The sequence below is a fragment of the Lelliottia sp. genome (assembly GCF_045627565.1).
Lineage (GTDB): Bacteria > Pseudomonadota > Gammaproteobacteria > Enterobacterales > Enterobacteriaceae > Enterobacter.
This window is the reverse complement of record NZ_JAZQNX010000007.1, coordinates 1-57,671: the sequence shown is the minus strand read 5'-3', so window position 1 is coordinate 57,671 and position 57,671 is coordinate 1. Positions and strand designations below refer to the sequence as shown.

At 49.9% G+C, this 57,671-nt stretch carries 51 protein-coding genes, 2 tRNA genes, 1 pseudogene and 1 other annotated feature (1 of these 55 running past the window's edge); of the genes and pseudogenes, 34 read left to right on the top strand and 20 right to left on the bottom strand.

The window, feature by feature from the left end; genetic code table 11:
• The 16 genes from wzxC to ugd form a co-directional block, all read left to right on the top strand.
• Positions 1-1,307: the 3' portion of a colanic acid undecaprenyl disphosphate flippase WzxC gene (gene wzxC, locus ACKI5T_RS04640; RefSeq protein ID WP_407435889.1), read on the top strand. It extends 172 nt beyond the left edge of the window; only the last 1,307 of its 1,479 coding nucleotides appear in the window; the start codon falls outside the window, past its left edge; its stop codon occupies positions 1,305-1,307.
• Between the two features lie 86 nt (positions 1,308-1,393).
• Positions 1,394-2,674 carry a colanic acid biosynthesis pyruvyl transferase WcaK gene (wcaK, locus tag ACKI5T_RS04635; RefSeq protein WP_407435887.1) on the top strand — a complete coding sequence of 427 codons (1,281 nt, stop codon included), beginning with the start codon at positions 1,394-1,396 and terminating at the stop codon, positions 2,672-2,674.
• Positions 2,671-3,891, top strand: a complete 1,221-nt coding sequence (gene wcaL, locus ACKI5T_RS04630; protein WP_407435885.1) for a colanic acid biosynthesis glycosyltransferase WcaL — start codon at positions 2,671-2,673, stop codon at positions 3,889-3,891. Before wcaK ends, wcaL begins: the two co-directional genes overlap by 4 nt.
• 12 nt (positions 3,892-3,903) lie before the next feature.
• Positions 3,904-5,301, top strand: coding sequence for a colanic acid biosynthesis protein WcaM (gene wcaM / locus ACKI5T_RS04625; protein WP_407435883.1), 1,398 nt, complete (start codon positions 3,904-3,906; stop codon positions 5,299-5,301).
• Between the two features lie 186 nt (positions 5,302-5,487).
• Complete coding sequence (locus ACKI5T_RS04620) at positions 5,488-6,483, top strand: NAD-dependent epimerase/dehydratase family protein (RefSeq protein ID WP_407435881.1); 996 nt, start codon at positions 5,488-5,490, stop codon at positions 6,481-6,483.
• Positions 6,484-6,700: 217 nt separating this feature from the next.
• Entirely contained in the window at positions 6,701-7,597 is an 897-nt protein-coding gene (galF, locus tag ACKI5T_RS04615; protein WP_331389843.1) for a GalU regulator GalF, read from the top strand.
• A gap of 376 nt (positions 7,598-7,973) precedes the next feature.
• Complete coding sequence (rfbB, locus tag ACKI5T_RS04610; protein ID WP_407435878.1) at positions 7,974-9,059, top strand: dTDP-glucose 4,6-dehydratase; 1,086 nt, start codon at positions 7,974-7,976, stop codon at positions 9,057-9,059.
• Positions 9,059-9,958, top strand: a complete 900-nt coding sequence (gene rfbD / locus ACKI5T_RS04605) for a dTDP-4-dehydrorhamnose reductase (protein WP_407435876.1) — start codon at positions 9,059-9,061, stop codon at positions 9,956-9,958. The genes rfbB and rfbD overlap by 1 nt, the downstream gene beginning before the upstream one ends.
• 46 nt (positions 9,959-10,004) lie before the next feature.
• Positions 10,005-10,883 (top strand): glucose-1-phosphate thymidylyltransferase RfbA, encoded by an 879-nt coding sequence (gene rfbA, locus ACKI5T_RS04600; RefSeq protein WP_407435987.1) that lies wholly within the window; start codon positions 10,005-10,007, stop codon positions 10,881-10,883.
• Positions 10,884-10,886: 3 nt separating this feature from the next.
• Positions 10,887-11,423, top strand: a complete 537-nt coding sequence (gene rfbC, locus ACKI5T_RS04595; protein ID WP_407435874.1) for a dTDP-4-dehydrorhamnose 3,5-epimerase — start codon at positions 10,887-10,889, stop codon at positions 11,421-11,423.
• Positions 11,424-11,483: 60 nt separating this feature from the next.
• Entirely contained in the window at positions 11,484-12,725 is a 1,242-nt protein-coding gene (locus ACKI5T_RS04590; protein WP_407435872.1) for an oligosaccharide flippase family protein, read from the top strand.
• A complete protein-coding gene (locus ACKI5T_RS04585; protein ID WP_407435871.1) occupies positions 12,722-13,603 on the top strand; it encodes a glycosyltransferase family 2 protein in 882 nt (293 codons plus the stop codon). Before ACKI5T_RS04590 ends, ACKI5T_RS04585 begins: the two co-directional genes overlap by 4 nt.
• A gap of 72 nt (positions 13,604-13,675) precedes the next feature.
• Positions 13,676-14,641 carry an EpsG family protein gene (locus tag ACKI5T_RS04580; RefSeq protein WP_407435869.1) on the top strand — a complete coding sequence of 322 codons (966 nt, stop codon included), beginning with the start codon at positions 13,676-13,678 and terminating at the stop codon, positions 14,639-14,641.
• Positions 14,642-14,674: 33 nt separating this feature from the next.
• On the top strand, positions 14,675-15,790 hold the full coding sequence (locus ACKI5T_RS04575) for a glycosyltransferase family 4 protein (protein WP_407435867.1): 1,116 nt from the start codon (positions 14,675-14,677) through the stop codon (positions 15,788-15,790).
• Positions 15,791-15,928: 138 nt separating this feature from the next.
• A complete protein-coding gene (gndA, locus tag ACKI5T_RS04570) occupies positions 15,929-17,335 on the top strand; it encodes an NADP-dependent phosphogluconate dehydrogenase (protein ID WP_407435865.1) in 1,407 nt (468 codons plus the stop codon).
• A gap of 253 nt (positions 17,336-17,588) precedes the next feature.
• A complete protein-coding gene (gene ugd, locus ACKI5T_RS04565) occupies positions 17,589-18,755 on the top strand; it encodes a UDP-glucose 6-dehydrogenase (protein WP_407435863.1) in 1,167 nt (388 codons plus the stop codon).
• 53 nt (positions 18,756-18,808) lie between these two features.
• Here the strand turns inward: ugd and ACKI5T_RS04560 are convergent, their stop codons facing one another.
• On the bottom strand, positions 18,809-19,813 hold the full coding sequence (locus tag ACKI5T_RS04560) for an NAD-dependent epimerase (protein ID WP_407435861.1): 1,005 nt from the start codon (positions 19,811-19,813) through the stop codon (positions 18,809-18,811).
• Between the two features lie 190 nt (positions 19,814-20,003).
• On the opposite strand from ACKI5T_RS04560, the gene wzzB reads away from it, so the two are divergent.
• Complete coding sequence (gene wzzB / locus ACKI5T_RS04555) at positions 20,004-21,002, top strand: LPS O-antigen chain length determinant protein WzzB (RefSeq protein WP_407435859.1); 999 nt, start codon at positions 20,004-20,006, stop codon at positions 21,000-21,002.
• A 63-nt stretch (positions 21,003-21,065) separates the two neighbouring features.
• Here the strand turns inward: wzzB and hisIE are convergent, their stop codons facing one another.
• The 9 genes from hisIE to hisL all read right to left on the bottom strand — a co-directional run bounded on the left by hisIE (position 21,066) and on the right by hisL (position 28,282).
• Positions 21,066-21,677 carry a bifunctional phosphoribosyl-AMP cyclohydrolase/phosphoribosyl-ATP diphosphatase HisIE gene (gene hisIE / locus ACKI5T_RS04550; RefSeq protein ID WP_407435857.1) on the bottom strand — a complete coding sequence of 204 codons (612 nt, stop codon included), beginning with the start codon at positions 21,675-21,677 and terminating at the stop codon, positions 21,066-21,068.
• The gene (gene hisF, locus ACKI5T_RS04545; RefSeq protein ID WP_407435855.1) at positions 21,671-22,447 is read right to left on the bottom strand and encodes an imidazole glycerol phosphate synthase subunit HisF; all 777 of its coding nucleotides are present in this window, start codon (positions 22,445-22,447) and stop codon (positions 21,671-21,673) included. The genes hisIE and hisF overlap by 7 nt, the downstream gene beginning before the upstream one ends.
• Entirely contained in the window at positions 22,429-23,166 is a 738-nt protein-coding gene (gene hisA / locus ACKI5T_RS04540; RefSeq protein ID WP_407435853.1) for a 1-(5-phosphoribosyl)-5-[(5-phosphoribosylamino)methylideneamino]imidazole-4-carboxamide isomerase, read from the bottom strand. Before hisA ends, hisF begins: the two co-directional genes overlap by 19 nt.
• A complete protein-coding gene (gene hisH, locus ACKI5T_RS04535; RefSeq protein WP_015959635.1) occupies positions 23,166-23,756 on the bottom strand; it encodes an imidazole glycerol phosphate synthase subunit HisH in 591 nt (196 codons plus the stop codon). Before hisH ends, hisA begins: the two co-directional genes overlap by 1 nt.
• Entirely contained in the window at positions 23,756-24,823 is a 1,068-nt protein-coding gene (hisB, locus tag ACKI5T_RS04530) for a bifunctional histidinol-phosphatase/imidazoleglycerol-phosphate dehydratase HisB (protein ID WP_407435851.1), read from the bottom strand. Before hisB ends, hisH begins: the two co-directional genes overlap by 1 nt.
• Entirely contained in the window at positions 24,820-25,881 is a 1,062-nt protein-coding gene (gene hisC, locus ACKI5T_RS04525; RefSeq protein WP_407435849.1) for a histidinol-phosphate transaminase, read from the bottom strand. Before hisC ends, hisB begins: the two co-directional genes overlap by 4 nt.
• Positions 25,878-27,182, bottom strand: a complete 1,305-nt coding sequence (gene hisD, locus ACKI5T_RS04520; RefSeq protein ID WP_407435847.1) for a histidinol dehydrogenase — start codon at positions 27,180-27,182, stop codon at positions 25,878-25,880. Before hisD ends, hisC begins: the two co-directional genes overlap by 4 nt.
• 5 nt (positions 27,183-27,187) lie before the next feature.
• Positions 27,188-28,087: an ATP phosphoribosyltransferase gene (hisG, locus tag ACKI5T_RS04515; RefSeq protein ID WP_015959631.1), complete on the bottom strand. Its 900-nt coding sequence runs from the start codon at positions 28,085-28,087 to the stop codon at positions 27,188-27,190.
• 45 nt (positions 28,088-28,132) lie between these two features.
• Positions 28,133-28,256, bottom strand: a sequence feature (His leader region).
• Positions 28,232-28,282 carry a his operon leader peptide gene (gene hisL / locus ACKI5T_RS04510; protein WP_099516347.1) on the bottom strand — a complete coding sequence of 17 codons (51 nt, stop codon included), beginning with the start codon at positions 28,280-28,282 and terminating at the stop codon, positions 28,232-28,234. (Overlaps the previous feature by 25 nt.)
• A 175-nt stretch (positions 28,283-28,457) precedes the next feature.
• On the opposite strand from hisL, the gene ACKI5T_RS04505 reads away from it, so the two are divergent.
• The 4 genes from ACKI5T_RS04505 (at position 28,458) to ACKI5T_RS04490 (ending at position 31,886) form a co-directional block, all read left to right on the top strand.
• Positions 28,458-29,282, top strand: a complete 825-nt coding sequence (locus ACKI5T_RS04505; protein WP_407435845.1) for an SDR family oxidoreductase — start codon at positions 28,458-28,460, stop codon at positions 29,280-29,282.
• 41 nt (positions 29,283-29,323) lie between these two features.
• The gene (locus ACKI5T_RS04500; protein WP_407435843.1) at positions 29,324-30,253 is read left to right on the top strand and encodes a LysR substrate-binding domain-containing protein; all 930 of its coding nucleotides are present in this window, start codon (positions 29,324-29,326) and stop codon (positions 30,251-30,253) included.
• Between the two features lie 219 nt (positions 30,254-30,472).
• The gene (yoeI, locus tag ACKI5T_RS04495) at positions 30,473-30,535 is read left to right on the top strand and encodes a membrane protein YoeI (protein WP_096335045.1); all 63 of its coding nucleotides are present in this window, start codon (positions 30,473-30,475) and stop codon (positions 30,533-30,535) included.
• Positions 30,525-31,886: an APC family permease gene (locus tag ACKI5T_RS04490; RefSeq protein WP_015959628.1), complete on the top strand. Its 1,362-nt coding sequence runs from the start codon at positions 30,525-30,527 to the stop codon at positions 31,884-31,886. Before yoeI ends, ACKI5T_RS04490 begins: the two co-directional genes overlap by 11 nt.
• A gap of 100 nt (positions 31,887-31,986) precedes the next feature.
• Here ACKI5T_RS04490 and sbcB read toward each other — a convergent pair whose 3' ends face one another.
• On the bottom strand, positions 31,987-33,411 hold the full coding sequence (sbcB, locus tag ACKI5T_RS04485) for an exodeoxyribonuclease I (protein ID WP_407435840.1): 1,425 nt from the start codon (positions 33,409-33,411) through the stop codon (positions 31,987-31,989).
• 204 nt (positions 33,412-33,615) lie between these two features.
• Here sbcB and dacD point away from each other — a divergent pair, with 204 nt between their 5' ends.
• The 4 genes from dacD to ACKI5T_RS04465 all read left to right on the top strand — a co-directional run bounded on the left by dacD (position 33,616) and on the right by ACKI5T_RS04465 (position 37,057).
• Positions 33,616-34,788, top strand: coding sequence for a serine-type D-Ala-D-Ala carboxypeptidase DacD (gene dacD / locus ACKI5T_RS04480; protein ID WP_407435984.1), 1,173 nt, complete (start codon positions 33,616-33,618; stop codon positions 34,786-34,788).
• Between the two features lie 131 nt (positions 34,789-34,919).
• Positions 34,920-35,393: a DNA gyrase inhibitor SbmC gene (sbmC, locus tag ACKI5T_RS04475; protein ID WP_015959579.1), complete on the top strand. Its 474-nt coding sequence runs from the start codon at positions 34,920-34,922 to the stop codon at positions 35,391-35,393.
• 102 nt (positions 35,394-35,495) lie between these two features.
• Complete coding sequence (locus ACKI5T_RS04470; RefSeq protein WP_407435838.1) at positions 35,496-36,554, top strand: FUSC family protein; 1,059 nt, start codon at positions 35,496-35,498, stop codon at positions 36,552-36,554.
• 167 nt (positions 36,555-36,721) lie between these two features.
• Positions 36,722-37,057, top strand: coding sequence for a DUF496 family protein (locus tag ACKI5T_RS04465; RefSeq protein WP_015959577.1), 336 nt, complete (start codon positions 36,722-36,724; stop codon positions 37,055-37,057).
• A 111-nt stretch (positions 37,058-37,168) separates the two neighbouring features.
• Here the strand turns inward: ACKI5T_RS04465 and ACKI5T_RS04460 are convergent.
• A tRNA-Asn gene (locus ACKI5T_RS04460) sits at positions 37,169-37,244 on the bottom strand.
• A gap of 21 nt (positions 37,245-37,265) precedes the next feature.
• Between ACKI5T_RS04460 and ACKI5T_RS04455 the strand changes: the two are divergent.
• The 3 genes and pseudogenes from ACKI5T_RS04455 to ACKI5T_RS04445 form a co-directional block, all read left to right on the top strand.
• Positions 37,266-37,364, top strand: a pseudogene (locus ACKI5T_RS04455) (hypothetical protein); the annotation flags it as partial.
• Positions 37,365-37,400: 36 nt separating this feature from the next.
• Positions 37,401-38,915, top strand: a complete 1,515-nt coding sequence (locus tag ACKI5T_RS04450; RefSeq protein ID WP_133629912.1) for an EmmdR/YeeO family multidrug/toxin efflux MATE transporter — start codon at positions 37,401-37,403, stop codon at positions 38,913-38,915.
• Between the two features lie 80 nt (positions 38,916-38,995).
• Positions 38,996-39,071 (top strand) — tRNA-Asn (locus tag ACKI5T_RS04445).
• A gap of 90 nt (positions 39,072-39,161) precedes the next feature.
• Here ACKI5T_RS04445 and ACKI5T_RS04440 read toward each other — a convergent pair.
• The 3 genes from ACKI5T_RS04440 to shiA form a co-directional block, all read right to left on the bottom strand.
• Positions 39,162-40,934 carry an aminopeptidase P family protein gene (locus ACKI5T_RS04440; RefSeq protein WP_407435835.1) on the bottom strand — a complete coding sequence of 591 codons (1,773 nt, stop codon included), beginning with the start codon at positions 40,932-40,934 and terminating at the stop codon, positions 39,162-39,164.
• Between the two features lie 14 nt (positions 40,935-40,948).
• Positions 40,949-42,403, bottom strand: a complete 1,455-nt coding sequence (locus ACKI5T_RS04435) for an AMP nucleosidase (RefSeq protein WP_015959574.1) — start codon at positions 42,401-42,403, stop codon at positions 40,949-40,951.
• A 76-nt stretch (positions 42,404-42,479) separates the two neighbouring features.
• Positions 42,480-43,793 carry a shikimate transporter gene (gene shiA, locus ACKI5T_RS04430; RefSeq protein ID WP_407435833.1) on the bottom strand — a complete coding sequence of 438 codons (1,314 nt, stop codon included), beginning with the start codon at positions 43,791-43,793 and terminating at the stop codon, positions 42,480-42,482.
• 246 nt (positions 43,794-44,039) lie between these two features.
• Between shiA and pagP the strand changes: the two genes are divergently transcribed.
• On the top strand, positions 44,040-44,615 hold the full coding sequence (gene pagP / locus ACKI5T_RS04425) for a lipid IV(A) palmitoyltransferase PagP (RefSeq protein WP_407435831.1): 576 nt from the start codon (positions 44,040-44,042) through the stop codon (positions 44,613-44,615).
• Between the two features lie 9 nt (positions 44,616-44,624).
• On the opposite strand, the gene ACKI5T_RS04420 is transcribed toward pagP, so the two are convergent.
• Genes ACKI5T_RS04420 through ACKI5T_RS04410 form a run of 3 tightly spaced genes read right to left on the bottom strand, consistent with a single transcriptional unit; the run spans position 44,625 to position 49,734 of the window.
• Positions 44,625-45,548 carry an acyltransferase gene (locus ACKI5T_RS04420; RefSeq protein WP_407435982.1) on the bottom strand — a complete coding sequence of 308 codons (924 nt, stop codon included), beginning with the start codon at positions 45,546-45,548 and terminating at the stop codon, positions 44,625-44,627.
• Positions 45,549-45,586: 38 nt separating this feature from the next.
• Entirely contained in the window at positions 45,587-48,649 is a 3,063-nt protein-coding gene (locus ACKI5T_RS04415; protein ID WP_407435829.1) for an efflux RND transporter permease subunit, read from the bottom strand.
• Positions 48,649-49,734: an efflux RND transporter periplasmic adaptor subunit gene (locus tag ACKI5T_RS04410; RefSeq protein WP_407435827.1), complete on the bottom strand. Its 1,086-nt coding sequence runs from the start codon at positions 49,732-49,734 to the stop codon at positions 48,649-48,651. The genes ACKI5T_RS04415 and ACKI5T_RS04410 overlap by 1 nt, the downstream gene beginning before the upstream one ends.
• Before the next feature lie 531 nt (positions 49,735-50,265).
• Here ACKI5T_RS04410 and ACKI5T_RS04405 point away from each other — a divergent pair.
• Positions 50,266-50,697, top strand: coding sequence for a universal stress protein (locus ACKI5T_RS04405; protein WP_015959568.1), 432 nt, complete (start codon positions 50,266-50,268; stop codon positions 50,695-50,697).
• A gap of 51 nt (positions 50,698-50,748) precedes the next feature.
• Positions 50,749-53,445 carry a cation-transporting P-type ATPase gene (locus tag ACKI5T_RS04400; RefSeq protein WP_407435825.1) on the top strand — a complete coding sequence of 899 codons (2,697 nt, stop codon included), beginning with the start codon at positions 50,749-50,751 and terminating at the stop codon, positions 53,443-53,445.
• A gap of 526 nt (positions 53,446-53,971) precedes the next feature.
• Here ACKI5T_RS04400 and ACKI5T_RS04395 read toward each other — a convergent pair.
• Positions 53,972-54,376, bottom strand: a complete 405-nt coding sequence (locus ACKI5T_RS04395) for a hypothetical protein (RefSeq protein WP_407435996.1) — start codon at positions 54,374-54,376, stop codon at positions 53,972-53,974.
• On the opposite strand from ACKI5T_RS04395, the gene ACKI5T_RS04390 reads away from it, so the two are divergent.
• Positions 54,275-54,505, top strand: coding sequence for a hypothetical protein (locus tag ACKI5T_RS04390; RefSeq protein ID WP_407435980.1), 231 nt, complete (start codon positions 54,275-54,277; stop codon positions 54,503-54,505). The two genes, ACKI5T_RS04395 and ACKI5T_RS04390, sit on opposite strands and share 102 nt — an antisense overlap.
• A gap of 12 nt (positions 54,506-54,517) precedes the next feature.
• Positions 54,518-54,940 (top strand): transposase, encoded by a 423-nt coding sequence (locus ACKI5T_RS04385; protein ID WP_407435823.1) that lies wholly within the window; start codon positions 54,518-54,520, stop codon positions 54,938-54,940.
• 764 nt (positions 54,941-55,704) lie between these two features.
• Here the strand turns inward: ACKI5T_RS04385 and ACKI5T_RS04380 are convergent.
• The gene (locus ACKI5T_RS04380; protein ID WP_407435821.1) at positions 55,705-56,892 is read right to left on the bottom strand and encodes an efflux RND transporter periplasmic adaptor subunit; all 1,188 of its coding nucleotides are present in this window, start codon (positions 56,890-56,892) and stop codon (positions 55,705-55,707) included.
• Between the two features lie 453 nt (positions 56,893-57,345).
• On the opposite strand from ACKI5T_RS04380, the gene ACKI5T_RS04375 reads away from it, so the two are divergent.
• Positions 57,346-57,671, top strand: a 326-nt coding sequence (locus ACKI5T_RS04375) for a response regulator (protein WP_407435819.1), incomplete at its 3' end; no start/stop codon positions are given.

Here is a 57,671-nt window from a genome sequence, read left to right as displayed (position 1 = left end):
CGGATTTTGGTATCGCCAATTCAATTATCCAGCGCAAAGAAATTAGCCACCTTGAACTGACCACGCTTTACTGGCTGAACGTTGGGCTGGGGATTGCGGTCTGCGTTACGGTGTTTCTGATGAGCGGGTTTATTGGCGACGTACTGAATAACCCCGATCTTGCCCCGCTGATCCGCACGCTTTCGTTTGCCTTTGTGGTGATCCCGCATGGGCAGCAGTTTCGTGCATTGATGCAAAAAGAGCTCGAGTTCAGCAAAATCGGCACGATCGAAACGACCTCGGTGCTTGCCGGCTTTACCTTCACCGTGGTGAGCGCGCATTACTGGCCGCTGGCGATGACCGCGATTCTCGGTTATCTGGTTAATACAGCCGTTCGAACCCTGCTATTCGGCTACTTTGGCCGCAAGATCTATCGCCCGGGATTACATTTCTCGCTGGCGTCAGTGTCATCTAACCTGCGTTTTGGTGCATGGCTGACCGCCGATAGCATCATCAATTACGTTAACACCAACCTCTCTACACTGTTTCTGGCGCGCATTCTCGGAGCCAGCGTGGCGGGGGGGTATAACCTCGCTTACAACGTGGCGGTCGTCCCTCCGATGAAGCTGAACCCCATTATCACCCGCGTGCTATTCCCGGCGTTTGCCAAAATTCAGGACGATACCGAGAAGCTGCGCGTTAATTTCTACAAGCTACTGTCGGTGGTGGGGATTATTAACTTCCCGGCGCTGCTTGGGCTGATGGTGGTTTCCAATAACTTCGTCCCGCTGGTGTTTGGCGAGAAGTGGAGCGGCATCGTGCCGATTCTGCAATTGCTCTGCGTTGTCGGTTTACTGCGTTCCGTCGGCAATCCGATTGGTTCGCTGCTGATGGCAAAAGCGCGCGTCGACATCAGCTTCAAATTTAATGTGTTCAAAACGTTCCTGTTTATTCCGGCCATTGTCGTCGGTGGTCATATGGCGGGCGCGATTGGCGTGACGCTTGGCTTCCTGCTGGTGCAAATCATCAATACCGTTCTGAGCTATTTCGTGATGATCAAACCCGTGCTTGGTTCCAGCTATCGTCAGTACATTCTGAGTTTATGGCTGCCGTTTTACCTGTCGTTGCCGACGCTGGCGGTGAGCTATGGCCTGGGCATTGTGCTCAATGGCCATCTGCCGCTTAGCGTGCTGCTGGCGACGCAAATTGCCGCCGGTGCGCTGGCCTTTGTAGTGATGATTGTGCTGTCCCGAAATGCGCTGGTGGTTGAAATGAAACGCCAGTTTTGCCGTAGCGAAAAGATGAAAACGCTGCTTCGCGCAGGCTAATTATTTCGCCCTCTCGAGTCGGAGAGGGCTGGGGTGAGAGCACCAGGCCTCATCCCATGAATCCAGAACCCCTTTAAGAGGTCATTATGAAATTACTGATTCTTGGCAATCATACTTGTGGCAACCGTGGCGATAGCGCCATTTTACGCGGGTTGCTGGATGCCATTAACACTCTTGAGCCAGAGACCGAAGTCGACGTGATGAGCCGCTATCCGGTGAGTTCATCGTGGTTACTCAATCGCCCGGTGATGGGCGATCCGCTCTACAGCCAGATGAAACAGCATAACAGCGCGGCAGGTGTGATGGGCCGTGTGAAAAAAGTGCTGCGTCGTCGTTATCAGCACCAGGTGTTGCTCTCACGCGTGACCGATACCGGCAAGCTGCGCAATATCGCTATCGCGCAGGGCTTTACCGATTTTGTCCGTTTGTTGTCGGGTTATGATGCGATTATTCAGGTCGGCGGGTCGTTCTTTGTCGACCTCTATGGTGTGCCGCAGTTTGAGCACGCGCTGTGTACCTTTATGGCGAAAAAGCCGCTGTATATGATTGGTCACAGCGTGGGGCCGTTCCAGAATCCGCAGTTCAACCAGCTGGCAAATTATGTGTTTGGCCATTGCGATGCACTGATTCTGCGCGAGTCCGTCAGTCTTGACCTCATGAAACGCAGCGATATCGACACCTCAAAGGTAGAGCACGGCGTGGATACAGCCTGGCTGGTGGATCACCAGGATCAGACTTTCGAGCCGAACTATGCGGTTCAGCACTGGCTGAATGTGGTCGGAAAGCAGAAAACCGTCGCCATTACGCTGCGTGAACTGGCACCGTTTGATAAACGTCTGGGCACGACGCAGGCCGCGTATGAGAAAGCCTTCGCTGAAGTGGTGAATCGCGTGCTTGACAGTGGCTATCAGGTGCTGGCGCTGTCGACCTGTACGGGCATCGACAGTTACAACAAAGATGACCGCATGGTGGCGTTGAATCTGCGCGATCTCGTTAACGATCCGTCGCGCTACCACGTTGTGATGGATGAACTTAACGATTTGGAAATGGGCAAACTCCTTTCTGCCTGCGACCTGACCGTCGGCACGCGTTTGCACTCCGCCATTATTTCGATGAATTTTGGCACGCCAGCCATTGCGATTAATTACGAACACAAATCGGCGGGCATCATGCAGCAGTTAGGGATGCCGGAGATGGCGGTGGATATTCGCCATCTGCTTGACGGCTCGCTAGGGGCGATGGTGGGCGATACGCTGGGGCAACTCCCTGCAATCAACGAACGTCTGGCGGTAGCCGTTAAAGCTGAACGTGAAAACGGAATCGGGATGGTGAAATCCGTGCTCGACCGCATCGGGGAGGGGAAATGAAGGTTGGTTTCTTTTTACTAAAATTTCCGCTGTCGTCTGAGACGTTTGTGCTGAACCAAATCACCGCGTTTATCGATATGGGATATGACGTGGAAATTGTCGCCCTGCAAAAGGGCGATACGCAAAACACGCATGCGGCCTGGACCCAATATGGTCTGGAGGCAAAAACACGTTGGTTGCAGGATGAACCCCAGGGGCGACTGGCGAAACTGCGCTACCGTGCGAGTCAGACGCTGCGCGGAGCCTTCCGTGCGTCGACCTGGAAAGCGCTGAATATTTCCCGTTACGGTTCCGAATCGCGCAATTTGATTCTGTCGTCGATTTGCGGTCAGACAGCCCAGCCGTATCACGCGGATGTCTTTATCGCCCATTTCGGTCCGGCGGGCGTTACCGCCGCGAAACTCCGTGAGCTTGGGGTGATTGACGGCAAAATTGCCACCATTTTTCACGGAATTGATATTTCCAGCCGGGAAGTGCTTAACCATTACACGCCTGAATATCAGCAGTTGTTCCGACGCGGCGATATGATGCTGCCGATCAGCGACCTGTGGGCCGGTCGGTTGAAAAAAATGGGCTGTCCCGACGAGAAAATTACCGTGTCACGAATGGGCGTAGATATGGAGCGCTTTACGCAGCGCGCGGTAAAGGTACCGGGCAAGCCACTGCAAATTATCTCCGTTGCGCGACTGACCGAGAAAAAAGGGCTGCACGTTGCCATTGAAGCCTGCCGTCAGCTTAAAGCCCGCGGCGTGGATTTCCATTATCGCATTCTCGGAATTGGCCCGTGGGAACGACGCTTGCGCACGCTTATCGAACAATATCAGCTTGAAGGCTATGTCGAGATGCCGGGTTTTAAGCCCAGCCACGAAGTGAAAGCCATGCTCGATGATGCCGACGTGTTTTTACTCCCGTCGGTGACCGGCGCGGATGGCGATATGGAAGGAATCCCCGTTGCGCTGATGGAGGCGATGGCGGTAGGTATTCCGGTGGTGTCGACTGTGCACAGCGGGATCCCGGAACTCATCGAACCGGGCCATTCCGGCTGGCTGGTTCCTGAAAATAACGCGCTCGCGCTCGCCGACAGGTTGGCCGCCTTTAGCCATATCGAGCAACAGGAACTGGTTCCTGTGTTACGCAATGCGCGACAGAAAGTCGAAGCCGAATTCAATCAGCAGGTAATCAATCGTCAGTTAGCGAGCCTGTTACACACGCTTTAACGCCGAGGAAATATGCTGAAAAAACTCACCCGACGCACTTTTGTTACGTCCTGCACACTGCTGGCCGCCACGCCGTTACTTAACTCTCGCGCGGCGCGCGCTGCTGGCAGCGGGGCGGTCAATATCAGCCAGTATAACCCCAAAGACTGGATTGCCTCTTTTAAGCAGGCTTTCACGGAGAGCGATACCGTTATCGTTCCTGCCGGATTGACCTGCGAAAATATTAACACCGGCATTTTTATTCCCGATGGTAAAACGCTGCTAATCCGCGGCGCGCTGACTGGCAATGGCCGCGGGCGTTTCGTCCTCCAGGAAGGCAGCAAAGTGGTCGGCGAGGGGAAAGGGCGCACTGAAAATATTACCCTGGACGTGCGTGGCTCTGACTGCGTTATCCAGGGGCTGGCGATGAGCGGCTTTGGGCCGGTTACGCAAATCTACATTGGCGGTAAAAAGCCCAGAGTGATGCGCAATCTGCTGATCGACAATATTACCGTTACGCAGGCGAACTATGCGATTTTGCGGCAGGGCTTTCACAATCAGGTGGACGGCGCGCGCATTACGAACAGTCGCTTCAGCCATCTGCAGGGCGATGCCATTGAGTGGAACGTGGCCATCAACGACCGCAACATTCTGATTTCTGACCATGTTATCGACAACATTAACTGTACAAATGGCAAGATTAACTGGGGTATCGGAATCGGGCTGGCGGGAAGCACCTACGACAATGACTATCCTGAGAAGCAAACCGTCAAAAACTTCGTCGTCGCGAATATTACGGGAAGCGACTGTCGCCAACTCGTTCACGTCGAAAACGGCAAACATTTTATTATCCGCAATGTAAAAGCGAAAAATATCACCCCTGACTTCAGTAAAAAGGCGGGTATCGATAACGCCACGGTGGCCATTTACGGGTGTGATAATTTCATTATTGATGATATCGATATGGTTAATAGTGCAGGGATGTTAATTGGTTACGGGGTGATTAAAGGCGACTATTTGTCGATACCCCAGAACTTTAAACTCAATGACATTCGGCTCGATAACAGTCAGCTTGATTATAAACTGCGCGGCATTCAGATCTCATCCGGCAATGCGACGTCGTTTGTTGCCATCACCAACCTTGAAATGAAACGCGCAACGCTTGAACTGCATAACAAGCCCCAGCATCTCTTTTTGAGAAATATCAATGTTATGCAAGAAGCCGCCATCGGCCCTGCGCTGAAGATGAACTTTGATCTGCGCAAAGATGTGCGTGGCAAATTTATGGCCAAGGACGAAACCCTGCTGTCGCTGGCAAACATCAAAGCCGTGAATGAGAAGGGGCAGAGTTCGGTGGATATCGATAGGGTGGATCAGAAGGTGGTGAATGTTGAAAAACTGAACTTCTCACTCCCGGCCAAAGTGAGATGATCCTAACGCTGTTCCAGGAATGGACAAGGCAAACTGCGCCCCTTAAATTTTGTTACTGAATACACGGAAGTTAGGGTCTATAATCCCGGCCAATATTTCGCATCGCAATTTCGTCTATGCGCGGCACCTCATGGAAGATTCCTAACGATGACCAGAGGATGCCCTCAACTTAACTCAGAGTGGTTTATGAAGGATAAAGTTTTATTTATTGGCGCATCTGGATTTGTTGGCACCCGACTGATTGAGATTACGCAGAGTGACTTAGAAGTCACAAACTTAGATAAGCAGCAAAGCTATTTTTATCCAGATATCACAGTGTTAGGTGATGTTAGACATCAAGACCAACTTGACCAGGCTTTGGCTGGATTCAATACGGTTGTGCTACTTGCGGCTGAACATCGTGATGATGTTAGCCCAACCTCGCTCTATTATGACGTGAATGTTCAGGGTACGCGCAATGTCCTCGCCGCTATGGAAAAAAATGGCGTAAAGAACATTATTTTTACGAGTTCGGTAGCTGTCTATGGTCTGAACAAAGTCAATCCAGACGAAACGCATCCGCACGATCCCTTCAACCATTACGGTAAGAGTAAATGGCAAGCGGAAGAAGTTTTGCGCGAATGGTTCAATAAAGCGCCGACGGAACACTCCCTGACCATTATTCGTCCGACGGTCATTTTTGGCGAACGTAACCGTGGCAATGTTTACAATTTGCTTAAGCAGATTGCAGGTGGGAAATTTGCGATGGTGGGGGCAGGTACTAATTTTAAATCAATGGCTTATGTCGGGAATATCGTCGATTTCATCAAGTTTAGGTTAATAAATGTTAAGCCTGGCTATGATGTTTACAATTACGTTGACAAGCCTGATCTGAACATGAACCAACTTGTCACCGAAGTAGAGAAAAGCCTCAATAAAAAAATCCCTTCTGTCCATCTTCCTTATGCACTTGGCATGTTGGGTGGGTATTGTTTTGATATCCTGAGCAAAGTCACTGGCAAAAAATACGCAATCAGCGCTGTTCGCGTGAAAAAATTCTGTGCGACGACTCAGTTTGATGCCAGCAAAGTTCATGCTTCAGGTTTCAAAGCTCCCTATTCACTTTCACAAGGCCTCGATCGCACCCTAAAGCATGAGTTTGTCAATGAGCAGAAAGACGATGTGACTTTTGTGTCTGAGTAGGCATTAGCAGAGTGCGATTTCTCGGAAAAAGGTCAGGAAACGCAGTCACTGGGTATGATTCCGATTATTCTGGATCTAATCTCACGTTTAATAAGGCTAAGTAGCTCTTACTCAGTTAAGAATGTGATTCGCATGCGACATTTATCAGACCTCATTAACTAGGCTGTTTTCCTGTTTGAGTCTATAATTCGTCAACCATTTTAAGGTGGAAGTAATAATGATTAATTTGAAAGCAGTCATTCCGGTAGCGGGCTTAGGCATGCACATGCTGCCAGCCACAAAAGCGATTCCAAAAGAGATGCTACCGATCGTCGACAAGCCGATGATTCAGTACATCGTTGATGAGATTGTTGCTGCAGGGATCAAAGAAATCGTTCTGGTCACCCATTCCTCCAAGAATGCGGTCGAAAACCACTTTGATACGTCTTACGAACTTGAAGCGCTGCTAGAGCTGCGCGTTAAGCGTCAGCTTCTGGCCGAAGTGCAGTCAATCTGCCCACCAGGTGTGACCATCATGAACGTTCGCCAGGCACAGCCGCTGGGTCTTGGACACTCTATTCTTTGTGCCCGTCCTGTTGTCGGGGATAACCCGTTCATCGTCGTGCTGCCAGATATCATTCTGGACAATGCTTCTGCTGATCCACTGCGTTATAACCTGGCCGCGATGGTGGCCCGTTTTAACGAGACGGGCCGTAGTCAGGTGCTGGCAAAACGCATGAAAGGTGACCTTTCTGAGTACTCTGTCATCCAGACGAAAGAACCGCTGGATTCAGAAGGGCAGGTCAGCCGTATCGTTGAGTTTATCGAAAAGCCCGATCAACCGCAGACGCTGGATTCCGACCTGATGGCCGTTGGCCGTTATGTTCTTAACGCTGATATCTGGGCTGAGCTGGAAAACACTGAACCTGGTGCCTGGGGACGCGTACAATTAACCGACGCTATCGCCCAACTATCGAAAAAACAGTCAGTTGATGCCATGCTGATGACGGGCGACAGCTACGATTGTGGTAAGAAAATGGGTTACATGCAAGCATTTGTGAACTACGGCCTGCGCAATCTGAAGGAAGGACAGAAGTTCCGTAACAGCATCCAGAAACTACTTACTAATGATTGATCAATTATTCTGTTTGTAATCTGTTCTAAAGTAGCGGCAACCGGTCATTGTGAGTAGATTTTTCTCACGAAAGGCAGTTGCCGCTATTTTTTTACTTCCATTAAAACAGCAACTTATACGATCCAATTTTATACACTCGGCGAAAAGTTTATACTTGTTTCTACAGTCGATTAGGACGACAATTAACACCTTTTCCGGTAGTCCTACGACATGCATTGCTCTGAAACAAACCTGGGAATACACAATTTATAATACCTCAGTGCACTGGTAGCTGTTAAGCCAGGGGCGGTAGCGTTCATTTTTTTGTTGCAGTCTCAACAAGGCTGAAAATCAGAGTCTCATTATTTCGATATATCCATTAAACGGAACAGCAAACGTGAAAATTCTTGTTACTGGTGGTGCCGGTTTTATCGGTTCCGCAGTTGTGCGACATATCATTAAAAATACCCAGGACGATGTAGTCAATGTGGATAAATTGACGTATGCCGGTAACCTGGAGTCACTTGCAGAAGTTAGTGATAGTGAACGCTATGCGTTTGAACTAGCCGATATTTGTGATAAGAACGCAATGGAGCGTGTTTTTGCCATCCATAAACCTGATGCCGTGATGCATCTTGCAGCAGAAAGCCACGTAGATCGTTCCATTACCGGACCCGCAGCATTCATTGAAACGAATATTGTGGGCACTTACGTTTTGCTGGAAGCGGCTCGCGCATATTGGTCAGGTCTTACTAACGATGCGAAAAAATCATTCCGTTTCCATCATATTTCCACGGATGAGGTGTATGGTGATTTGCCGCATCCTGATGAGCATCAGCCATCATCTGAGCTGCCTCTTTTCACCGAAAAGACGGCTTATGCACCTAGCAGCCCATATTCTGCATCGAAAGCATCAAGCGATCATCTGGTACGTGCCTGGATGCGTACTTACGGGTTCCCGACAATTGTCACTAACTGCTCGAACAACTACGGCCCTTACCATTTCCCGGAAAAACTGATCCCGCTGGTTATTCTTAATGCACTGGATGGTAAAGCTTTGCCAATTTATGGCAAAGGTGATCAGATTCGTGACTGGCTGTATGTCGAAGATCACGCACGTGCGCTTTACTCTGTTGTGACAGAAGGTCAACCGGGTGAGACCTATAACATTGGTGGCCATAATGAGAAGCAGAACCTGGATGTTGTGCACGCCATCTGCGATCTTCTCGATGAGATCGTACCTAAAGAAGGCTCATACCGTGATCAAATCACTTATGTCGCGGATCGTCCCGGCCACGATCGACGCTATGCCATTGACGCTCACAAAATTGGCAAAGAATTAGGCTGGAAACCAGAAGAAACCTTTGAAAGCGGTATTCGTAAAACGGTTGAATGGTATCTCAGCAATCAAGACTGGGTAAACAATGTTAAAAGCGGTGCCTACAAAAGTTGGATCGAGAAGAACTACGGGGAACGTAAGTAATGAATATTCTACTTTTCGGTAAGACTGGGCAGGTGGGGTGGGAGTTGCAGCGTGCGCTGGCACCACTCGGTAATCTCATTGCGCTTGATATTCATTCAAAAGATTACTGCGGTGATTTTAGTAATCCGGAAGGAATCACCCAGACAATTCGCGCAATCAAACCTGATGTTATCGTCAATGCGGCCGCGCATACTGCCGTAGATAAAGCCGAATCTGAACCTGAGTTTGCTCAACTTTTGAATGCAACGAGTGTAGAAGTGCTGGCAAAAGAGGCTGCCGCGATCGGAGCCTGGGTAGTGCACTATTCAACCGACTATGTTTTCCCTGGCAATGGTGAAACGCCATGGCAGGAAACGGATGAAACCGGCCCTTTAAACGTTTACGGACGTACAAAATTAGAGGGTGAGAAAGCCCTACAGATATATTGTGCGAAGCATCTGATTTTCCGTACAAGTTGGGTATATGCCGGTAAAGGTAATAACTTCGCGAAGACTATGCTACGTCTTGCAAAAGAGCGCAGCGAGCTGTCAGTCATCAGCGATCAGTTCGGTGCCCCGACAGGGGCGGAGCTACTGGCGGATTGTACTGCGCACGCTATTCGTACAGCATTGGTAAATCCAGAGGTTGCTGGGCTGTACCATCTTGTTGCATCCAATACGACAACGTGGCATGACTTTGCGGCTTTAGTCTTTGAAGAAGCTCGTGCAGCGGGAATCGAGCTGACCATTGAGAAGTTGCATGCGGTCCCGACTTCAGCTTATGTGACCCCGGCCCAACGGCCGCATAACTCCCGCTTGAACACGGGGAAATTTCAACGCAACTTTGGCTTGGTGTTGCCCTCCTGGGAAGTTGGCGTGAAACGAATGCTTGCAGAGCTTTTTGCTGCTCAAAACTTCTAATAATGAATGACTTAATATGGTCATTCTGTATTGAAAGAGAAAAATGATGACAACGCGTAAAGGTATTATTCTTGCTGGTGGTTCAGGCACTCGTCTATATCCGGTAACCATGGCTGTGAGTAAACAGTTATTACCGATTTATGATAAGCCAATGATTTATTACCCATTGTCCACGCTAATGTTGGCAGGTATCAAAGACATCCTTATTATCAGTACGCCTCAAGATACACCGCGATTTGAACAATTGCTTGGCGACGGAAGTCAGTGGGGCTTAAACCTACAATATAAAGTCCAGTCTAGCCCCGATGGACTGGCCCAAGCTTTTATTATAGGTGAGGAATTCATTGGTGAAGATAATTGTGCGCTTGTACTGGGCGACAATATTTTCTATGGTCATGATTTACCAAAACAGCTTGAGGCTGCGCTGAATAAAGACGCAGGGGCAACCGTATTTGCTTACCACGTTAATGACCCTGAACGTTATGGTGTTGTAGAATTTGATAAGAATGGCACAGCAGTTAGTCTTGAAGAAAAGCCAATTGAACCAAAAAGTAATTACGCAGTGACAGGGCTTTATTTCTACGATAACGATGTAGTCGATATGGCAAAACAACTGAAACCCTCTGCCCGTGGAGAGTTAGAAATTACTGATATCAACCGCATCTACATGGAACAGGGGCGAATGTCAGTCGCTATGATGGGACGCGGTTACGCCTGGCTTGATACTGGCACGCATCAAAGCATGATCGAAGCAAGTAATTTTATTGCAACCATTGAAGAGCGTCAGGGATTAAAAGTATCTTGCCCTGAGGAAATTGCTTATCGCAAAGGATTTATAGATGCGGAGCAAGTGAAGAAATTAGCCGAACCCCTGAAAAAAAATGCTTATGGGCAATATCTTCTAAAGATGATCAAAGGTTATTGAGTAATGAAAGTAATTAAAACTGATATTCCTGATGTGCTCATTTTTGAACCCAAGGTATTTGGAGATGAACGCGGATTTTTCTTTGAGAGTTTCAATCATCAAGCTTTCGAGGCGGCAGTACAGCGTAAGATTGAATTCGTTCAGGACAATCATTCAAAATCTACTCAAGGTGTTCTTCGAGGATTACATTATCAATTGTCTCCCTATGAGCAAGGAAAGTTAGTACGCTGCGTCGTTGGTGAAGTATTTGATGTTGCAGTTGATATTCGTAAATCTTCACCAACATACGGAAAGTGGGTTGGTGCCTACCTCTCAGCTGAGAACAAACGCCAACTGTGGATACCTGAAGGCTTTGCCCATGGTTTTCTGGTAACAAGTGAAGTGGCTGAGTTCGTCTATAAAACAACAAATTACTATCATCCCGAAAGCGATCGTGGACTTAAGTGGAATGACGCTACACTGAACATTGAATGGCCTCTGGATATGGAGCCACGACTTTCTCCAAAAGATGCGGAACAGCCAAGTTTTATAACTTACTAGTCCTTTATAAATGAAACCCACAAGATTTTCTTGTGGGCTATAATTCCTTGATGAATTAATATGTTTAAATCCTTTAATGATGTACCCATCAAATCTATAGTGCATCTTTTTATGGTAAGAGGAAGTCTGTATCTCTTTCCCTTCATTACACTTCCAATCATAACGCGAAGTCTTGGTGTTACTCAGTTCGGTATCCTCTCGCTATTTTTAGCTGGCCAACAATATCTTATTATGTTGATTGAGTATGGCTTCACATTAACGGGAGCTCGAGATATTTCTCGTGCAACAGAAAAAAAAGAAGAAACCCAAATACTGGGTGAGATTTTGGTTTGTAGGAGTTTTATATTTTTAGCGAGTTGCGTATTTATTGCATGTTCCTATTATTTTTTACCAGACTATGGCTATGCTGGGTGCTATCTCATCTTATTGATCGCTATACTGAGTTCTGTGTTTAATCAGACGCATTTTTTCATTGGTAAGGAAAGAACTGGTTTTATCGTTATTTCAACAGCCATAACAAGAATCATATCAATCTTAATCGTTGTATTGTTCGTGAGAACGAAGAGCGATATTTACATTGCAATGATGGCTTATTCATTAAATGTAGCTTTACCTAATATTCTCTCATCAGTATATTTGCGCATAGTTCTTCGTTATAAGTTTATCAGTCCAATGTCGCGAACTCATGTTTTTGAACGTTTTAAAAGCGGTTTTGATATTTTTATATCAAATGTATTTACAAATATTTATAGCACACTAACTCTGATATATCTCGGATCAGCACGAGGACCAACAGAAACGGGTTATTTTTCAAGTGCGGATAAATTGAAATCAGCTGCTCAGGGTTTTCTTTCTCCAGTTGCTCAGGCCTTTTTCCCAAGAGTATCTAAAAAAAGTGGTGCAGAATTTTATAAACTTTGGCTTAAATCAACATTCATCATCGTATCTATCGCTATTTGTATTGTTGTTGGCTTGTTAGGGTTTAGTGAAATCATATACGATATATTCTTAGGTAAGCAATATATTTCAGGTTTGCCTATTTATTATATATTATCGATAAGTATTATCTCAATATCCTTTGGGATTACATATGCTCAAAATCTTTATTTGACTCAAGGTAAAACACGACTTCTTCGGATGATTTATTTTGTTGTCTCAATAATACATTTGATTCATATGCCATTGCTCGTTCATTATTATGGTGCGATAGGTGCTGCATTATCAGTATTAATTACAGAATCATTTGCATCATTGCTTATGTTTATATTTAGAAAAAAATGCTATACATGGAGCCACAGTTGAATATTTATGCAATAATTATAACATTTAATCCTTCCTTGGACTCTTTTAGTAAAAATTTAATTTCAATTCAAGAGCAGGTACAAAAAGTCATTGTTGTCGATAATAGTAATGATGAAACCATCCAGAATGAGTTGAAAGAGTATTTGAGCACTGTTGAAAAAGTTGATTTTATTCAACCTAAAGAAAATTTGGGAATCGCCTACGCTCAGAACATAGGATTTGTACATGCATTAAAGACAAGTGCAAACTATGTTATTACGTTTGACCAAGATTCGTCTGTAGAATCTGGATTAGTTAAGGCGTTATACGAAGAGTATAATTCCATCCAGAAAAATACATCCGTGAAGATAGCATGTATTGGCCCTTCGGTTATTAATGAAAGGAATAATATACGTTACGAAAAATACTTTAAAAACAGTACGAAAATAAATGAAACAACTTTTAGTGTTAAATCCATAATATCCTCTGGTTCTCTTTATAACATCGATGTTTTCTCTGCTATCGGTTTTAATAAAGCAGAATGGTTCATTGATTCAATAGACATTGAATGGTGTCATCGTGCACGATATCTCGGCTATCAAGTCTTAATGACAACACGCGTTGCAATGAAGCATAATTTAGGAGCCAAAGATGTGAGTTTACTTGCAGGGAAGTCTATCAATGTAGGTTCTCCATTCAGGCTTTATTTTGTATATCGTAATTGGATTTTTTCTCTTCGTGAGCCACACTTTGAATTAAGGTATAAATTAAAGCTCCTGGTAATGATGCCAATCAAGTTTTTAATTTTTTCAAGCATAACCCCCAGGAAGTCTAGAGTAATACACATGCTAAAAGGTATCAAAGATGGTATTTTGAAAAGACACTCATTCCTAAAATAAAATATTATTGCAATGACAGTTATATGTTTGTAATAAATAGCTGTCTTTCTGCATTTTTTAGGAGACAAAATTTTGGCCGCAAGATATTTTAAGTTCTATCTTATTTTTATATTTCTAACAGCAGCCTCGATTTTCATTGGTATGCGAATGTTAGGTCAAGACAGTGACTTTTTGTCATATTCAAATTTTTATGACAGCTTAAGTAGTGGGTTTTCATATTCGGATACTCGTTATGAGTTAGGCTTTGTTGGTGTGTCGTATATATTTAATAATATATTCCACGCAAACATATATGTAATGTTGTTCTTTTTGGCATTTATCTCACTTTTAATAAAAGAGTATTTATTTGTTAAAGCGAGATATGCCATACTTATGACAGTAATTTACATCCTGAGTATGGGATTACTTCATGAGATGACTCAAATAAGGGTTGCGTTAGCTGTCAGTGTAGTATTGTTGAGTTTATATTTTAAATCGAATAACAAATTTTATGTTTCATTACTATTATTCGCCATCTCTGTAATGTTTCATTATTCAATGCTTTTTTTTCTTATCGCTTTTTTCATACCCAATGACTGGCTTACAAAAAATAAGATAAATATACCTGTCATCTTTTTGTACGCATTTGCAACCGGATTGATTCTTTTCTTTACGAAGGATTTACTCCTAAAACATATTACTATGTTACAGGTTTATGCGAGTCGAGCAGATGAAGAAACCTTTAATTTCTTATCTGTTAGATTTATAGGTCTCTCGTTGCCATTATTAATCGGCATGTTTGCATTCGATGAGTTAAACGCCTTTCAAAAAAGGTGCTTCATTATTTCCTTTGCAGCATTTATGGTTTCAGTTCCAGCTTCATTTATCCCAACTTTAGCGAGTCGGTTATTTGAATTAGGATGGGTTTGTTTCTATTTTTGGGTGTCAGGTATAAATTCTGTTTATAAAAGACACGGATCCATTTTATTATTGGTTGCAGTTAGCTTATATTTCGCAATTAGGAATATCTATTTGGTGCCAATATTTATTACGCAATAATAAAAACGTAATTACAGAAGTGATGAGGAAGTAATGAAGGTATTGTTTGTTATAACTAAAGCAGATGAAATTGGTGGCGCACAGATTCACATCCGTGATTTATCTACTCGTTTAATTAAAGATGAGTGTGAAGTCGAAGTAATTGTTGGTGAAGACGGTGCCTTGGTTTCTGAATTAGCTAACAGGAATATTCCCGTCCATATTGTGCCAACATTAGTGCGGAACATAGATCCAATTAAAGACTTTAAAGCTATATTGTCGATTCGAGCTTTAATTAAAGAATTGAAACCGGATTTGATATCGCTGCACTCATCAAAAGCAGGTATTGTAGGACGTCTCGCTGCAGCGTTGACGAAAGTACCTGTAATATTTACGGCTCATGGTTGGGCTTTTGCGAACGGTGTTGGTAAAAAGCAGCAGCAATTATACATATTCATCGAGAAAATGATGGCGCCGTTGGCAAAAAAGATAATTACTGTTTCGAAACAAGATAAAGAATTGGCGCTTAAATATAATGTTGCTTCACATGAGAAACAGGTCGTTATTCACAATGGTATGCCAGAATTAGATTCAAACACGAAAGAGAAAGGCTTAACTCTCAATAAAAATAAAACAATCAATATGATTTCAGTTGCGCGTTTTTCGGAGCAAAAAGATCATAAAACTCTGTTTCTCGCTTTATCTGAATTAACCGATCTTGATTGGCGGCTACAGCTCGTTGGTAAAGGACCATTGTTGGAACAGTACCAACAACTGGCAGCCGAACTTGGTATAGCCAAAAGAATAGAATTTATGGGTGAGCGTCATGATGTGGCGCAGCTGTTAAGTAATAGCGATATTTTTCTTCTCATATCAAACTGGGAAGGTTTCCCGAGAAGTATTCTCGAAGCAATGCGTGCTGGCATTTCTGTTATTGCCTCTGATGTTGGTGGTTCTTCTGAATCAATAATTGATAATGAAACTGGTTTCCTTATCAAGCGCGGTGATGTACGGATGCTAAAAGATAAAATACGATATTTGATAGAAAATCCTAACCTCCGGGAACAGTTAGGTGCAGCAGGCTATGCGCGTTATAAAGCAAATTTTACATTCGAAGCGATGTATACCAAAACAAAAGCGCTCTATGCCTCTCTTCTGATTCCCCACTGACTCGGTCCTCTATAAAAGTACATTCTGATAATGATCCAAGCATCTTCAGCTACCCACGCTGTATGAACCTGAGTTAACATCAAAGATACATTCAAGCCGCGCATAAGTCGCGGTGACCACACCTGACAGGAGTATGTAATGTCCAAGCAACAGATCGGCGTTGTCGGTATGGCAGTGATGGGGCGCAACCTGGCGCTGAACATCGAAAGCCGCGGTTATACCGTCTCCGTTTTCAACCGCTCCCGCGATAAAACCGAAGAAGTCATTGCCGAAAATCCTGGCAAGAAACTTGTTCCTTTTTACACGGTGCAGGAATTTGTTGAATCCCTGGAAACGCCTCGTCGTATCCTGTTAATGGTGAAGGCGGGCGCGGGCACAGATGCTGCAATCGATTCCCTGAAGCCGTACCTGGATAAAGGCGACATCATCATTGATGGCGGCAATACCTTCTTCCACGACACTATTCGTCGTAATCGCGAACTTTCTGCTGAAGGCTTTAACTTCATCGGTACCGGTGTGTCCGGTGGAGAAGAGGGCGCTCTGAAGGGCCCATCCATCATGCCTGGCGGTCAGAAAGAGGCATATGAATTAGTTGCGCCAATCCTGACGAAAATCGCTGCTGTCGCGGAAGATGGCGAACCGTGCGTGACCTACATTGGTCCAGACGGTGCGGGTCATTACGTTAAAATGGTCCATAACGGTATTGAATACGGCGACATGCAGCTGATTGCAGAAGCCTATGCTCTGTTAAAAGGCGGCCTGAATCTGTCTAACGAAGAGTTGGCACAGACCTTCACTGAGTGGAACAATGGCGAGCTAAGTAGCTACCTGATCGATATCACCAAAGACATCTTCACTAAGAAAGACGAAGACGGTATCTATCTGGTTGATGTGATCCTGGATGAAGCAGCGAACAAAGGCACCGGTAAATGGACCAGTCAGAGCTCTCTGGATCTCGGTGAGCCGCTGTCTCTGATTACTGAATCTGTGTTTGCACGTTACATCTCTTCTCTTAAAGAGCAGCGTGTTGCGGCATCTAAAGTTCTGTCTGGCCCGCAGGCTAAGCCTGCTGGTGATAAAGCGGAATTTATCGAGAAAGTCCGTCGCGCATTGTATCTGGGCAAATTGGTTTCTTACGCTCAGGGCTTCTCTCAGCTGCGCGCAGCCTCTGACGAGAATAGCTGGGATCTGAACTACGGTGAGATCGCGAAGATTTTCCGTGCGGGCTGTATCATTCGCGCTCAGTTCCTGCAGAAAATCACCGATGCTTATGCTGAAAATGCGGGCATCGCCAACTTGTTGTTGGCTCCGTACTTCAAAAAGATTGCGGATGACTATCAGCAAGCGCTGCGTGATGTGGTTGCTTACGCGATTCAGAACGGCATTCCTGTTCCGACATTCTCTGCCGCTGTAGCATACTATGATAGCTACCGTTCAGCCGTGCTGCCAGCCAACCTGATTCAGGCGCAGCGTGACTATTTCGGTGCACACACGTATAAACGCACTGATAAAGAAGGTGTGTTCCACACCGAATGGCTGGATTAATCTGATTTAATTGAGTCTCTAAGAATAGCCCGGAGATAATTTCCGGGCTTTTTTATAGCTCTAATGCCCTTATTTCCTTGCGTTATCCCCTTCCACACTGTTATTGCAAAATAATATGCTGTTTTTTCACACATTAATTCCAAGGGCTTTGCCTTGACAGCGGATAAACATAAGAGGTAAAAACCTCAACAGTTGTTTATTGTGGCGGTGCTGTTAATGCCTCCTGAAACTCATACTTGAAGAAGTTGAAAGAATGAAAATTACAATCTCCGGTACAGGCTACGTCGGTCTTTCAAACGGTATTTTGATTGCTCAGAACCATGAAGTGGTCGCATTGGATATCGTGCAGGCAAAAGTGGATATGCTTAATCAAAAGATCTCCCCGATTGTCGATAAAGAGATCGAGGATTATCTGGCGAACAAGCCGCTGAATTTCCGCGCTACGACCGATAAAGAAGACGCATACCGCGGCGCAGATTATGTGATTATCGCTACGCCAACTGATTACGATGCAAAGACAAACTATTTCAACACATCCAGTGTTGAAGCCGTTATCAAAGATGTGACTGCGATTAATCCGAATGCTGTGATGATCATCAAATCGACTATTCCGGTTGGCTTTACCCAGTCCATTAAAGAAAAGTTGGGCATCGATAACGTCATCTTCTCACCCGAGTTTCTGCGTGAGGGCAAAGCGTTGTATGACAATCTACATCCATCGCGCATTGTCATTGGTGAACGTTCTGACCGCGCTGAGCGTTTTGCTGCACTGTTGCAGGAAGGGGCCATTAAGAAAAATATTGATGTACTCTTCACCGATCCGACAGAAGCCGAGGCGATCAAGCTGTTCGCTAATACCTATCTGGCGATGCGTGTAGCGTACTTTAACGAACTGGACAGCTATGCGGAAAGTCTGGGGTTAAATACCCGACAGATTATCGAAGGTGTCTGCCTTGATCCGCGTATCGGCAATCACTACAACAATCCTTCCTTCGGTTATGGTGGTTACTGCCTGCCAAAAGATACTAAACAGTTGCTGGCGAACTATCAGGCGGTACCAAACAATCTGATTTCAGCGATTGTTGATGCTAACCGTACGCGTAAAGATTTTATCTCTGACTCTATTCTGGCGCGTCAGCCAAAAGTGGTGGGCGTTTATCGCCTGATTATGAAGAGCGGTTCGGATAACTTCCGTGCCTCTTCTATTCAAGGAATAATGAAGCGTATTAAGGCGAAAGGCGTTCAGGTCATTATTTATGAACCTGCAATGAAAGAAGATGAATTCTTCCATTCGCGAGTCGTTCGCGATCTGGATGCCTTCAAAAAAGAAGCCGATGTGATTATTTCAAACCGTATGGCGGAAGAGTTAGCTGACGTCGCGGATAAAGTCTATACACGCGATCTTTTCGGAAGCGATTAGGTCGTTTTATTTAGCGTATAAAAAAGCCCGGCATTGCCGGGCTTTTTGTTTTATTACACGTTGTAGAAATTGCGGTACCAGTCCACAAAATTCTTCACACCGTCTTTCACGGTCGTTTGCGGCTTGAAACCAATCACATCAAACAGTGCTTTAGTATCTGCGCTGGTTTCCAGCACATCACCTGGCTGAATAGGCATCATATTTTTCTGTGCTTCTTTGCCCAACGCATCTTCTAGCGCGGTGATGTAGTCCATCAATTCGACTGGGGAGCTGTTGCCGATGTTATAGACGCGGTACGGCGCAGAACTTGTAGCCGGCGACCCGGTCTCGACAGTCCATTCAGCATCAGCCTGCGGAATAACATCCTGCAGACGAATGATGGCTTCGGCAATATCATCAATATAAGTGAAATCGCGCTTCATCTTGCCGTAGTTATAGACATCAATACTGTTGCCTTCGATCATCGCCTTCGTAAATTTGAACAGGGCCATATCCGGGCGGCCCCATGGGCCATATACCGTAAAGAAGCGCAGTCCAGTCGTTGGCAAGTTATAAAGATGCGAATAAGTGTGCGACATCAACTCGTTGGCTTTTTTGGTCGCTGCATAAAGCGATACCGGGTGGTCCACTGAGTCATCGGTGGAGAATGGCATCTTGCGATTAAGACCATAAACCGAGCTTGAAGAGGCATAAAGCAAATGCTGAACCTGATTATGTCGGCAACCTTCAAGCACGTTCAAATGACCAATGAGGTTAGCATCAGCATAAGCGTGCGGATTTTCAAGTGAATATCGTACGCCAGCTTGAGCCGCCAGATGAATGACTCGGTCAAATTTCTCATTAGCGAACAGTTTCGCCATTCCTTCACGATCGGCCAAATCAAGCTTGTGGAAAGTAAAATTCTCAGATGTCAGCAAATTTAATCGCGCTTCTTTCAGACTGACGTCATAGTAGTCATTCAGATTATCAATCCCGACAACCTGGTGACCTGCGTCGAGAAGCCGCCCGCTAACATGGAAGCCGATAAAGCCTGCTGCCCCGGTGACCAGAAATTTCATATTCATCCTCTGTAGTAACATATACCGCTATTCACATAGCATAAGCCCTTGGGCGTCATCATACCCCTAAGCTCTGAGTAAGCAAAACTTCGCCTGCCCACCGTTTTACTTATCGGATTCTTATAGAAAAATTTTTTGCAATCGATACACTAGACCGATAATTTCTGCGTTTTTACCGTTGAAGGATTGTATGCCCCAGGACAACAATAATATCGTCGCTCAAAACAATGACTCTGAGCAATTTGATTTGATTGATTTAATACTGCAACTTTGGCGTGGCAAACTGATCATCTGTGCATTTATCGCTATCGCCATAGTTATCGCGGGGATTTACGTAACGACGGCAAAACAAAAATGGACTTCTACTGCCATCATCACACAACCCGATGCAGCACAAATCGGTAGCTACAGTAATGCGCTCAACATTGTGTATGGCAGTTCCACGACAAATGCAAACGCGGCCCCGAGACTTGCTGATATCCAGGTAGGGGTCTTCGGCCGGTTTAGCGCAGCATTGTCCGCCCTTGCAGGTTCTCTTGAAAATCAGGTAATTCCAGAGATGTTAAAACTTGAGCCTGTCATTAAAACCCAAGTTTTTCCTCTGCAAATTTCTTACACTTCAGAATCAGCCGAAGCTGCTCAAAAAAAGTTAGCTCTGTATATTCAGAAAATTGATGAGCAAGTGGCAAAAGAGCTTTTCATCGACCTTAAGGGTAACATTGCGCAACAAATCGAGAGTCTGAGCAACTCCCTGTCGAACCAGGAGAAGCTGTCGCAAGAGCAAAAAGATCTTAGAATTCGTCAAATAGCTGAAGCTTTGCAATATGCAGAAGCGGCAAAAATCAGCAGCCCACAAATTCAGCAGACACAGGATGTGACGCAGGATACGTTGTTCCTGCTTGGCAGTGAAGCGCTTCAATCGATGATTGAACGTGAATCAACCCGACCTCTTGTTTATTCTGACGACTATTATCTGAACAAGCAGAAGTTACTCGATGTTGAGAAATTGAAAATTGATCCTGCTTCCATCCATGCTTATCGCTATGTGATGAAGCCGGATCTTCCAGTGCGAAAGGATAGCCCGAAAAAAGCGATTGCATTGATCTTAGCGGTCCTGCTCGGCGGGGTTGTCGGTGCGGGTGTCGTGCTGGGTCGAAATGCGTTACGTAACCACAAACCAAAAAATTAAGTCATTTTCTCTCGAGAAAAAGAGAAATGCATAAAAGAAAAGACCGGGTTTCCCCGGTCTTTTTTATTTGTGTCGTTGGCGCAAATTCTCAATGACCGCCGTCAAATCCAGCTCCTGATCCTGCAACAGGACGAGCAGGTGGTACATCAAATCAGAGGCTTCATTTTTTAACTCTTCGCGGTCGTTGACCGTTGCCGCCAGTGCGGTTTCAACGCCTTCTTCGCCCACTTTCTGCGCGATACGTTTGGTGCCGCTGGCGTACAGTTTCGCAGTATATGAACTCTCTGGATCGGCAGTTTTGCGCTCGGCCAGCAGTTGTTCTAGCTGATACAGGAACAGCCACTGGTGGCTGGCATCGCCAAAGCAGCTAGTGGTCCCCAGATGGCAGGTCGGGCCAACAGGATTAGCCAGCACCAGCAACGTATCGTTATCGCAATCAGGTGTCACACTGACCACGTTCAGAAAATTACCGGAGCTTTCACCTTTGGTCCAAAGGCGCTGTTTAGTGCGCGAGAAAAAGGTCACTTTCTTGCTGTCGAGCGTTTGTGCTAAAGCCTGCTGGTTCATGTAACCGAGCATCAGCACTTCGCCAGAAACCGCATGTTGCACAACCACCGGCAATAATCCCTCAGTTTTTTCCCAGTCCAGTTGCGCTTGTTGTTGTTCAGTTAACATAACCTAATCTCCACGCCCTGGGTGGCCAGGTACGTTTTTAACTCACCAATATTGATAATCTGTTTGTGGAACACGGATGCGGCTAACGCGCCGTCAACATCCGCATCACGGAAGGCTTCGAGGAAATGTTCCATGGTTCCCGCGCCGCCGGAGGCAATCATCGGCACGCGGCACACGGCACGCACTTTCTTGAGCTGCTCCAGATCGTAGCCGTTACGCACGCCATCCTGGTTCATCATATTCAGGACGATTTCGCCTGCACCGCGTTTTTGTACTTCCTGCACCCAATCCAGGGTTTCCCACTGCGTCACGCGCGTACGACTTTCATCGCCCGTGTACTGATTGACGTGGTACTTACCGGTCGCGTCGTCAAACCAGGTATCAATCCCAACGACGATGCACTGCACGCCGAAACGATCAGCAAGACGCGTAATCAGTTCCGGGTCCGCCAGAGCAGGGGAGTTGATGGAAATCTTATCAGCCCCAAACGAGAGGATTTTTGCGGCGTCTTCCACAGACTTGATTCCGCCAGCGACGCAGAAGGGGATATCAATCACTTCAGCAACGCGCGTAACCCAGCTTTTATCAACCACCCGGCCATCGCTTGATGCGGTGATATCGTAAAACACCAGCTCATCTGCCCCTTCTTCGGCATAACGTTTTGCCAGCGGCACGATATCGCCAATAATTTCGTGATTGCGAAACTGTACGCCTTTCACTACCTGACCGTCGCGCACGTCAAGGCAGGGGATTATCCGTTTTGCCAGCATTGAATTGCCTCCGTCACAGTAAATTTTTCTTCCAGTAAGGCACGCCCAACAATAACCCCGCGTACGCCTGTTCCACGCAATGCAGCGATATCGGCCAAATCGCCGATTCCACCAGATGACTGGAAAGCCACCTGCGGGTAACGCGCGCAGACTTCCTCGTACAACGAAACATTCGATCCGGCCAGTGTGCCGTCGCGGGAAATGTCCGTGCACAGTACATGCTTCAGCCCAACCGGCAGGTAGATTTCAACCAGCTCTTCCAGCGTCATGCCGGAATTTTCCTGCCAGCCGCTGACCGCAACTTGCTTGTTACCCTGGTCATCGATACGCACGTCGAGCGCTAATACCAGCGCATCCGCGCCAAAGCGACGGAACCAGCCTTTGACCATTTCAGGGTCTTGTACCGCCGTAGAACCCACGACCACGCGTGCGACACCGGCCTCAAGCAAAGCTGCAACATCCTCTTCAGTGCGCACTCCTCCGCCAACCTGCACGGGAACGTCAACGCCTGAAACGAGCGACTTCAGTAATGTAATCTGGCGTTTAGCCGGGTCTTTTGCGCCGGTCAGATCCACCAGATGTAAGACTTCTACGCCCTGCGCCGCATAATCCTGCAAGCGTGGTAGCGGATCGTTTCCGTAATCGCGCTGCTGGCCGTAATCCCCCTGATGGAGGCGAACAACCGTGCCGTCAATTAAATCCAGTGCGGGAATAATCATCACATCTCCAGGAAATTTTTGAGCAACTGCGCACCTGCGGCGCCGGAACGTTCCGGATGGAACTGCACGCCAAAGAAATTATCTTTGTTCACAGCGGCGGTAAATGGCTCGCCATAATGGCATTGCGCGATGGTCCAGGTGTTCACCGGCATCGCGTAGCTATGGACGAAATAGAAATACGCGCCATCTTCGATGCCACGGAACAAACGGTCACCTGCTTTCGGATAGACGCGGTTCCAGCCCATATGCGGGAGCGGAAGGCCAAAGTCGGTCATTTTAGGCACGTCTTCTTCGATGATACCCAGCATGTCCACGCCATGGCTCTCTTCACTGCGGCGGCCAAGAAGCTGCATGCCCAGGCAGATGCCCAGCACGGGTTGGGTGCAGGCTTTGATCAGGTCCACTAATTCTCGTTCGTGGATCTGATCCATCGCTGCCTGCGCGGTTCCCACGCCGGGCAGGAAAAGTTTGTCCGCACGCAACACCACGTCAGGATCGCGGCTGACCACCGGCTCATAGCCGTGACGCGCAATGGCTGATGTCACGGAATTCAGATTGGCGCAGCCCGTATCCAGAATCACCACGTTCATCACAGCACTCCTTTAGAAGAAGGCAGCGTATCGCCGTCGACACGAATGGCCTGCCGCAGCGTGCGGCCAAAGACTTTGAACAGGCTTTCGACACGGTGGTGATCGTTCTTACCTTTTGTTTTTAGGTGCAACGTCACGCCCATGGTGTAGGAGAGCGAGCGGAAGAAGTGTTCAACCATTTCAGTGCTCAAATCGCCCACGCGCTGATAGGTAAAATCAGCTTTATATTCCAGGTGCGGGCGACCGGAAATGTCCAGCGCACAGCGTGCCAGGCACTCATCCATCGGCAGGACAAAGCCGAAACGGTTGATGCCGCGCTTATCACCCAGCGCCAGTTTCAACGCTTCGCCCAGTGCCAGGCCGGTATCTTCAACGGTGTGGTGATCGTCAATGTACAGATCGCCTTTCACGTTGATCTCCATACGAAAACCACCGTGCGTGCAAATTTGATCCAGCATATGGTCAAAGAACCCAACACCCGTATGAATCTTGCTGCCGCCTTCGCGATCCAGCCAGACCTTAACGTCGATTTGCGTCTCTTTGGTGTTGCGCTCGACGTGCGAATAACGATCGCGTTTCGTCAGCTTTTCGCCAATCATCGCCCAGTTCAGTTCTGAGCGGTTAAAGCGAAGTCCTTGAATGCCCATATTATCGGCCAGCTCAATGTCCGTTGCGCGGTCGCCAATCACGTAGCTGTTCGCATGGTCCAGCGCATCTTCAGCCAGATAGCGTTCAACCAACTTCACTTTAGGTTTGCGACAATCGCAATTCTCCGCTGGCAGGTGCGGGCAAATCAGCACCTCATCAAACGTCACACCCTGAGAGGAGAGGATCTGCATCATCAGGTTATGCGGCCCATCGAAATCCGCCTGCGGGAAACTGTCAGTGCCTAATCCGTCCTGATTGGTGATCATCACCAGCTTAAATCCGGCTTTCTGCAACGTAAGCAGAACCGGGATAACATCCGCTTCAAAAGCCAGTTTGTCGAAACGATCGACCTGATAATCACTTGGCGGCTCGGAAATGATCGTGCCGTCACGATCGATAAAGAGGGTCTTCTGGCTCATGCTTGCTCCGCTTTCAGGGCGTCAATAACGCGCTGGCTCTCTTCCCGCGTGCCCACGGTGATGCGTAAACAGCCGCTCAGGGAAGGTTGTTTGTTTTGGTCTCGTAAGATAATGCCCTGATCCCACAAAGATTTAAATACAGCGCTGGATGCGGTAAAACGCGCCAGGATGTAATTGGTTTCAGAGTCGAATACTTGCTCAACGCAGGCGATATCTTTCAGGGCGTTCACCAGATATTGACGCTCAACGAGGATTTGCGCCACGCGTTCGCGCATGGCATTAATGCCCTGAGGAGCCAGTGCCTGCGCGGCGATATCCGCAACCGGCGTAGAAAGAGGATACGGCGCGATAACCTTCATCAGCAGATCGATAACGTCTTTATTGGCAAGCGTAAAGCCGCAGCGCAAACCCGCCAGCGCGAAGGCTTTCGACAGGGTGCGCAACACCACAAGATGCGGATACTCTTCCAGCCAGCCGGTCAACGTAGCCTGCGGGCAAAATTCGATATAGGCTTCATCGGCAACAACTAACGCTTTGCCACGCGTCATTTCCAGCAGGGTACGGACATCCTGCGGATTGATAAGTTGTCCGGTTGGGTTATTGGGACTGCAAACAAAAACGACCTTTACGCCGTCGAGATTGTCAGCAATCGCAGGCAAATCAAGCTGCCAGTCGTCGAGTGACAGAACATTTCGGCACTCTACGCCAAAGGTTTCAGCGCTGACGCTGTACATGCCGTAAGTCGGCTGGCAGTACAGCACCGCGTCCTTGCCCGGCTCGCAGAATGCGCGGATCAGCAGTTCAATCCCTTCGTCAGCACCGCGACTCACCAGCACTTGCTCAGGTTTGACGCCAGCGTACTGGGCATAATTTTCGATAACCGCTTTTGGCTGGCACTCCGGATAACGGTTCAGCGTCTGCTGTGAAAGGTCGAACGTCACCGCCGTTGGGAATTCATTGGCGTTGAGCCACACATCGCCGTTACCGCCCAGGCGGCGAGCAGATTGATAAGGCGTCAGTCTGCGAACGTTGTCACGGGCTAATTCTTCAATGCTCATGCTTGCTCCTTCAGGGCTGCAATACGCAGCGTCACGGCGTTTTTGTGGGCGGTGAGACGTTCAGCTGCCGCCAGCGTTTCAATGGTGGAGGCAAGCGCAGCAAACCCTTCTCGGGACAGTTCTTGCACGGTCATGCGCCTCTGGAAATCAGCCAGCCCAAGGCTTGAACAGGTTGATGTGTAGCCATACGTGGGCAGCACGTGGTTAGTGCCCGAGGCGTAATCCCCTGCGGACTCAGGTGACCAGTCGCCGAGAAACACAGAACCGGCGCTGGTGATGCTGTCTACCAGCTGGCGAGCGCTGCGGGTCTGAATAATCAGGTGTTCCGGACCGTACTGATTTGAAATGGCAATACATTGCTCCAGATCTTGCGCCACGATCAAACGGCTGGCCAACAATGCCTGACGCGCCGTTTCGGCACGCGGCAGGTCAGCAAGCTGGCGCTCAACGGCCTTGCCGACGCGCTCGGCGATTGAGGCATCCGGCGTCAGTAAAATCACCTGTGAATCGGGGCCGTGTTCGGCCTGTGACAGCAGGTCAGAGGCGACGAAATCCGGCGTTGCGCCACTGTCGGCAATCACTAACACTTCCGACGGACCGGCTGGCATATCGATAGCTGCACCGTCTAAACGCTGGCTGACCTGGCGTTTGGCTTCAGTCACGAACGCGTTACCCGGTCCAAAAATCTTATCGACTTTTGGCACTGACTCCGTACCAAACGCCAGTGCGGAGATGGCCTGCGCGCCACCGACTTTAAACACGTCTTTCACGCCGCACAGCTTGGCCGCATAAAGAATCTCATCGGCAATCGGCGGCGGCGAGCAGAGCACCACTTTTTGACAACCCGCGATGCGCGCGGGCGTGGCCAGCATCAGCACGGTTGAGAACAGCGGCGCTGAGCCGCCAGGGATATACAGCCCAACGGAGGCAATCGGGCGCGTGACCTGCTGGCAACGCACGCCGGGCAGCGTTTCGATATCGACGGTCTGCAGTTTTTGCGCGGTGTGGAAGGTGTCGATATTTTTCACGGCTACCGCCATGGCCCGCTTGATCTCCTCGCCCAGACGTTCGCATGCCGCGGCGATTTCCTGTTCGGTGACCTTAAGCGCACCGACCTCGGTTTTATCAAATTTTGCGCTGTATTCGCGCAGCGCGTCGTCGCCGCGGGCTTTAACGTTATCCAGAATCTCTGCGACGGTGCGGGTAATACTTTCTGAGGCAGAAATGGCCGGGCGCATCAGCAGATCGCGCTGCTGCTGGTCATTACAGCTGTTCCAGTCGATGATTGTGTTAAAGCTCATGGCGGTCACTCCATCATCTTCTCAATTGGCAGCACCAGAATGGAGCTTGCCCCCAGCGCTTTCAGTTTTTCCATGGTTTCCCAGAACAGGGTTTCGCTGCTCACCATGTGCATCGCTACTCGTTGTTGATCGCCTGCCAGGGGCAGAATGGTTGGGCGTTCCGCACCCGGCAGCAGGGCAATCACTTCATCCAGGCGCTCGGTCGGTGCATGCATCATGATGTATTTGGATTCGCGTGCCTGAATCACGCCCTGAATACGGGTCAGCAGACGGTCAATCAGCTGTTGCTTCGCTTCCGGCATCTCGCCATCGCGCTGAATCAGGCAGGCTTTGGAGCGATAAATCACTTCCACTTCACGCAGGCCGTTCGCTTCAAGCGTTGCGCCAGTAGACACTAAATCGCAAATGGCGTCGGCCAGGCCCGCACGCGGAGCGACTTCAACAGAACCGTTCAACAGACAGGATTTAAACTGCACGCCCTTCTGATCGAGATAACGTTTTAGCAGGTGAGGGTACGAGGTGGCGATACGCTTGCCGTTCAGCGCAGCAGGGCCGTCCCACGCTTCATCAACTGCCATTGCCAGCGACAGGCGGCACCCGCCGAAATCCAGACGACGCAGAGTGAAATAACGCGGGTCTTCACCCTGTGCGCGACGGGTCAGTAACTCTTCTTCCAGCACGTTTTCGCCGATAATACCGAGGTCAACCACACCGTCCATTACCAGGCCCGGGATGTCGTCATCACGTACGCGCAGGATATCAATCGGCATATTTTCAGCCAGAGCGATGAGACGCTGGGTGTGCAGGTTGATTTTAATCCCGCAGCGCGCCAGTAATTCGCGTGAATCGTCGCTTAGACGGCCTGATTTTTGAATAGCTATGCGTAAACGTGTGTTGTCTAACATTCTGTTGTCCTCGTTATCTTGTTTTAATCTGTCTGAATACGGTCCAAAAAAAAGCCCCCGGAAGATGATCTTCCGGGGGCTTTCTCTTGCGTTCTCGCACCACTGGAAGATCTGAATGTCTTCCAGCACACATCGCCTGAAAGACTAGTCAGGATGATGGTGATGATGGTGGTTTTTAAATGGAACGCGTGTCATATAAATTCTCTATGAATGCTTATGCATCTGATGTCATTTAACGTAAACCACATTCACTGTTCAACGCAAGGGCTTTTTTTAATCATTAATTCATTTCATATTGATGCTATGAATTGTCAGTTCTGCAGCGCTGGCGTAGCCTTAAGTCAGACGCGTGAAAGCGAGGAGAGAACGTATGAAAAAGATCGCCATTGTCGGTTTAGGATGGCTGGGCATGCCGTTAGCGATGTCGTTAACAGCAAGAGGCTGGCAAGTGACCGGCAGTAAAACGACGCTGGACGGGGTCGAAGCGGCTCGGATGTCGGGAATCGACAGCGTGGAGCTTCGGCTTGAACCAGAACTGGTCTGTGACGCCGACGATCTGAATACGCTAATGAATGTCGATGCGTTGGTGATTACGCTTCCGGCTCGTCGCAGCGGGGATGGGGAAGGATTCTACCTTCGGGCTATGCAGGAAATTGTCGACAGTGCGCTGGCGCATCATGTACCGCGCATTATTTTCACCAGCTCGACGTCGGTTTATGGTGATGTCGAAGGTACCGTCAAAGAAAATACCGAACGTCAACCGGTCACGGCTAGCGGTCGTGTGCTGAAAGAGCTGGAAGACTGGCTGCATAATTTACCCGGTACGCAGGTGGACATTTTGCGTCTCGCCGGTCTTGTGGGACCGGAGCGTCATCCAGGACGCTTTTTTGCCGGTAAAACGGCACCGAATGGCCAGCATGGCGTCAATCTCGTCCATCTTGAGGACGTTATCGGCGCAATTACCCTGCTTTTACAGGCCCCGAAAGGCGGACACATCTATAATATATGTGCGCCATCTCATCCGGCGCGAAGTACGTTTTATCCCGTGATGGCCCGTCAGCTTGGGCTTGAGCCGCCGCAATTTCGCGACGCATCTGGGGAAGGGCAAGGCAAATTGATTGATGGCAATCGTATTTGTCGTGAACTGGGATTTGAATATCAATATCCCGATCCGCTGGTGATGCCAATGGAATAACGCCGCCAGCGGATACGCTCGCACACCGCAAGGGGGCGAACATGAAACCGCTGCTGGATGTTCTGATTATCCTCGATGCGCTGGAAAAAGAGGGAAGCTTTGCCGCCGCGTCGGCAAAGCTCTTCAAAACGCCCTCGGCCCTCAGTTATACCGTCCATAAACTCGAAAGCGATCTCAATATTCAACTGCTCGATCGCACGGGCCACCGCGCCCGCTTCACCCGTACCGGACAAATGTTGCTTGAGAAAGGCCGCGAAGTTCTTCACACCGTACGCGAGCTGGAAAAACAGGCTGTGAAGCTACATCAGGGCTGGGAAAATGAGCTGGTGATTGGCGTTGATGACACGTTTCCCTTCTCGCTACTCACGCCGTTGATTGAAGCTTTTTATCAACGCCATAGCGTCACCCGACTTAAATTTATCAACGGCGTGCTGGGCGGTTCCTGGGAAGCGTTAACCCAGGGGCGGGCGGATATTATCGTCGGCGCGCTGCATGAGCCGCCGCAGTCGAGCGAATTTGGTTTTGCGCGTTTGGGCGTGCTTGAACAAGTTTTCGTCGTGGCGCCGCATCATCCGCTTGCCCAGGAGCCTGAGCCCATCTCACGTCGCGTGATTAAAGGCTGTCGGGCGATTGTTGTCGGGGACAGTTCGTTGCCCGAATGCGCCGTTTCTTCGCAACTGCTTGAAGATCAGGAGGCAATCACCGTATTTGATTTTAAAACCAAACTGGAACTGCAAATTAGCGGTCTGGGTTGTGGTTATCTGCCGCGTTATCTGGCGCAGCGGTTTATTGAAACGGGTGCGCTGGTTGAGAAACAAGTGATGGCACAAAACCACAGTGAATCGGTGTGGGTTGGCTGGAATGAGCAAACCGCAGGACTCGCCAGCGCGTGGTGGCGGGATGAGATTTTAGCAAATAGTGCTATCGCTGCCGTTTACACTTCGCCCGATGGCGGTATATCAAGTGGTTAGTAAAAAGAAAAGCCTGATCGGTATATGAATCTATTGCCTTTTATCCCAAAGATGGGGCAAAATGCGCCGCTGCAAAAAATTAGAATAATCGACGATATAAAAGGCGTCGGTTATTTTTTTTTGCATGTATCAAACGCCATTTAAAACCAAGAGGCCGGGCTTCGTACCGGATAGATACTTACAAAAACCGACAGTTGTTGTCGCTGAGGAATTCAGAAAATGGGGCAATCATTTGCTTACGCGCTGGCTCTCACCGTAATGGGGAATAACCATGTCGCTTAACGCTACTCCACAAACCTCTCGCGTGGAATTACGTAAGACACTTACGTTGATTCCGGTTGTAATGATGGGCCTTGCCTATATGCAGCCGATGACGCTGTTCGATACGTTTGGTATCGTTTCAGGCCTCACAGACGGTCACGTCGCAACGGCATATGCCTTTGCGCTGGTCGCTATTCTCTTTACGGCGTTGAGCTACGGTAAACTGGTTCGCCGTTTCCCGTCCGCTGGCTCTGCATACACCTATGCTCAGAAATCCATTAGCCCGGCTGTTGGCTTTATGGTGGGCTGGTCATCTCTGCTGGACTATCTGTTCATGCCGATGATCAACATTCTGCTGGCAAAAATTTACTTCGAAGCGCTGGTGCCTTCCGTCCCATCGTGGCTCTTCGTGGTTGCGCTGGTGGCCTTTATGACCATCTCGAACCTGCGCAGCATTAAGACCGTCGCCAACTTCAATACGCTGATCGTTATCCTGCAGATGGGTATCGTGGCGGTTATCGTCGGTCTGATTGTCTACGGTGTCGCGCACGGTGAAGGTGCCGGTACGCTGACCAGCACCCGTCCGTTTTGGTCTGAAGGCGCACATGTTGTGCCGATGATTACCGGTGCAACCATTCTGTGCTTCTCGTTCCTGGGCTTTGACGGTATCTCTTCTCTGTCTGAAGAGACCAAAGACGCTGAGCGCGTGATCCCTCGTGCAATCCTCCTGACGGCGCTTTTGGGTGGCATGGTCTTCATTGGTGCGTCTTACTTCCTGCAGCTGTATTTCCCGGATATCTCTCGCTTTAAAGATCCGGATGCATCACAGCCAGAAATTATGCTCTACGTTGCCGGTAAAACCTTCCAGTGGGGTGTGCTGATCTTCTCAAGCGTCACCGTGTTGGCATCCGGTATGGCTGCCCACGCAGGCGTATCGCGTCTGATGTACGTGATGGGTCGCGACGGTGTGTTCCCAACGCGCTTCTTTGGTTATATTCATCCAAAATGGCGCACCCCAGCATGGAACGTGCTGCTGGTTGGTGCTATCGCACTGCTGGCGATTAAATTTGACCTGGTCACAGCAACGGCGCTGATTAACTTTGGTGCGCTGGTGGCGTTCACCTTTGTTAACCTCTCCGTGATCTCGCAGTTCTGGATCCGTGAGAAGCGCAACAAAACGCTGAAAGACCATTTCAACTACCTGGTCCTGCCGCTGTGTGGCGCAATGACCGTTGGCGCGCTGTGGATCAACCTTGAAGAAAGCTCAATGATTCTGGGTCTGATCTGGGGTGGTATCGGTCTGGTTTACCTGGCTTGCGTGACCAAAAGCTTCCGCAACCCGGTTCCACAGTACGAAGATATCGCACAGTAATTAGCGTCTGTTGATAAAAAAACCGGGGACAATGTCTCCGGTTTTTTTATGCCTCTAATTCGGCTCAGTCTATAAATGCCCCTCCAAAGGAAGGACAGGTTTAAACGATTTCTTGCGCATATTGGTACAGCGCTTTCAACAGATTCTGTTTTTCCGCATCACCTTCATACTGCGTAAACAGCATTTCCAGTTCTTGCGCATAACGTTGTAAATACTCAGGCGTAAAGACGTTGCGGCGATGCTGTAACCAGCGTTCCTGCTCGCTTTCGTCCAGCGTGCCGGGGAAGTTACGCGCCCGATAGTTAAACATCAGCTTCTCAATACGCTTATCCGCAAACGTGATATCCAGAGCAGGTAAGTTGCGCGGATCGGTTTGCAGAACGATATTCATTGCGGCTCTATCAGCATCGCTGAAAAAGCCGTTGTAGAGTTGTGCATCAACATTATCTGACGGGACAAACGGTTCGGCTTCGGCAAAAATCGCCACCACTTTATCGCGAACCTGCGGGTTATCGCGCAGGACTTTGAGATTATCCAGACACTGCTGACGGTTAATTCCCAGCCGCTCTGCATCTTCCGGGCGCAACGTATTTGCCTGCGCCAGCACGGGACATTTATTGATGTGCACCAGCTTAACCGGCACCGCCGCGTCCTTGCCCAATTCACTTTTTGGCGTGTATAAACGCGCGCGTAGCGCATCGCTGTCCAGCTCAAGCAGCGGCGTGATGTCTCCCGCGAGATCGACCATAATCACCGCGTTGCGGTTATCAGGATGCCAAGCCAGAGGAGCGACCCAACTGGTATTTCCACGCCAGGCGCCGAACATACCAGAAATATGCACCAGCGGTTTCATCTGCGGGACGTCAATCAGTGTCATCAGTTTCTGTTTATTGCGATGGCTCAGCAGATACTCAAACAGTTTGGGTTGCGCTGTTTTGACGCGCTTTGCCATCTCGATGGTGGCGTAAACGTCCGCCATGGCGTCGTGCGCATTGCTGTGTTCAATGCCGTTGGCGCGGGTCAAATGTTCCAGACGGAAGCTTGGCAGCCCGTCTTCATTTTCTGGCCAGTTGATTCCTTCCGGGCGCAGCGCATAGCACGCGCGCATCACGTCCAGTAAATCCCAGCGTGAATTACGGTTTTGCCAGCTCCAGGCATAGGGATCGTAGAAATTGCGGTACAGGACGTTGCGCGTCACTTCATCATCGAAGCGAATATTGTTATAGCCCACTACGCAGGTATTCGGCACGGTAAAAAGTGCGTGAATGCGACGGGCAAATTCCGCTTCGTTTACGCCTTTCTCACGCGCTTCCTGCGGGGTAATACCCGTGACCATCACAGCACCAGGCTGCGGCAGGTAATCATCGGCAGGTTTACAGTAAAAAACCTCCGGCTCGCCAATGATCGTGAAATTAGCGTCAGTGCGGATCGCCGCAAACTGCGATGGCCGGTCCAGCGAGGGGCTGGTACCAAAGGTTTCGTAATCGTGGAAGAGAAACGTGGGAAGCGCGGCGGAATCAGACACCAGTAATACCATCCTGTTAAAAAGTTGCTTCGCTATGGTAAACCATCAGGGTCATCAGACCGAACAAAAAGCATGTTTATCTCGAAGATTTGCGAGCAGGCTTCCAGGAGGAACATTGCGGTCCGTCACATTTTTTTGCAATTTAAACAGGTAACGGCATGAGATTTTCCGTAAAAAGGGCAACGATTTTTAATGACTGAGGATATATCGTTGAAACGCCGTCTGTTTATTGCTCTTTCTTTACTCGCTTCGAGTGTTACTTCTGCTCTGGCGGCCGAACCGTTGGATTTCTCGCCGCAACCGCCTGCTATACAGGCTGGTTCCTGGGTGCTGATGGACTATACCACTGGTCAAATTTTAACGGCGGGCAACGAACATCAACAGCGCAATCCGGCCAGCCTCACCAAGTTAATGACAGGCTATGTTGTCGATCGTGCTATCGATAGCCATCGCATTACCCCTGACGATATGGTCACCGTTGGACGCGATGCGTGGGCGAAGGGCAATCCTGTGTTTGATGGGTCCTCGCTGATGTTCCTGAAAGCGGGTGAGCGCGTTTCAGTTCGCGATTTGAGCCGGGGTTTAATCGTTGATTCTGGTAATGACGCCTGCGTGGCGCTGGCGGATTATGTGGCTGGTGGGCAGCCGCAATTCGTCAATATGATGAACGAGTATGTGCAAAAACTGGGTCTGCGCGATACCCATTTTGAAACGGTTCATGGTCTGGATGCGCCGGGGCAACACAGTTCAGCCTATGATCTGGCGGTGCTTTCACGCGCGATTATTCACGGCGAGCCAGATTTTTATCATATGTACAGTGAAAAGAGCCTGACCTGGAATGGTGTCACGCAGCAAAACCGCAATGGGCTGCTATGGGATAAAACCCTGAAGGTCGACGGACTTAAAACCGGGCACACATCTGGCGCTGGTTTTAACCTGATTGCCTCGGCAGTCGATGGTCAACGCCGGTTGATTGCGGTGATCATGGGCGGCGAGAGTCCGAAAGGGCGTGAGGATCAGGCGCGCAAACTGCTGCATTGGGGTCAGCAAAACTTCGATACCGTGCAAATCTTGCATAACGGCAAAAAAGTGGGCACCGAGCGCATCTGGTACGGCGATAAAGAACACATCTCGCTTGGTACGGATCAGGATTTCTGGCTGGCGTTGCCAAAAGCGGAAGTTGCCAATATTAAGGCCAAATATGTACTTGATAAAAAAGATCTGGAGGCCCCTATCGCGGCGCACCAGCGGGTAGGGGAAATTGAGCTTTACGATCGCGATAAAATTGTGGCGCACTGGCCATTAGTCACGCTGGAAAACGTCGGCAAGGGCGGGATGTTCTCACGCCTGAGTGATTATCTGCACCATAAAGCCTGACGGACTGTTAAGACGGTTATGAGCAGACTGGCAGTCGTGCGAGTCTGCTCGCATAATCAACACGTCATATTTGCTGGACATAAAGAATCTGCTTTATAGTGTATAAATACACAGTAATAAACGGAGGCAGTATGGACTACAGCATCAAGCAGCAACAGAAGCGTAAGATTGCCGGTTTTCATATGGTTGGGCCGTGGGAGCAAACCGTTAAGCAAGGTTTTGAGCAACTCATGATGTGGGTGGATGGACACCATATTCAGCCGCTTGAGTGGGTGGCGGTCTATTATGATAATCCAGATGAAGTGCCCGCAGAGAAACTGCGCTGTGATACGGTTGTCACTGTTCCCGACGATTTTGTCATCCCGGCAAACAGCGAAGGCGTTATCCTCACCGAAGTGGCTGCGGGTGATTATGCGATTGCCACGGCACGCGTAGAAAACTACGATTTCGGCACCCCATGGCATAGCTTCTTCAACAGCCTGCTCCAGGACAATCACTATCAAATCGCCCCTAAACCCTGCTTTGAACGCTATCTGAATGATGGCAATGCCGATGGTTACTGGGATATCGAGATGTTTGTTCCGGTACAAAATAAAGCCGGATAACAATGATTACTCCTGGGCTTTGTGAGGTTTTTCTGCCGGGCGTGATACGTCTGGCAGAAAACACAGTACAATTGTGATTTGCCGTGTATCTGGAGAGCGGGTGTGCGTCCCGACAAATCATTAACGCCTTTTGAAATCCGATTGTATCGGAATTACCGCGTCGTGCATGGTTGCCGCATCGCGCTGGCATTCATCCTCACCTTTTTACTGGTGCGTCTGCTGGATATCCCCGAGGGAACCTGGCCTTTGATCACGTTGGTGGTCATCATGGGGCCCATATCTTTTTGGGGAAACGTGGTTCCACGCGCCTTCGAGCGCATTGGCGGTACGATTTTTGGCTCCGCCTTAGGGTTGATTGCATTAAAACTTGAGCTGATTTCGTTGCCCGTGATGTTGCTCTGGTGTGCGGGTGCGATGTTCCTGTGCGGCTGGCTGGCGCTGGGGAAAAAACCGTATCAGGCTCTGCTGATTGGCATTACGCTATCTGTCGTGGTCGGTGCCCCGGCAGGAGACATGGCAACGGCCCTGTGGCGAGGCGGTGATGTGATTCTCGGCTCGCTGTTAGCCATGCTCTTTACCGGGATTTGGCCTCAACGCGCATTTCTGCACTGGCGCATTCAGATGGCCCACTACGTAACCGCGCTCAATCGTGTCTATCAGGCGGGCTTTTCACCCAATCTGGTGGAACGCCCACGGCTCGAAAAGCATCTGCAAAAAATCCTCAATGATGTCGTCAAAATGCGTGGGCTTATTGTTCCTGCCAGCAAAGAGACGCATATCCAAAAAGCCATTTTCGAAGCGATTCAGACCGTCAGCCGGAATCTGGTATGCATGCTGGAACTGCAAATAAACGCGCATTGGGCGTCTCGTGCCAGTCACTTTGTGCTTCTGAATGCAAACACGCTGAAAGAGACTCAGCAGATGACCCAGCAAACGCTGCTCACCATCGCTCACGCGCTTTACGAAGGGAACCCACAGCCTATTCTTGCTAACAGCGAACGATTGAACGAAATCGTTGCGGAGCTCAAGCAGTTGATCAGTGAGCATCAGGGTGACAACGTGTCAGAAACGCCTATCCACGGCTATGTGTGGTTGAGCATGGAGATGGCGAGACAATTAGAGTTGCTGTCGCATCTCATTTGCCGGGCGTTGCGCAAATAAAAAGCAGGCGTCTGCGGATGTGACGCCTGCTGCTACGATTCAGCAGCATTTGAGGTTATGATAGGGCAAACGATATACTCATTGTCATTCGCAGCGGCTGTCAGTAAGGTTAACGGTACAGTGGTTGCTTAAACGAATCCGAATCTCACATTATCAGGGGTATCAAAATGGAAACTACCAAGCCTTCGTTCCAGGATGTTCTGGAATTCGTCCGCCTGTTCCGTCGCAAAAACAAACTGCAGCGTGAAATTCAGGACGTTGAGAAGAAGATCCGTGACAACCAGAAACGTGTTCTGCTGCTTGATAACCTGAGCGACTACATCAAGCCGGGTATGAGCGTAGAAGCCATTCAGGGCATCATCGCCAGCATGAAGACCGATTATGAAGATCGCGTTGACGACTACATCATCAAGAACGCTGAGTTGTCCAAAGAACGCCGCGATATCTCTAAAAAGCTGAAAGTCATCGGCGAAATCAAAAGCAGCGAAGCGAAAAGCGAATAATTGCTGCTAAGAAAGACTGCGCCTCTCTGCGAAAGCTGGGGGGCTTTTTTTTTGAGGGGTAGCCGGAGGCTAAAAAGCAAAAAGCCCGCTCGAAAGCAGGCTTTTTAAATTTGGCTCCTCTGACTGGACTCGAACCAGTGACATACGGATTAACAGTCCGCCGTTCTACCGACTGAACTACAGAGGAATCGGTTAGGAGGCTTATCTTAGCGGCGAAAAAAGTTTTGTCAAACCTGATCTTACGTTCAGATGTTTAACTGGTGAATCTGTCGACAGTTTGTCACTTTTGCCCACAGTTTTTTGTTGAAAATACTTTGCAGGATTAGCATTTCTCAATCATCATTTGAAATGTAGTTTCAACTTTCTCTCTTTAAGGTCCATTTTGAACGTCACTGCCGCTCTACGTCAGGCCGTCATGCGCACGCCCTGGTATGCCAAACGAAAAAGTTACCGTGTCCTGTTCTGGCGTGAAATCACCCCTCTTGCTGTGCCTATCTTCCTGGAAAACACCTGCGTTCTGTTGATGGGTGTATTGAGTACTTTCCTGGTGAGTTGGCTGGGTAAAGAGGCGATGGCAGGTGTGGGTCTGGCCGACAGCTTCAATATGGTCGTCATCTCTTTCTTCGCGGCGATTGATCTGGGTACAACCGTCGTCGTTGCGTTTAGCCTGGGCAAGCTCGATCCCAAACGCGCACGCGAAGCGGCGCGACAGTCGCTGATGATCATGACGATTTTTTCCATCATTCTCGCGGCGGTGATCCACTATTTTGGCAAAGAGATTATCGACATCGTCGCCGGTGAGGCGACCAACGAAGTTAAAGGTCTGGCGCTCACTTATCTTGAAATGACGGTGCTGAGTTATCCGGCAGCGGCCATCGCGCTGATCGGTAGCGGTGCGCTGCGCGGTGCGGGTAATACCAAGATTCCGCTGCTGATTAACGGCGGGATGAATATCCTGAACATTATCATCAGCAGCATTCTTATCTACGGGGCTTTCTCGTGGGAAGGGCTGGGCTTTGTTGGGGCCGGTTTAGGGCTGACGATCTCCCGTTACATCGGTGCTATCGCGATTATCGTGGTGCTGATGGTGGGCTTTAATCCTGCGCTGCGCATCTCGCTGAAAAGCTATTTCCGCCCGTTCAATTTCGCCATAATCTGGGAAGTGATGGGGATCGGAGTTCCGGCGAGTATCGAATCGGTGCTGTTTAACGGTGGGAAACTGCTTACTCAAATGTTTGTCGCCGGGATGGGGACTGACGTCATCGCGGGTAACTTCATTGCGTTCTCGATTGCCTCGCTGATAAACCTGCCGGGCAATGCGCTGGGATCTGCTTCCACGATTATTACCGGTAAGCGTTTGGGCAAGGGACAAATTGCGCAGGCAGAGCGTCAGCTGCGCCATGTGTTCTGGCTCTCTACGATTGGCCTGTCACTTATTGCGTGGGGGACTGCGCCGTTTGCCGGGCTTTTGGCCTCGTTTTATACCCGCGAAGACGACGTCAAAGAGGTGGTGAAAATCCTTATCTGGCTGAATGCGGCGTTTATGCCGATCTGGGCCGCCTCCTGGGTGCTACCAGCCGGGTTAAAAGGCGCGCGCGATGCACGCTTTGCAATGTGGGTCTCGATGCTGGGAATGTGGGGATGCCGCGTGGTAGCGGGCTATACGCTGGGGATTATGCTCGGCATGGGCGTTGTCGGCGTCTGGCTTGGGATGTTCCTTGATTGGGCGGTTCGTGGCGTGCTGTTCTACTGGCGCATGGTGAGCGGGCGATGGCTGTGGAAATACCCGCGTAAAAAGGCTGAAGTTGAGCATAAAAAACTGCCAGAAAGCCTCTCGAATGCACAAAGTGGAGAATAAATCGGCAAACGAACTTTTTTGTGCATTCAGTCTTTGACAATGAAGGAGCGCGTCGATAATATGCGCCCCGTTCACACGATTCCTCTGTAGTTCAGTCGGTAGAACGGCGGACTGTTAATCCGTATGTCACTGGTTCGAGTCCAGTCAGAGGAGCCAAATTAGAAAAGCCTGCTTTTAAAGCAGGCTTTTTGCTTTTCAGCGTAAAGCAGATGCGCAAGAAGAGGGGGCTGACGCCCCCATCATGCCTTATCGGTTCACGCGAATCGGTGCCGTCGCTTCAAACAGCCAAGGGCGCGCGTCGCTTTCAACCAGAGGCGACAGGATGTCTCTCACCTGCTGGTGATAACTGTCCAGCCACTGTTTCTCCTGCTCATTCAGCAAATTCAGCTCTACCTGGCTCAAATCAATCGGGATCAGCGTGAGCGAAGCAAATTTGCAGAAACCGGGCACGCTTTCCACAATTTCAACCTGGTTTTCAATGCGAATGCCATGGCTGTCCGCCTGATAATAGCCCGGCTCAATGGTGATGATGCTGCCAGCCAGCAGCGGCCACGGATTGACCTTTTTCGCAATACGCTGAGGGTTTTCGTGGATCAAAAGCTGGTGTCCCACTCCATGCCCGGTCCCATGATCGTAATCCAGCCCCAACTCCCACAGCGGACGACGCGCAAAAGCGTCCAACTGATGCCCCTGCGTCCCCGACGGGAACTGCAGCGTAATCAGCGACAAAAAGCCTTTTAGCACGGCGGTGTAATGCAGGCGCTGCTGCGCATCGAGCTTGCTGTAAGCCAGCGTTCGCGTCGCGTCGGTGGTGCCGTTGTGATATTGCCCACCCGAATCATTCAGATAAAACTGCGTGCTGACGATCGGTTTGTTGGTCGCTTCGCTTGAGTGGTAATGACACATTGCTGCGTTGCTGGCAGACGCCGAAATCGTGGCAAAGCTCTGTTCGATAAAATAGGGCTGCTGCTCACGAAAAGCCAGCTGTTGTGCCTGCGCCTCCAGCTCTGTCAGCGGATTACCCGCGGCTTCGCGCTGGGGAACCTCACGGGACAACCAGGCGAGGAAATTAACCCAGGCTGCGCCGTCGGAATGATGACATTCGCGATAGCCTGCCAGCTCAACCGCGTTTTTTTGCGCCTTCATCATCGTGATTGGGTCCGCTTGCCAGAGAATTTCACCCTGTGGCTCAATGGCAAAACGCAGTGCGACAGGCGCAGAATCGGCATCCACCCAGACTCGCTTGCCTTCGGAAATCTGCTGGCAGCGACGGACAAAATCGTCCTGGGCAGAAACCACCACTGATTTGAGTGCAGAGGCGGGGAGATCGCGAATTTTTTCGCCATCTACAAACCACTCCACGTTGCCTTCGCGGCTCAGTAGAGCGAACGAAAGCGGCACCGGGCTGGTCGGAATATCAGAACCGCGCACGTTCAGCAGCCAGGCAATGTTGTCCGGCAGGGTGATCGCCAGGTAATCGGCATTTTTAGCCGCCAGCAGCTGAGCAATGCGCTGGCGTTTCGCCACGCTGCTTTCCCCGCTGATTTCTTCCGGCATCTCGCGAATCAAACCGGCCGGCGCAGCAGGGCGGTCGGCCCAGAGCGTGTCGAAAGGTGAAACAGCTATTGGAGCAAATTCACACTGCGTCGCGCAAAGTTGCTGGTATTCCGTTTGAGTCATGAGCATCGGGTCAAACGCGATGCGGGTGCCCGCATCGAGATTTTCCGCCAGCCATTCGAGCAGCGGTTCGTTATGCAGATGGTGAATCTCAATATCATCCAGATTGACCTGAACGCGGGCCTGGACCTGATAGCGACCGTCCACAAAAAGCAGCGCGCGGTCTTGCAGCACCAGCGCCAGCCCGGCGGAGCCATCAAACCCGGTAAGCCAGGCCAGTTTTTCATCGGATGAGGCACAGAATTCGCTTTGCCACGCATCGGCGCGGGGCACAATCATGCCCGCGAATTGGTTGTCATGAAGCCAGTGGCGAAGCGCCGACAGCGGTGATGTAGTGTTCATCATTTTCCTTATTATCAGCGGAACGGCGGCTCGTTGAAGGTGCGCAGCTTACGTGAATGCAGCTTGTCGCCTTCCGCACGCAGTAAATCGATGGCGCGAATACCAATTTGCAAATGCTCGGAAATCGCCCCTTCGTAGAAGCGGTTGGCCTGTCCGGGTAGCTTGATCTCGCCGTGTAACGGTTTATCGGAAACGCACAGCAAGGTGCCGTAAGGCACGCGGAATCGATAGCCCTGAGCGGCGATGGTGGCGCTTTCCATATCAATCGCCACCGCGCGGCTTAAGTTAAAGCGCAGCGCGGATGCGGAATAGCGTAATTCCCAGTTGCGGTCGTCGGTGGTGACGACGGTGCCGGTACGCAGGCGTTGTTTAACCTCTTCACCAGGCATACCGCTGACTTCTTTGGTCGCGTCGTACAGCGCGCGCTGCACTTCGGCGATACTTGGGATCGGGATATCCGGCGGCAGAACGGCATCAAGAACGTGATCGTCACGCAGGTAAGCGTGCGCCAGCACGTAATCGCCAATCAACTGACTTTCGCGCAGACCCCCGCAGTGACCAATCATCAGCCACACGTCCGGACGCAGAACCGCCAGGTGGTCACAGATGGTTTTGGCATTCGATGGGCCAACGCCAATGTTGATGAGCGTAATGCCCTGGCCGTCGGCGGTAATTAAATGCCAGGCGGGCATCTGGTGTTTCTTCCACGCCAGATCGGAGACGGCCATTTCTGGCGTTTCGGTTTCGGCGGTTATCCAAATCCCTCCCGCGCAGGAGAGTGCCACGTAAGGGCTGTCGGGATCGAGGATCTGGCTGCAACCCCAGCGCACGAACTCATCCACGTAGCGGGTGTAGTTGGTGAACAGCACGAACGGCTGGAAATGTTCGGCTGGCGTGCCGGTGTAGTGACGCAGACGTGCCAGCGAGAAGTCGACGCGGCGGGCATCGAAATGCGACAGCGGTGAAAATTCAGCAGGATGGTAAATCCCGTCAGCGGTTTCATCGCCAATCTGCGACAGCTCGGTGGTCGGGAAATGGCGGGTTAAGCCCGCGCTCATGGAGCGATCCAACGTCAGGGCAGAGCCATCTATCACGTACGGATACGGAATTTCGTGCAGTGACGGTTCAACGGCAATGTGCGCGCCATAGTCCTGATACAGCAGCGTCAGCTGTTCTTCAAGATAGGGGCGAAACAGAGCAGGGCGGGTAATGGTGGTGGAGTAACATCCTGAGTGGGTAAAACGGGCGTAGGCACGGGTTTTAGGCGTTGTGGTGGTGCCGCCGTCCCAGGTCACAGAAAGGGAGGGATAAACAAAAAGGCCATCTAAACGGGCCTTTTCATCAGGCAGTTTTCCGTTTTCAAGATACTCGCTAATGGCGCTGCGCAAGGCGCTGACCGATTGTTCATACAGCGCTTCCAGTTTTTCCAGTGCCTGAGCCGGCGTCAGGCTGGAGCCCTTATTATTCATGTCTGTCTCCTTGTTCCACATAAGTGCGACGTCACTCGATAGTATGTCACACGTATGTGAAAAAAAAGTCAGGACATCAGGCGCGTGCGTCTTTCATGAACAGCGCCGTCGCGGCGGAAATCAAACAGCCCGCCAACAGATAAATCGCCACGCTGTGCCAGTTACCGCCCGAGAAGGTGACTAACGCGGCGGCGATAAAGGGTGTAAATCCACCGCCGACGACGCTTGCCACCTGATAGCCGACGCCCGCGCCACTGTAGCGGTAGCGGGCACCAAACATCTCGGTGAACATGGGCTGCTGGACGCACACCACCATGTCATGGGCGATATTCGCCAGCATGATGGCGAAAAACACAATCCAGAACAGAGACTGCGCTTCCAGCGCCATAAAGAACGGCCAGGCGCTGAGCGTTCCGATCAGCGCACCGGTAATGTAGACCCGTCGGCGACCAAAGCGATCGGCAAGCCACGCAAAGCACGGAATGGTCAGACAGCTAATGGCCCCGACCAGCAGGCCAATATTCAGAAAAAGCTCACGCGGCAAACCGAGGTTTTGCGTCGAATAATTCAGCGCGAACGCGGTGACGATATACATCGTTAACAGCTCGCACAGACGCAGACCGATGATTTTCAGGAACGCGCCGGGATGCTGAAACAGCGCTTCCATCACCGGCAGACGTTTTTTGGCGACCGGCGTTTCGCGCTGCTGTTTCTCGAATTCCGCCGACTCTTCCATTCCGTTACGTACCCACAGCGCGCCCAGTACCAGCACGATGCTAAACAGGAACGGAATGCGCCAGCCCCAGCTCAGGAACTGCTCATCGGTGGTGAGCTGGCTGATTAATGACACCAGCCCGGTTGAGAGCAGCAAACCCACGCCGTAACCGACCTGTACGCCGCTACTGTAGAACGCTTTTTTATGTTTTGGCGCGCTTTCAACGGACAGCAGCGCCGCGCCGCCCCATTCTCCGCCAACGGCGAATCCCTGGATGGCACGCAGCGTCACCAGCAGGACGGGTGCCCACCAGCCTATCGTGGCGAAAGAGGGCAAAATACCAATCAGCGCGGTGGCGATACCCATCATCCAGACGGTGAGCATCAGCATCCGCTTACGGCCCAGTTTGTCACCAAAATGACCAAAGATAATGCCGCCGAGCGGCCGGAACAGGAACCCCACGCCAAAGGTTGCGAACGCGGCAAGCGTCCCCATGGCGGGACTGATCTGCGGGAAAAACTCGCGATTAAAGACCAGTGCGGCAGTGATGCCGTAGAGCAAAAAATCATACCAGTCGACGACGGCTCCGGCGAAACTACCAAAAGCCGCGCGACGGGCGCGGGTGAGCGATGGTGTCTCCTCGCCTGGGCGATCGGAGATGAGGGTGGAATCCATTTTAAGTCCTGTCTGTACCGATTTTTTTATTATTAGTATGGGAAAAGATTACTCACATTCGCGTCACCGATCATAGGCAACGCTTATGAGACTACCCCGACAGGCGTCAGGAGAAAATGATTTTATCGTCACATCGCCGAAAAAATGATAAGGGATCGTAATGAATTCGCGTTGGTTTTCGATTGGTTGTCTAAGGATGGTTTACAGTATTGAGTATCGTAGTGCGATATTGCTGAGGGATTAACGATGCGACAACTTCGAATCATTTTTTTATTCTTGACTGTGTTGATGACGTTTTCACTGCGCGCTGAGCCAGGAGTGTACGGCGAGCAGCGTATTAGCCGCTGGTGGAACGAATGGACCACCGATGTTTCGCAGACGTGGAACGAACCGCAACACTACGATCTGTATGTGCCTTTTTTGAGCTGGCATGCGCGCTTTATGTATGACAAAGAAAAAACCGACAATTACAACGAAATGCCGTCGGGCGGGGGTTTTGGCATTTCTCGCTACGATGAAGAGGGCGACTGGAGTTCGCTTTACGCCATGATGTTTAAGGACTCACATAACGAATGGCAGCCTATCATCGGTTATGGCTGGGAAAATGGCTGGTACCTGGATAATGCGCGGGATTTCCGTCTGGGATTGGGCGTGACCGCAGGGATCACGGCACGCAAAGACTTTGCTAACTATGTGCCGCTGCCCATTATTTTACCGCTGTTTTCTGCCGGCTATAAGAACCTGAACGTCCAGTTCACCTACATCCCGGGCACCTATAATAACGGCAACGTATTATTTGCCTGGCTGCGCTACGGCTTTTAAAGAGGGCCGCTAAATCGTAATCACTTTTTTGAGTAATGAATGCGATAGCGCCGCCATCGAGATCAGCACCGAGGCGATAAACGTCAGCGCCATCAGGATGAATTTTGTCGACAGGGAGGTGACGGGAATTAGCGCGGTGAGAAGATGAAAAACCGAATAGTGAAGAATATACACCCCGGTCATTGTCTTGCTGATGGTCGCTAAGATGGCCTCTTTAAACTCAACGTTGTGGCGAAAACGCACGCCGTTGGCGGCGATAACCAGCGCCACAATAAGAAAATAGATTTGCGAGCCTGTCAGAATAAACGCGTTGCGATCGGCCTTGAACAGGGCAAAAAAGAAATGCTGCTCGTAAAACCAGGTGAACAGATAAATCAGCGGAATTGCCCCGATCGCTATTTTGACAACCCTGTCTTTGCTGATCCAGGCGGCAATCAGCGGATCAAAAAACAGCTGACCTGTCAGGTAAAACAGCAGCCAGGTCCACAAACGATATTGTGGCGCGAGCGAAAACAGGTGTTTTTCGGGATATAACGCCGCCAGCAAATCGTAGCCGTAGGCAAACAGCAGCAGGGAAAATACCACCCAGCAAAACAGCCTGCGGCGCTGGCTTAACCATTCGATAACCGGGTGGAAGGTGTAAATCACAATAAAGGTAAAGACAAACCACGGCTGGATTAAATAGCCGCGCTGATAAGGTTCCCACAAATAATAAATCGTCATCCAGAACAGAAAGACGATGACGATACTTTGGATTTTACCGACTTGCCAGCGGGAACCGTGCCGCGATTGTGCGTCAAGATAGCCCGCTATCACAAAAAACAGCGGAGTGGCGATGGTCGAGATAAACGTCAGAAACCCCAGGATCCAGTGGTAATCGTAGTCATAACGATCCCAGGTGTTATAGAGGGTAAAAAACGTCACCGCCGTCATGCATCCCAGCGTTTTAAGAATATTCAGTCCGGTTGAATTCATGGTACTTCTTTCTCTCGCGGTCGATGGAAACAGGCATAAATAACCGGAAGTACCAGAAGCGTCAAGATGGTCGCAAAACCTAGCCCGAACATAATCACCACCGCCATGCTCTGGAAGAACACATCACGCAAGAGTGGAGCCAACCCCAACACGGTGGTAAATGCGGTCAGCAGAATAGGGCGCAAACGAGACGTTGCGGCATAAACAATCGCCTCGTGCTGCGGTTTTTGCAGCTTCTGCTGTTCAATTTCTTCGACCAATACAATGCCGTTACGGATAAGCATTCCGCTGAGGCTCAGTAACCCGATTAGCGCCATAAAACCGAACGGAATGCCGGTCAGCAAAAAGCCTGGCGTGACACCGATCAGCGCCAGCGGCACCGTCAGCCAGATGGCGACAGCGTTTTTCACCGAGCTGAACATCAGGATGGTGATAATAAACATCACCAGATACCCAATCGGCAGCGTTGAGAAGACGCCTTGCTGCGCCTCGCTGGAACTTTCTGCGTCGCCGCCCCATTCGATGCTGTAGCCATGCGGCAGCACCAGAGCATCAATCTGAGGTTTAACCCGCGCCAGAATATCGCCCGAGGTTTGCTGGCTGAGCGGCGACGGGTCGGTCTGAACCGTCAGCACCCGGCTACGGTCCCGGCGCAGAATGAGCGGGTCTTCCCACTCCAGCGTAAAGTCGCTCACTACGTTGCTCATCGGAATGTACTGCTGACGATTTTGACTCCACACCAGCACGTTATTCAGATGATTGGCATCCTGGCGTTCGTTTTCTGGTGGACGGACGACGACGGGCAGCAGATCCGAACCTTCGCGGTATAAGCCCACCCGACTCCCGGAGAAATTCATCTCCAGCGCATTATCAATATCTTGCTTATCGACGCCCAGTTCCCGACCCAATACGGGTGAATACTGCGGGCGAATCACTTTGCTGCGGTTCTGCCAGTCGTTTCGCACGCTGTCGGTGGCCGGATCGCGACTCAGAATATCGTCAACCTGACTGGCGATCAGGCGCAATCTGTCTGGATCAGGCCCTTTAATGCGCACCTCAATGGCGCTATCGCCGGACGGGCCAAACATCACGCGCTTGGTGCTGGCATTAACCTGCGGATAGTGGCGAGCAATGTCATCATCGACGCGACGGGCAAGCGCCGGAATATTCCGCTGGTCATCCATGCGCACCATAATTTGCGCGTAGTTGCTGTACTGGCGTTGGCCGCTGTAGGTCAGAATAAAGCGCATGCTCCCCTGGCCGATGGTCGACACCGTGGTCACCACGCCATCATGGCCGTTAATCGTTTTTTCGATGTCGCCGGTCATTTTCTCGGTCTGGCTGATATCCGTTCCGTAAGGCAACCACAGATCGACGAAGAAAATAGGCGTATTCGATGAGGGGAAAAAGTTTTGCCGCACCGAGCCAAAACCCCAGACAGCCGCGACCAAGAGGGCAACCATTAACGTCAGCGTCACCGTTTTTCGCGCCAGAAGGGTATTCAGCATGTGCTTATAAATTCGGTAAAACCGCGCGTTGTAAGGGTCGGCTTCAACAGGCGTTTCCGCTGTTTTTTGCCCTTTGAACAGCCACCATTTGATCATCACCGGCGTAATCGTAAGCGCCGAGAACCAGCTTAACATCAGCGAAATCAACAAAACCTGGAACAGCGATTTGCAGTATTCGCCGGTCGAATCCTGAGAAAGTCCGATGGGCGCAAAAGCCAGTATAGCGATCACCGTGGCGCCCAGCAGCGGCAGCGCCGAGCGGCGAATCACGTAATTCACGGCGGTCATCAGGGTTGAACCCTGCTGTCGGGCAATCAGCACCCCTTCGACAATCACAATCGCGTTATCGACCAGCATACTCAGGGCGATGATCAGCGCCCCGAGGGAAATGCGCTGCAGCTCGATTCCCCAGAGGTACATAATGAGCAGCGTGCCTAGCACGTTAAGCGCGAGGGAAAGCGCGATGATAATCCCGCTGCGGATGCCCATAAAAATCAGCAAGACGCCGATAACAATCGCCAGCGCCATCAGGAAGTTGATGATAAATCCGTTGACCGAATGCCCCACTTCCGCAGCCTGATCGTAAAACAGATCGATGTTAATGCCCGCTGGTTTTTCCGCCGACATTTGCTGCAGTTTGGCCTCTAACGCCCGCCCCACATCAATCACATTGACGCCGGGAATGAACGACACGCCCATGGTGACGGCCTGCTGACCGTTGGCGTGGTAGATACTGGAAGGCGACTCCGTCAGCCCGCGTGACAACGTGGCGATATCACGTAGACGTGTTGTAGCCCCCGCGCCATACGGGGTGATGATCACATCACCCAGCTCATCGATATTTTCAAATTCGCCGGTCGGATGCAGGCGAATCGACTCGGTGCCGGAGGCAATCTCACCGGCGTTAGACACCACGTTTACGCGGCTTAGGATCGCGGAAAGCTGCGCAAGCGTAATCCCGCGCGCGGCCATTTTGGGTAGCGAAATATCGACATTGATCTGCTGCGGTATTGCGCCACCAATGGCGACTTTGCCGACGCCGGGGATCAAGACCAGTTCGCGGCGCAACTGATCGGCGTAACGCGCCAGTTCAGCGTGGGTAAATTCATCGCCGGAAAGGGCAAAAAAGAAACCAAACACATCGCCAAAATCATCATTCACAAACGGCGTCACGACGCCCGGAGGGAACTGGCGCGAAGCGTCACCAACGCGACGACGCAGCTCATCCCAGATTTGCGGCAGCTCACTGGAGTGATAACGCGAGGCAATATTGACGGTGATTTGCGATAACCCATTTGATGAAATCGAACTCACGTTATCGAGCGAGGGTAGCTGCTGTAACGCGTTTTCCAGGGGCAGGGTGACCTCTTCTTCAACTTGCTGTGCGGAGGCACCCGGATAGTGGGTAATGACCACCGCCGTTTTGATGGTGAACGCAGGATCTTCAAGACGACCGATGTTGAGCAGCGCAAAAACACCGCCGACGCCCAGCAGTAAAATAGTCAGCCAGACGCGAATGGGATTGTCGATAAACTGGCGGGAGATATCCATTACAGACCTCGCTCACGCGTCCAGATGCGAACGGGCTGTTTAGCATGCAATTCCCCGACACCTGCCGCCACCACGCGCTCTCCCGCCTTGAGGCCGTCGGTCACGATCACGCCCTGGGCGGTGACTTGCCCGACGCTCACTTTGCGATCCTCCAGCTGTAGTTTGTCGCCATCGCCTTGCACAACCCAGACGTGCGGCTCATTGCGAGGGCTGTTATCCGGGTTAAACACCGCTTCGACAGGGACAACCAGGGCATTTTGCCCCGCGCCCGCCGGGAGATTCGCCAGATTAATGGTGACTGTTCCGCTAACGCCGCCCACGACCGGGAAATCGTCCGGGCGCGGCAGGGTTAAAATCACCTGCCATGTCAGCGTATTGCTGTCGCTACTGCCGGTATGCTCTTTGTAGACTGCGCTAAATTCGCGATCCGGTATCGAGTTAATCTTTACCACCGGGCGGTAGTTGGCATTACGAATATCCAGAGTTTTGAACAGGTTTTCTGGAATGCTAAACACGACATCCAGCAAGTCGGTACGCGTGAGCGTCAAAATAGGCTGACCTGCGCTGACAACCTGATGATTACGGACGTGAACGCTGGCCGCGACGCCGCCAAAAGGGGCCACCAGCGTCATCTGATTCAGCTCTTCCTGCGCGATCTTCAGCGCTGCATTGGCGGAATCACGGGTGGCCCGCTGAACGTCCATCTCCGCCTTCGAAATGGCCTGACGGCCCGCCAGGGTCTGGAAGCGATCAAATTGCCGCTGCGCCAGCGTGGCGGAAGTCTGGCGATCGTTGACTCGTTGCTGGGCTTCTCGCGTATTGAGCTTTGCCAACTGCTGGCCCTGCTTGACGCTGGTTCCCTGACGGATGTCGAGCGTTTCAATCTGACCGCCGCGCTTAAATGAGAGGTCGGTGGCGTCGCCAGACTCAATTCGCGCCGGGAAAACGCGCTGCTGCGCCTGGCCTGCCGCCGTGACCACGGCGATTTTAACCATGCGTGGCTGGGGCGTCGTTTCCTGAGTTTTAGGGTCGCAGGCCGTTGTCAGCAAAATAAGGGCAGGTAAAAGAGAAATGTAACGATTCACGGTATTCCCCTAATAAATAAAAAATTTCTTTATTCCGAACATTTAGTGATGACGTTTCTATTCTGCGAGCGCGGAAACCACCAGATAAGTCAAAAGACCCACGGCGGAACTGGTGACGATGGCAAGGACAATAAAGAACATCAGGCGAATCAAACTATATCCAAACATTTCTTCTCCCTTATCTTTAAATCTAAGCGAGTTAATAATGATAATTTGAAGTGTATGTGAAGGGCTTACTTAGCCGTAATGTCTGGTAATGATCATAGTCGCAGAAATAAGAAAGGTTAAACATATCTTAAAGTTGGGAGTAACGCTGATGCGTACCATGAAAGGGATAAATCAGGGTGTATATTATTAAGTGTATATTATTCAAATGATTATGAGTAATTTCATCTTATTCAGTCTGCTGTGCTACGGTTAATACCATCCCCTTCAGCGTTTAGTGTTTGGTTGTAGAGCTAATTTTCCTGCGTTTCATTATGTGTAATGTCATTTATGACTACTCGTATGAGTTATAAAAGGATGCTCGCTATGTACAGAAATATTCTGGTTCCTGTCGATGTATACGAAATTGGGCTGGCTGACAAAGCCGTGGCGCACGCTCAATTCCTCGCGCAAGCTGCTTCAGCTGATATCCACCTCCTTCACGTTATTCCAAAGTTCTCTCCAGAATTGACGCGCGGTTTTATTTCGGATGCGCGAAAAATGGATGACTATATGATTAATAATTCGAAAGAAAAACTCGCGGCATTCGCCAAAAAAATCAATTTCCCCGAGGATCGCATTCATCTTCATGTCCGCAGCGGGAATGTCCGCGACGAAGTCACCCTCCTGGCCGACGATCTCGCGGCGGATATGATCATCATTGGTTCACGCAATCCCAATATTCAGACGCATTTACTGGGGTCAGACGCGGCAAATATTGTTCGTTACGCGCACGTTCCGGTCTTTGTCGTGCGTTAACGGCTTCAATGGAAAAGAGTGCTTTTGAGTTCAGGACGTGAGGACGGATCGATGAAGACAGAAAAACCGGACCAACCCTTTTACCGACTTTCCGTAGAAGAAACGCTGGCAACTACAGCCAGTACCGCGGAGGGGATCAGCCGTGCAGAGTCCACGGCAAGGCTTCAGCAGTATGGCGAAAACGCACTGCCGCAAAAGCCGGGCAAACCTGCGTGGTTGCGTTTTTTAGCCCATTTCAACGATGTGCTGATCTACGTGTTACTTGCGGCGGCGGTATTGACGGCTGTGATGGGACACTGGGTGGATACGCTGGTCATCCTGGGCGTGGCGGTGATCAACTCGCTGATTGGCTACATTCAGGAAAGTAACGCTGAAAAATCGCTGCAAAGTATCCGCAACATGCTCTCCAGCGAGGCCGTGGTGGTGCGTCAGGGCAATCATGAAACCATCCCGACAACGGCGCTGGTGCCCGGCGACATCGTTGTGATCCGCGCAGGCGATCGCATCCCTGCCGACCTGAGGATTATTGAAGCACACAATCTCCGGGTGGAAGAGGCGATTCTGACGGGCGAATCGACGGTCGTTGAAAAAATAACGGACCGGCTTGAAGGAGAACTTCCGCTGGGCGACCGGACTAACCTGTTGTTTTCGGGGACCACGGTCAGCTCCGGCGGCGGTCAGGGCGTTGTTATTGCCACGGGGGGGGATACCGAATTAGGCCATATCAACCAGATGATGGCGGATATTGAGCAACAGCGAACGCCGCTGCTGATTCAGATGGATAAGCTCGGGAAAGCCATTTTCATTATCATTCTGGTGATGATGGCCGCGCTATTTGTCTTCAGCGTCCTGTTCAGGGATATGCCTGTTTCCGAGCTCATGCTGTCGCTCATTAGCCTTGCGGTGGCGTCGGTTCCGGAAGGGCTGCCGGCAATTATTTCGATTATTCTGTCGCTTGGCGTGCAAACGATGGCCCGGCAGAAAGCCATTATCCGCAAATTGCCGACCGTAGAAACGCTGGGCGCGATGACCGTGATCTGCTCGGATAAAACCGGCACCCTGACCATGAACGAAATGACGGTCAAAGCGGTGATCACAGCGGACACTATTTATCGCGTGGAAGGCGACAGCTACGAACCGGTAGGAAACTTCCATCCAATCGATGACCCAACGCCCGTTACCGTCACACACGGCTCGTTGCTGGAACGCTATCTGCACACGATTGACCTGTGTAACGATAGTCAGCTGATGAAAGATGATCAGGGCTTCTGGAAAATCACCGGCGGGCCAACGGAAGGGGCATTAAAAGTCCTGGCGGCGAAAGTCCCGCTGCCTTCGGTAGAGACGCAGCTGCGCAGCAAGATCCCGTTTGATTCACAATACAAATATATGTCGACCCTTCACCGCATTGGGGATGAAGAGTTGATTCTGATCACCGGTGCCCCGGACGTCCTGTTCAGGCTGTGTCAGCACCAGCAGACTGAGGCGGGCCTTGAGCCGCTCGACCAACCTTACTGGGAAGCGAAAATCGAGGAGTACGCGCGCGAAGGGCTGCGCATGGTCGCGGCCGCCTGGAAACCGGCGAGTCTGGAGCAAACGGAACTGACGCATGACGATTTGCAGCACGGCGTGATTTTGCTTGGGATTGCCGGGATGATGGACCCACCGCGCCCTGAGGCCATTACTGCGATCGGCGACTGTCTGCAGGCGGGCATCCGCGTCAAAATGATCACCGGTGACCACCCGCAAACGGCGATGAGCATTGGCAAAATGTTGGGGATTGGGAATGCGGATAATGCCATTACCGGGCGCGAGCTTGAAGTGATGGACGATCACCAGTTGAGCGACGCTGCGCAGAAATTTGATATTTTTGCCCGTACCAGCCCGGAAGATAAATTCCGCCTGGTTCAGGCGCTGCAAAGCAAGAAAGAGGTGGTCGGGATGACTGGCGATGGCGTGAATGATGCGCCCGCCCTGAAACAGGCTGACGTCGGGATTGCCATGGGCATCAAAGGGACGGAGGTGACCAAGGAAGCGGCGGACATGGTGCTGACCGATGATAACTTCGCCACCATCGCCAGCGCAGTGAGGGAAGGGCGGCGGGTTTACGATAACCTGAAAAAAACCATTCTCTTTATTATGCCCACCAACCTTGCGCAGGGGCTGTTGATAATTATTGCCCTGCTGGCCGGTAACCTGATTCCGCTGACGCCAGTGCTGATCCTGTGGATGAACATGGCGACCTCCGCCACGCTCTCCTTCGGGCTGGCGTTCGAAGCGGGTGAGAAAAACATCATGAACCGGCCGCCGCGCGACCCCAAACTGCACGTTATGGATGGGTTTGCCATCTGGCGCGTGGTGTTTGTCGGTTCGATGATCGCCGTGAGCGCTTTCGTGCTGGAAGCCTGGCTGCAACCGCGCGGATATTCCCCGGAATTTATCCGTACCGTGCTGCTGCAAACCCTGGTGACCGCGCAATGGTTCTACATGCTTAACTGCCGCGTGTCGGACGGATTTTCGCTGAGCAAAGGGCTGCTGGCGAACCGAGGAATTTGGATCGTGACGGCGGTACTGCTGGTGTTGCAACTGCTGATTATCTATGCGCCGTTTATGCAGATGCTGTTCGGCACTGAATCCTTACCGTTCCGCTACTGGGTTATCACCTTTATCATCGGCTTTGTGATGTTCCTGATTGTGGAAGTCGAGAAACCGCTGACCCGCAGATGGCGTACGGAAGCACCGCGCTAAACGTGTTTCGGAAAAGCAAAAAGCCCGCTTAAGTTTCCTTAAGCGGGCTTTTCTAATTTGGCTCCTCTGACTGGGATCGCCTTTGCCAGTAACTGGCTAATAAATAGGCTAAACCTGAATTGCGATGCTGTCAAGACCACCAAAATGACCACCAATAGTTGTAGGTTACATAAAACTGGTATGAAAGTTCCGCGGCATTAATGATCGTTATTATCATATTCCCTAAAAAGGCCGTGTTGATATAGTGAGCATTGATGGCTTGTGAGCTTCTGGAGTCAATACATTATAAGTGTAATGATCTAATCAAATCGGACACTTTGTTAGAGATATAATGAGTAATGCTAACGAGGTGAGAATGCGAAGAAAAACGTTTACCCATGAGTTCTAGCAGGAATGTGTCAATTTGGTTCTGCAGCACAAGTATCCGGTGACCCAGGTTGCTGAAACGATGAATATTCAACATTGCAACGCTGGTTACGCCAATATCGTGGAGAAGTCAGGGAAGATACTCCCATCGCAACCGCGGTTACGTATGAACAACGACGAATACAGGAACTTGAAAAGTAGGTACGTCAGTTGCAAAGCGACAATGACCTGTTAAAAAGGCTTCAGCCTTCTTCGCCATGGAAATGAACAACGACAAAAAGTCGCGGTGAAGCTGAAGAAGGCCGGGGCAAATATCCAGCAAGTATGTCGATGCCTGTCGCTCACGCGCAGTGTATTTTACGCCCGGCGCAGGCGGCCAGCTCTCAGAGCAGATGTTCTGATGCTTCATGCGGCGGCCAAGCATGATCATGCTGAAATGGATGCGACGTATGGCAATCGGCGCATGTGTATTGAGCTGCGTGAGCAGGGTTTTAAAGTTGACCGATACCGTGTCCGTCAGATAACGAAGACCCTGATGCTGGTTGCGAAGCGCCCAGGACGTCATTACTCTCCACGAGGTGGTAAACCGGCTGTAGTGGCTGCTAATCTGTTGAATCGACTGTTTAATCCAGAGACATTAAATACCTGGTGGTCAGGTGATATCACCTATCTCCGGACAGCTCAGGGCTGGTAATATCTGGCTATCATGATGGACTTATGTTCAAGAAAAATAGTGAGTTGGGCCTTTTCGGGCAAACCGGATAGCGCCCTGACTATCCGGGCATTACGACTGGCGGTTAATAAACGACGGCCAACAGGTCCAGTCGTATTTCATAACGATCAAGGTGCTCAGTATACCAGCGCCCAGTTCCAGTCCTGCCAGCAAGAACTTGATGTGACGAGCAGTATGAACCGCAAGGGTAACTGCCTGGATAATGCTGTTACGGAGAGGTTCTTCCGCAGCCTGAAAGCAGAGAGAGTTAACTACCGTCGCTATGAAACCCGAAGACAGGGTATTGCGGACGTTATCGATTATATCGACAGTTTTTTTAATCTGAAGCGTCGGCATTACCGGCTGGGCAATATATCGCCGAATGAATATGAACGCCGATTACAACAATGTGCCTAAATCTGTGTCCGGTTTTAGATGACCATTACAGTTTTTGTGAAGAGTGAAACGCTAAATGTAGTCTTATCCACAAAAGCGGTGGATAAGTCTGTGGGCAATTGGGCAGTCTAGGGGTAAAATACAAGTGGTTAAATGCCTCGGTTCAGCAAAGCATCGCATGCTCGGCAAAGAGTCAAACTGACCTGACGTAGTGCCTAATAGCATGTATTCAGTTACTCTGGGTGGCGGAATTATTTATATAGTAATAGCATTGACATGCGGGAGGTTGTGAGAACGTGAGGTCACAGCAAAGAAAGGTGAGTTTTTCAAACTTAATCTCAATACAACAAGGCAGACTGTATTAAAAATTAAAGAAAACGAGATTTAAAATTAGAAATGTGTCCATGTGCTCTCCTTATAAAATTCTTAAACGCCTGATATTCCCTGTCATGGAAAATTATCAAAGTGGGAAGTTGTAAAAATAATGATACTTATCATATTGATGGCTGTTGTTTACATTGTATCCTTCAAACCAGCACAGAACCAAAATATTTTTTGAAGTGTACAGTTTGAGTGCTCTCAGCATCGGAAAAATATTTTGAGGAAACTTTTATCTATAAGTAAAATATATCACAAACTTTGAGAAAACGTTTTTTACGCCCAAAACTAATAATGAGTAAATCAAATAAGTGAAGGCGATTAATTCGAGGGTGTTAAAAAATAAAGTAGCGAATGATTAGAATTATGATTCTAGCATAAGCAATCGTAGCACTCATTACGATATTTTATATTGATGTGAGTAGCTTTAAAGTATATTTTATTAAATTAACATTTCCCGTTTTAACTCCTAAATCTACTCCATATTTCCGATAAGCCCGCAGTAAATTAACCCCTTTCCTAACAACCGTAATTAATACGTTCTCTGCATGCCCATCAAGCAATTTCACTTTTAAAGAAATTCCAATCCTTAGCGGATACTGGCTCATTTGCATCGGATTAATGGAAATGCGCACCGGGATTTTTTGTACGTCGGTGATCCACCTTCCGGCGCTGTTGAGGGCGGAAATCGCGGTGTCGGTGTCGTCATCCCATCCTTCGACCTGTCCTTCGAAAACCACGTTATTGCCGTACATTTCTGTCACAATCGCCGCTTTCTGACCGACGATAACGCCGGAAAGCTGTGCGACGGTGAACTTGGCGTTTATCCACATCTGATCGGCGGGCACAATAGTCAGCAGCGTTTGTCCGGGGGTGACCGTTAAGCCGGAATGCACGTTTCTTTGCACGACATAACCGGTGACCGGGCTGCGAATCGCCGTGCGATCCAGCGCCACACCGGCTTTCTGTAAGGCATCACTGGCCTGCAAAATCAGTTTTTTCCGGGCCATATCCGTCTCACGTAACACCCGTAAATTCCGGCGGTATTGCAGGATCGCCGCATCCAGAGCCGCTTTGCTGTTGTTGACGTTTCTGAGGGCTTGCCGGAGATCGTCTTTGGAAATCACCGCAGGGCATTTTGACTGTAACCGGCGGTTGTAGTCAATCAGCGCCTGCTGGTAGGTCATCTGGGCATTCAGGATGTGAGCATTATTCTGGCCGTCGGCGGTGTAGCGTTCCCGGCTTTCTTTTTCCGTTTTCAGCAGCGTTTCTTCGGCCTTTTTATAGCGGAGTATTTCACCGGAACTCTCCATGTGCAGGAGAATATCGCCTTTGCGCACGCGGTCGTTGTTGGTTGGTATAACGACCGCCACTCGTCCGTTTGTCTCTGAGGAAAGGGTGACCGGATTTCCGGTAATGTAAGCGTCGCTGGAGCTGGGCATTTTACGTAATGAAAAGTCCTGCCCGAGACTGCAAATAAAAAACGGAACAATAATAACAATGACGCAAAGCATTCGTTTTTTTATTTTTCGCCTCGGACGTTCCTTGCCGATATTAGCGACCATGCCGTGAATTTCTTCCATAAGAAAATTCATCCATTATTTCTGAATAGGAGGTGTTAAGAATATTCATTCAGATTAATCACCGTTGCAGATGAAGTACAGGAGATACATCGGAAACTTTTGCAGGGAATATCCTACACGTGAAGTCCATACGTCAGAGTGAAGAGTTACTTCCCTTTGAAAGCAAGTAATAAAATATCGTCTTCAGGATTTTTTAAACCTTATATAACGAAAGGATGTCAGCTGAACGCGCTTTTTCATTACGTGATACTATTAGTCTTAATGCTCATGGAAATAAAAATGTGCAGACAGTAGAATTAATCCTTCTGATTTTCCTTCAATACGGTGCATTATAATTAACCCCGAAACACGTTCATCTTTCCGCAACACGTTATAATTACGCCATCTGTCATTGGGATGCGCATTGTTCTGTGCGCGACGGTGGGTGAGTCGGGAACCTGAACATGTCTTTAATAAGGATCTAAGATGAGTAAAACCAATAAGTTAAATGCTGTCATCGTTGACGATCATCCGCTGGCTCGTTTGGCTATTAAAAATCTGCTGGAAAATGAAGGGATCACCGTCGTCGCGGAAGCCGGTGACGGCGCGCAGGCGTTGCAGCTTGTCGGTGAACACAGCCCGGATCTGGTGATTGTCGATGTGGATATTCCGGTGATGAGCGGTATAGAAGTAGTGGAGAAACTCCGCAAGCAGGCGTTCAGCCGGATTATTATTGTGGTCTCCGCCAAGAACGATCTGTTTTATGGCAAACGCAGCGCCGATGCGGGGGCGAATGCTTTTATCAGCAAGAA

Excerpts from the sequence above, each read along its gene's own strand:
- ACKI5T_RS04390 (WP_407435980.1), top strand. The coding sequence starts at position 54,275 with ATGTGTATTGAGCTGCGTGAGCAGGGTTTTAAAGTTGACCGATACCGT.
- rfbA (WP_407435987.1), top strand. The coding sequence starts at position 10,005 with ATGACAACGCGTAAAGGTATTATTCTTGCTGGTGGTTCAGGCACTCGT.
- ACKI5T_RS04435 (WP_015959574.1), bottom strand. The coding sequence starts at position 42,403 with ATGAATAATAAGGGCTCCAGCCTGACGCCGGCTCAGGCACTGGAAAAA.
- rfbC (WP_407435874.1), top strand. The coding sequence starts at position 10,887 with ATGAAAGTAATTAAAACTGATATTCCTGATGTGCTCATTTTTGAACCC.
- wzzB (WP_407435859.1), top strand. The coding sequence starts at position 20,004 with ATGCCCCAGGACAACAATAATATCGTCGCTCAAAACAATGACTCTGAG.
- shiA (WP_407435833.1), bottom strand. The coding sequence starts at position 43,793 with ATGGATTCCACCCTCATCTCCGATCGCCCAGGCGAGGAGACACCATCG.
- ACKI5T_RS04590 (WP_407435872.1), top strand. The coding sequence starts at position 11,484 with ATGTTTAAATCCTTTAATGATGTACCCATCAAATCTATAGTGCATCTT.
- ACKI5T_RS04465 (WP_015959577.1), top strand. The coding sequence starts at position 36,722 with ATGGAAACTACCAAGCCTTCGTTCCAGGATGTTCTGGAATTCGTCCGC.
- hisA (WP_407435853.1), bottom strand. The coding sequence starts at position 23,166 with ATGATTATTCCCGCACTGGATTTAATTGACGGCACGGTTGTTCGCCTC.
- hisD (WP_407435847.1), bottom strand. The coding sequence starts at position 27,182 with ATGAGCTTTAACACAATCATCGACTGGAACAGCTGTAATGACCAGCAG.
- rfbD (WP_407435876.1), top strand. The coding sequence starts at position 9,059 with ATGAATATTCTACTTTTCGGTAAGACTGGGCAGGTGGGGTGGGAGTTG.
- ACKI5T_RS04575 (WP_407435867.1), top strand. The coding sequence starts at position 14,675 with ATGAAGGTATTGTTTGTTATAACTAAAGCAGATGAAATTGGTGGCGCA.
- wcaK (WP_407435887.1), top strand. The coding sequence starts at position 1,394 with ATGAAATTACTGATTCTTGGCAATCATACTTGTGGCAACCGTGGCGAT.
- wcaL (WP_407435885.1), top strand. The coding sequence starts at position 2,671 with ATGAAGGTTGGTTTCTTTTTACTAAAATTTCCGCTGTCGTCTGAGACG.
- ACKI5T_RS04405 (WP_015959568.1), top strand. The coding sequence starts at position 50,266 with ATGTACAGAAATATTCTGGTTCCTGTCGATGTATACGAAATTGGGCTG.
- hisC (WP_407435849.1), bottom strand. The coding sequence starts at position 25,881 with ATGAGCATTGAAGAATTAGCCCGTGACAACGTTCGCAGACTGACGCCT.
- wcaM (WP_407435883.1), top strand. The coding sequence starts at position 3,904 with ATGCTGAAAAAACTCACCCGACGCACTTTTGTTACGTCCTGCACACTG.
- ACKI5T_RS04380 (WP_407435821.1), bottom strand. The coding sequence starts at position 56,892 with ATGAATTTTCTTATGGAAGAAATTCACGGCATGGTCGCTAATATCGGC.
- ACKI5T_RS04620 (WP_407435881.1), top strand. The coding sequence starts at position 5,488 with ATGAAGGATAAAGTTTTATTTATTGGCGCATCTGGATTTGTTGGCACC.
- hisG (WP_015959631.1), bottom strand. The coding sequence starts at position 28,087 with ATGTTAGACAACACACGTTTACGCATAGCTATTCAAAAATCAGGCCGT.
- pagP (WP_407435831.1), top strand. The coding sequence starts at position 44,040 with ATGCGACAACTTCGAATCATTTTTTTATTCTTGACTGTGTTGATGACG.
- ACKI5T_RS04490 (WP_015959628.1), top strand. The coding sequence starts at position 30,525 with ATGTCGCTTAACGCTACTCCACAAACCTCTCGCGTGGAATTACGTAAG.
- gndA (WP_407435865.1), top strand. The coding sequence starts at position 15,929 with ATGTCCAAGCAACAGATCGGCGTTGTCGGTATGGCAGTGATGGGGCGC.
- ACKI5T_RS04415 (WP_407435829.1), bottom strand. The coding sequence starts at position 48,649 with ATGGATATCTCCCGCCAGTTTATCGACAATCCCATTCGCGTCTGGCTG.
- ACKI5T_RS04400 (WP_407435825.1), top strand. The coding sequence starts at position 50,749 with ATGAAGACAGAAAAACCGGACCAACCCTTTTACCGACTTTCCGTAGAA.
- hisH (WP_015959635.1), bottom strand. The coding sequence starts at position 23,756 with ATGAACGTGGTGATTCTGGATACGGGCTGCGCCAATCTGAATTCCGTG.
- ACKI5T_RS04440 (WP_407435835.1), bottom strand. The coding sequence starts at position 40,934 with ATGAACACTACATCACCGCTGTCGGCGCTTCGCCACTGGCTTCATGAC.
- ACKI5T_RS04420 (WP_407435982.1), bottom strand. The coding sequence starts at position 45,548 with ATGACGGCGGTGACGTTTTTTACCCTCTATAACACCTGGGATCGTTAT.
- ACKI5T_RS04505 (WP_407435845.1), top strand. The coding sequence starts at position 28,458 with ATGAAAAAGATCGCCATTGTCGGTTTAGGATGGCTGGGCATGCCGTTA.
- hisF (WP_407435855.1), bottom strand. The coding sequence starts at position 22,447 with ATGCTGGCAAAACGGATAATCCCCTGCCTTGACGTGCGCGACGGTCAG.
- hisIE (WP_407435857.1), bottom strand. The coding sequence starts at position 21,677 with ATGTTAACTGAACAACAACAAGCGCAACTGGACTGGGAAAAAACTGAG.
- ACKI5T_RS04500 (WP_407435843.1), top strand. The coding sequence starts at position 29,324 with ATGAAACCGCTGCTGGATGTTCTGATTATCCTCGATGCGCTGGAAAAA.
- ACKI5T_RS04395 (WP_407435996.1), bottom strand. The coding sequence starts at position 54,376 with ATGACGTCCTGGGCGCTTCGCAACCAGCATCAGGGTCTTCGTTATCTG.
- ACKI5T_RS04385 (WP_407435823.1), top strand. The coding sequence starts at position 54,518 with ATGATGGACTTATGTTCAAGAAAAATAGTGAGTTGGGCCTTTTCGGGC.
- sbmC (WP_015959579.1), top strand. The coding sequence starts at position 34,920 with ATGGACTACAGCATCAAGCAGCAACAGAAGCGTAAGATTGCCGGTTTT.
- hisB (WP_407435851.1), bottom strand. The coding sequence starts at position 24,823 with ATGAGCCAGAAGACCCTCTTTATCGATCGTGACGGCACGATCATTTCC.
- ugd (WP_407435863.1), top strand. The coding sequence starts at position 17,589 with ATGAAAATTACAATCTCCGGTACAGGCTACGTCGGTCTTTCAAACGGT.
- galF (WP_331389843.1), top strand. The coding sequence starts at position 6,701 with ATGATTAATTTGAAAGCAGTCATTCCGGTAGCGGGCTTAGGCATGCAC.
- ACKI5T_RS04560 (WP_407435861.1), bottom strand. The coding sequence starts at position 19,813 with ATGAAATTTCTGGTCACCGGGGCAGCAGGCTTTATCGGCTTCCATGTT.